The following is a 57,671-nucleotide window of genomic DNA, read 5'->3' on the forward strand; positions in this document are numbered from 1 at the left end:
AATCACAGCAACCTGTTCTTCCGTCTTGAGCGGTGAGAACTGCGGCTGCTTGAGAAGCTCGGTCAGACGTGCGCCACGGTTCAACAAACGCTGGGTCGAGGCATCCAGATCCGAACCGAACTGTGCGAAGGCGGCCATTTCACGATACTGGGCGAGCTCGCCCTTGATCGAACCGGCGACCTGCTTCATGGCCTTGACCTGCGCCGAAGAACCAACGCGCGAAACCGACAGACCGACGTTAACAGCCGGACGGATACCCTGGTAGAACAGGTTGGTTTCGAGGAAGATCTGGCCGTCGGTGATCGAGATCACGTTGGTCGGAATGAAGGCGGAAACGTCGTTGCCCTGCGTTTCGATGACCGGCAGAGCCGTCAGCGAGCCAGCGCCGTTTTCGTCGTTGAGCTTTGCAGCGCGTTCGAGAAGACGGGAGTGCAGATAGAAAACGTCGCCCGGATAAGCTTCGCGGCCCGGAGGACGGCGGAGCAGAAGCGACATCTGACGGTAAGCGACAGCCTGCTTGGACAGATCGTCGTAGCCGATCAGGGCGTGCATCGAGTTGTCGCGGAAATATTCGCCCATGGCGCAGCCCGCAAACGGAGCGAGATACTGCATCGGAGCCGGATCGGAAGCGGTAGCCGCGATAACGATCGAATATTCCAGAGCGCCGCGTTCTTCGAGAACCTTGACGAACTGAGCGACGGTCGAACGCTTCTGGCCGATAGCAACGTAAACGCAATAAAGCTTTTCGCTGTCCGGGCCGTTGTCGTGGATCGGCTTCTGGTTCAGGAAGGTGTCGAGAATGATAGCGGTCTTGCCGGTCTGACGGTCACCGATGACCAGCTCGCGCTGGCCACGGCCAACCGGGATCAGAGCGTCAACAGCCTTGAGGCCGGTCGACATTGGCTCATGAACCGACTTGCGCGGAATGATGCCCGGTGCCTTCACGTCGACGCGGCGACGCTCGGTAGCAACGATTGGGCCCTTGCCGTCGATCGGGTTGCCGAGAGCGTCGACGACGCGGCCGAGCAGGCCGGGACCAACCGGAACGTCAACGATTGCGCCGGTACGCTTGACGATGTCGCCTTCCTTGATGTCACGATCGGCACCGAAGATAACGACGCCGACATTGTCGCTTTCAAGGTTCAGCGCCATGCCGCGAATGCCACCAGGGAATTCGACCATTTCACCGGCCTGGACATTGTCCAGACCATAGACGCGGGCGATACCGTCGCCAACGGAAAGAACCTGACCGACTTCGGAGACCTCAGCCTCCTTGCCGAAGTTCTTGATTTGCTCTTTCAGGATAGCGGAAATTTCCGCGGCGCGGATGTCCATCAGCCGACCTCTTTCAGTGCAAGCTTGAGAGAAGAAAGTTTAGTGCGAAGGGACGTGTCGATCTGACGCGAACCCATCTTGACGATAAGACCGCCGAGGATCGACGGATCGACGGTGACATTGATCGTCACGTCCTTGCCGGCCACGCCCTTCAGCGTTGCCTTCAATTCGTTCTGCTGCGCAGCACTCAGTTCATGCGCGGAGATGACATCGGCGGAGACTTCACCGCGATGTTCGGCAGCAATCTTGCGGAAAGCGGCGATAATGCCCGGCAGGGCGAAGAGACGACGGTTCCGCGCGACAACGCGCAGGAAATTTCCGACCAGACCCTTGATGCCCGCCTTGTCGGCGAGAGCGCCGATGGCGTGAAGCTGATCTTCCGAAGAAAATACCGGACTGGAAATCAGTCGCTTGAGGTCTTCGCTTCCGCTCAGAAGCGCCTCGAAACGGTCAAGATCTTTTTCCACAGCCGCAACGGATTTCGCGTCGAGTGCGAGCTCGAAAAGAGATCCGGCGTAACGCTGTGCGACACCTGAAATGAGCGAAGACGTTTCAGCCACGAACAACCTGCTCTCTACGTTGAAACCATCCTTTTGGAACCCAATCTTATTCAGGACGCCAAGCGGATGATTTTATTGAATGTTTCCGGAAAACCACTGACGCGCGAGCACGTCAACACCGAAATGTGATTGCCGTCTAGCATAGACGAACAGGACTCGCAACACGCGAATCCGGCACTTTTGTGTAAGATTTGCCGCCTTTCGCGGTCAAAAAAGTCGCATCCACCGCAGCGATGCTATCTTCCCCTGCGCAGCCTGCACGTCAGAAGTGCAGAACAGAGCTCTTTCCGATCAGGAAATGAAGCCGAAAGCGTAGAGCAGCGGACCTGCTGCAAGCACGAACTCCACCAGCGCTGCGAGACCGCCATAGAAGCGTCCGCCGCTCGGTCCGCCCTTGCGCCCACCCGCATCCGACATCATCGAAATGAAGCGTCCGAACAGCGCAAATCCCCAGACGGAACCCAATACGACCCAGAGGAATGGCTGCGCGAAAACGAGGCATCCGATCCCCACGCCGAGATAGGGTCCGGCGAGCGTCGCACGGATGGAACCGTAACCTTCGGGACGGCCATTGATCGGCTGCAGCCGCAACAGCTTCATCGTTATGCCGGGCGCAAAAAGCATGACAAGACCAGCAAGCGCCGTGATGGCGGCAGAGCCCCAGGCAAGCCATTCTCCGGTCGTGGCAGGAAGATAGAATTCCATCGCAATTACCCTCGTCGTTTCTTGCCGTATAAGCATGTCTCCCAAAAGTGGGAACCGGTTTTGGGATCAAGACATGCGGAGAGATAATCAGATAGAATATTCCCCACAATCAAACCAAACTGGAAATCTGTAGCGGAATTTTCGGCTATCTTCCACGCCTTTGCATCTCAAAGGCATGTCAAAGGAAGCTTTGCGGATCGATATCCACCTGCACCCTTATCGAGCCTTTTTCCTTCGGCCCGGCGGCGAGCAAGACGCGGATAAATCCTTGAATGTCGGCGCGTTTGGTCCCGTGCACCAGAATGCGGAAACGGTGTCTTCCCCGCACGAGCGCAAGCGGTGCCTCGGCGGGCCCGAGCACGGAAATCTCCGGGGATGAGGGTGCCGCACGGCGAAGCGCACGCGCATGATTTTCGGCTTCGGGCCGGTTGTCCGCGGAAATAATCAACGCGGCGAGCCGCCCGAAAGGCGGCAAAGTACTGCGTTCGCGCTCCTCAATTTCACGGGCATAGAATGCGCCTGCATCGCTGCTGACGATTGCCCGCATCACCGGATGATCCGGCTGGTAGGTCTGGATCAGTCCGAGGCTCTTGCGACCGGTTCGACCGGCACGTCCAGTCACCTGATTGAGAAGCTGGAAGGTACGCTCAGCCGCGCGGGGATCGCCATTGGCAAGCCCCAGATCGGCATCCACGACACCCACCAATGTCATGTTGGGAAAGTTATGCCCCTTGGCAACAAGCTGCGTACCGATCACGATATCCGCCTCGCCTTTTGCGATAGCATCGAGTTCCAGCCGCAGCCGCTTCACGCCGCCTGCCATATCAGACGAAAGAACTATGATTCGCGCTTCGCTGAACGTTGCCGCGACTTCTTCCGCGATGCGCTCCACACCGGGACCGCAGGCAACCAGATGATCCAGCGTACCGCATTCGGGACAAGCCTCCGGCACCGGCTCATGATAGCCGCACTGATGACACATCAGCTGCCCGCGAAAACGATGTTCCACGAGCCAGCTTGAACATTGCGGACATTGGAAGCGGTGGCCGCAGACCCGGCACAAGGTCAAAGGCGCGTAACCACGCCGGTTGAGGAACAAAAGCGCCTGCTCTCCGCGTTCCACCGTCCTGCCGACAGCTTCGGTCAGTGCGGGCGACAAAAAACGGCCCGGCGGTGGCGGAGAACGCCGCATGTCGATGGTCTTCAGATCGGGCAGTGCGGCTTCTGCATAGCGACCATAAAGCTTGATTCGCTTGTAGCGTCCCTGCTCCGCATTGACCTGACTCTCGATGGATGGCGTGGCCGATGCCAGCACCACCGGAAAGCCGCTGATATGGCCGCGCACCACTGCCATGTCGCGCGCATTGTAGAAAACACGGTCTTCCTGTTTGTAAGCCGGGTCATGTTCTTCATCGACGACAATCAATCCCAGTTCCTTGAAGGGCAGAAAAAGCGCCGACCGCGCGCCCGCCACAACCCGCACCGTGCCCTCGGCAATCTGCCGCCAGACGCGCTCCCGGGTGCGGGGTGCAAGGTCGGAATGCCATTCGGCAGGCTTTGCCCCAAAACGATCGTGGAACCGGTCGAGAAACTGTTGTGTCAGCGCGATCTCAGGCAGGAGAATCAGCACCTGCTTGCCTTGCTCGATCGCCTTGGCAACGGCTTCGAAATAAACCTCGGTCTTGCCCGATCCGGTCACGCCATCGAGCAGTGAAACCGAAAAACAATCGGCTTCGACAGCTTCCGACAGCATTTCAGCCGCCGCCTGCTGGTCTTCCGAAAGCGTGGCCCGTGCATAGTCGATATCGGGCTTTGCCACCACGGCTGGCGGCGGCAGCATGACTTCCTCGAAAATACCTTGCGTCTTCAACCCGTCCACGACCGTCATGGAGACACCCGCCGCATGGGCAAGGCCGGATCTGGTCCATGCAAGCCCGTCGCGGGCAAGCTCCATCACCCGCGACCTCGCTTCGGTCATACGCTCCGGTTCACCGCCGGAATAGCGAAGACCCGGCACCGATGGTTCGGGATCAAATGCAGCTGGCACACGCAGGACCATGCGCGCCACCATGCCTGGCGGCGAAAGCGTGTAGTCAGCTGCCCAACGCATGAAGCGCAGCATGTCGGCTCCCACCGGCGGGCAGTCGAAAACTTCGGAAATCGCCCGCAACTTTCTGGCGTCAACGGCGTCGGTTTCCCCCTCACAGACGATCCCCGCCACCTCACGAGGTCCGAGCGGCACGCGCACGATCGATCCGGGCTGGACGTTCATCCCTTCCGGAACCATATATGAATAAGGCCGCTCCGCGGGCATGGGCACGAGTACGGGAACGACCCGTGGTGCGAGCTCCGGAAACAGACCAGAAATGGGGTTTGCAATATCGTGCGAATCTTTCGACATGATCGCGTGACCTTGGCGCGGCTTTGCGCTAAAGAAAAGCCACCTTCCGGGAATTAAATGGTTTTAAATTCCTCAAATCCACCCGCGCTCATTATGGAGGAACGCTGTTATGAAGTTTTTCGTGGACACTGCGGACGTCAAGGAAATCCGCGAGCTCAACGACCTTGGGCTGGTCGATGGCGTGACCACCAACCCGTCCCTCATCCTGAAGTCGGGTCGTGACATTATCGAAGTGACCAAGGAAATCTGCAACATCGTCAAGGGCCCGGTTTCTGCCGAGGTTGCCGCGACCGAATATGAGCAGATGATGAAGGAAGCGGCCGTCATCGCCAAGATCGCTGACAATATCTGCATCAAGCTGCCTGTAACCCTCGACGGACTGAAAGCCTGTAAGGCTCTGTCTTCTGATGGTCACAAGGTCAACATGACGCTCTGCTTCTCGGCCAATCAGGCGCTTCTGGCAGCCAAGGCCGGCGCGACCTTCATTTCGCCGTTCATTGGCCGTCTCGACGATACCGGCATCAACGGCATGGAGCTGATTGCCGAAATCCGCACGATTTACGACAATTACGATTACCGCACCGAAATTCTTGCCGCTTCGGTTCGCACCGTCAATCATGTCAAGGAAGCAGCCCTCATCGGCGCCGATGTCGTGACCGCGCCTCCGGCAACGCTCAAGGCACTGGTCAAGCATCCGCTGACCGACAAGGGCCTCGAAACCTTCCTCGCCGATTGGGCGAAGACCGGTCAGAAGATCGCCTGATCGACGATTTTCAGAGACATGAAAAGGCGGGCCATCGGCTCGCCTTTTTTATTCCAGCACCGTTTCCCCGTCCTGCTTGCTCACCCGGATCGGTCTTGCGCCGCATTGCTCCGCAATGGCACTGGCAAGGGCGGCTGAATGAGTCACCACCCATATCTGGCTGCGTTCGGATGCCTGCGCGATCATGCGGGCAAGTGACGGGATCATATCGGGATGCAGGCTTGCCTCCGGCTCGTTGAGCGCGATCAGTGGCGGCACGCGATAGGAAAGCAGTGCACCCGCCAGAGCCAGCAGGCGAATCTGTCCATCGGACAATTCTCCGGGGCGAAATGTTCGCGGCGGGAAAGCCGGGAAATTCAGGCCGAAAGTCGCCGTTTCTTCCGGATAGGGAACGACCAGCTTGGCACCCTCCAGCGCGTCGGCAACCAGACGATCAAGGTCGACCGTATCCTGCCGGATATGGGCAAGCGTGGCAAAGACGGAGGCAAGATTGCCACCGTCCTCGTCCAGCATCGCAGCAGTTGCGGCTATGGACGGCTGACGCACCGGCGCATCACGGTCGCTTCGAAAACCGTGGTAAAAGCGCCAGCCACGTATCTGCGCGGAAAGATCGCCTATCTCCGGATAATGGCCGGATTGCCCAAGCACTGCCAACCCGCTTTCCGAAGTCAGCAGGCGCGCCGGGTGCTCCATGCGCCGCCCTTCCCCGTCCCGCGCGAAAACCGCAGGTCCGCGCCGATCCATCAGATCCACGGGGCGACGACCGGTATCGAGATTGAGCTGTTCTTCCTTGATCTGCGGCTCGAAGGGAAAGGCACCGGAAACCGGCGGCGGCAGACCTGCCTCGACACGATAGGAAAGACGCGAGGCGAGCCGCTCGTCTTCAAAGTCCGCTTCCAGAATGATGCGCGCCGATTCGTGCTTGCGGCGATTGCCGCTCCACATGGCCGATTGCATCCCGCCTTCGCGCACCACTTCAGTAGAGAGATTGCCCTCCGCCGCCGCCTTCACCAGTTGCAACGCCCGATAGAGATTGGATTTTCCGGCACCATTCTCGCCAACGAAAACCGTCACCTGTCCGAGATCAAACCGGACGGAACGCAGCGAGCGATAGCCTTTGGCAGAAAACGAAACGAGACGCATGGTTTGATCGGGCCCCTGCAAATGAAAAGGCGGCGTGAAATCCACACCGCCTTTATAGCCGCCTGTCAATTTGAGACTAGAGCATTTCCAGTTTAAATTTAATCGTTGAAAATACTCTATCTTTTTGTTTTTACGCATTATCCTACGCAAAACCGCTTCGCACTTTTGCTGGAAATGCTCCAGCTTATTCCCACTTCATCTCGCCCTTGATGACCTTTGCACCGAGTTCCAAGCTGCTTTCACCGCCAAGATCAGGATAACGCTTCTTCATTGCTGCGATCAGTTCGCCGCTATCCTTGGCTTTCGCCGCTTCCTCGTCGAAGGCCGCGATATAATCGCGGGTGAACTTGATTGCCGAAACATCCGTCGCCGAACCGGGCTTCATATGCGCCGGAACAACCACTTCAGGATTGCGTGCAGCAATCGTATCGAGATTTCTGATCCATGCCTCACGCTGGGCAAGATCGGGCGTATCGGCAAGCCAGACATGCTCGCCTGCCGTTATCAGAACACCGCCAAACACCGCCTTCAATGAAGGCACCCAGAGATAACGCCTGTTCGTCATGCCTTCGGCGGGAACGATTTCAATCTCATTGCCCTCAAGCTCCAGCGCCTTCACATCGGAAGCTTCGGGAATAACGACATCCGACAGTTTCTGCGGGCCATTGTCCTTGAGTTGCGGACCCCAGACCTTCAGTTTCGCCTCGATATTACCCTTGATCGCATCGACCGTTTCAGGGGCTGCGATGATGCGCGCATCAGGAAAGACGGCCTTGATCGGGCCAAGGCTGAAATAATAGTCCGGATCGCTCTGGCTCACATAGATCGTGGTCAGCTTCTTACCCGTTTCCTTGATCTTCTCGGCAACCGCCTTGCCGTCCGAAAGCGTGAAGCCGCCATCGAGCAGGATGGCTTCCTTGTCTCCGGTCAGAAGGACAGGCGTACGATTGAAGCCATTCTCATCCGCCTGGAAATATTGCCATTGCAACGGCGCTGTCTTTTCCTGTGCCATCGCAGGACCGGCAACCGCCAGCCCGGCCAAAATCGCGAGACTGCCCATCGTCATGGAAAACCGCTTCATCCAACTACTCCTGTAAAAACTGGTTTGAACCAGCGGACGCATCATGCGCCCGCAGAAGCATTCAGGTTGCCAATCACTTCATGAAAAACAAGAAGACACATGAATGTTGGCAAGGCACAGCAATGTTACCCTTCTGAATTTACTGCAATTTTTCTAGTATCTAAAACAAAAAAAGCGGCACCTTGCGGCACCGCTTTTCGATGTCAGGTCGAAGCCCAATCAGAGCTTCGACAATTTCTGCGCCAGAGCGAGGAACACCTGTTCGGCAAGTTCTTCGGCAGCGCGCTTGCGCGCATCGCGTTCAGCACGAAGGTTTGCGAATTCCTGACGCGGACGGTCGAAGGAAGCGCCAACCGTGCGGGTGCCTGCGGCAAGCGGCTTGCCGTCCTTGTCACGCAGCACGAAGTTCGACGTCGCCTTGACGATACCAGCCGATGGACGGCCTGTACGGTCGGTCTGATCGCCAATATCCACACTCACCGCGGAGATCGTATTGCTGCTCAGGCCAAGACCAAGCCGATAGGTCGGGTTGGCCGGTTCACCGGCACCACCGCCAAGCAGGAAGATCAGGCGATTGCGGACCTGCTGCTGAAACACATCGCCGGCCGGATCGATGGCCACCGAAGCAAGCTTGGTGCGCATGTCCGGCGTCACGCTGCCGCCTATGGTTCCACCGGCACCAGCGCCGGAGGAGTAAAGCGGCTGCACGGTGCATCCAGCCATCAGAACCGCGGCCCCGAGTGCGAAAAACGCAACCCGGAAAGCTTTGATTGCGGAGAAAAAGCGGTCAGGCAACGACATTGACGATCCTTTGCGGCACCACGATAACCTTCTTCGGCGAGCTCCCGTTGAGCGCAGCCTTGACGAAGTCAAGTTCGAGCACCGCCTGCTGGATGCTAGCTTGATCAGCGTCGCGGGCGATTGTCAAATCCCCACGCTTCTTGCCGTTGATCTGCACCGGCATAACGATCTCGTTTTCCACCACCAATGCCGGATCGAATTCCGGCCAGGCACTGCGGGCAACCAGCGTTTCACGACCGGCAATCTTGCCGCCAAGTACGGCCAGGCACTGTTCAGCCAGATGCGGCATCATCGGCGCCAGCATCAGGATGAGCTTTTCGGTGACGTCACGGACGGCACTCTTCAACTCGTCATCCGCATTGCCCGAAGCCACCTGCTGCAGGGATGCAGCAGCCGTGTTGACCAGCTCATAAAGACGGGCAACGCCACGGTTGAAGGCGAGCTTCTCGATATCGTCACCGACAGCCTTGACCGCCTTGTGCGCAGCCTTGGAAACAACAAGGGCTTCACCCTGCGTCCCGGTCTTGGGCGCAACGTCCTTCAGATGTTCGGCAGCTTCCGCCACCAGACGCCAGACGCGCTGCACAAAACGATGGGCGCCTTCGGCACCGGCTTCCGTCCAGATCACGTCACGCTCGGGTGGCGAATCAGACAGCATGAACCAGCGCGCGGTATCAGCACCGTAGGAAGCGATAATGTCATCCGGATCGACAACATTCTTCTTCGACTTCGACATCTTCTCGATGGAACCGATTTCCACCGGCTCGCCTGTCGAGAGCAGGGCCGCGCTGCGCTTGCCGTCGGTTTCCTCGATACGAATGTCGGCAGGTGCCACCCACTGGCCGTTGGCCTTGTAGGTTTCGTGCACCACCATGCCCTGCGTAAACAGGCCCTTGAACGGCTCGTCGATGCCGACGTGACCGGCCACCTTCATCGCGCGGGTGAAGAAACGCGAATAGAGCAGATGCAGGATCGCGTGTTCGATACCGCCGATATACTGATCGACCGGCAGCCAGTGATCGGCGACCTTGCGGTCGGTCGGTTCGTTTTCCCATGGTGCCGTAAAGCGCGCATAGTACCAGGACGAATCGACGAACGTGTCCATCGTATCGGTTTCACGACGCGCATCGGCACCGCATTTCGGGCACTTCACATGGCGCCATGTTGCATGACGGTCGAGCGGATTGCCCGGACGGTCGAACTCGACATCGTCCGGCAGCTTGACCGGCAGATCGGCGCGCGGCACCGGATTGACGCCACAGCTTTCGCAATGGATCATCGGGATCGGGCAGCCCCAATAGCGCTGGCGCGAAATGCCCCAGTCACGCAGACGGAACTGCACCTTGCGGCTTGCCTGCGGGCTGTTGCCGAGACTGGTCTGTTCCAGACGGTTCGCCACCTCATTGAAGGCCGCTTCCGGCGTCATGCCGTCGAGGAAGCGTGAGTTGATCATCACGCCATCGTCGGTATAGGCCGTTTCGCCGATGCTGAAGCCTGCCGCATCCTCGCCCTTCGGCATAACGACAGGCGTAACCTTCAATTTGTACTTGTTGGCGAAATCCAGGTCGCGCTGATCATGCGCCGGGCAGCCGAACACCGCGCCCGTGCCATATTCCATCAGGACGAAATTGGCGACATAGACCGGCAGTTCCCAGTTCTCGTCGAACGGATGCTTGACCTTGACGCCAGTATCGAAACCCTTCTTTTCAGCGGTTTCAAGCGCTGCAAGCGAGGTGCCGTGCTGGTGGCATTCTTCGATGAAGCCGGTCAGCGATGCATTGTTTTCGGCAAGCTTCTTGGCCAAAGGATGATCGGCGGAAATCCCGACAAAAGCCGCACCGAACAGCGTGTCGGGGCGTGTGGTATAGACTTCGACTTCCGAGAAACCTTCCGGCGCCGTCTTGCCGTCGAGCGTGAAACGAACCTGTAAGCCTTCCGACTTGCCGATCCAGTTGCGCTGCATCAGGCGGACTTTTTCCGGCCACTGGTCAAGCGTGTCGAGACCGGCCAGCAATTCCTCGCTGAAATCGGTGATCTTGAAGAACCATTGCGTCAGTTCGCGCTGTTCGACCAGCGCGCCCGAACGCCAGCCCCGACCGTCCACCACCTGCTCGTTGGCAAGCACGGTGTTGTCGACCGGGTCCCAGTTGACCTTGGAGGTCTTGCGCGTCACCAGACCTTTTTCGAAAAGATCGATGAACAGCATCTGCTGACGATGATAATATTCCACATCGCAGGTCGCGAATTCACGCGCCCAGTCGAGCGAAAGCCCCATCGATTTGAGCTGGCTGCGCATCGTGGCGATGTTCTGGTAGGTCCATTCTTTCGGATGAACCTTGTTCTGCATCGCTGCATTTTCCGCAGGCATGCCGAACGCGTCCCATCCCATCGGATGAAGCACGTTGAAACCCTTGGCGCGCTTGTAACGGGCGACAACGTCACCCATCGCATAGTTGCGCACATGGCCCATATGGATGCGCCCCGATGGATAGGGGAACATCTCGAGCACATAATATTTCTCGCGGCTGTCGCTATTGTCGGTTTCGAAGGTCCGGTCTTCTTCCCAGACTTTCTGCCAATGAGCTTCCGCCACGCGCGGATTATAACGTTCGGCTGCCATGACCGTATTTACTCGTACGAAGGTGATGCAATAAGGAGAGTCGATGTTTAATGGCGACCTTCACCACGTATTGGCGAAAGCGTCAACCTTTTGCGGATGAAAAGCCTGAAAGCGAGAGTTTCATGTCAGATATCGTAGCGAACCTGAACACGGTCAAGGCCGCAATCGCCAATGCCGAAGAGGAAGCACAGCGCGACAAGGCTTCCGTGACGCTCGTCGCCGTATCGAAAACCTTCGATGCCGAAGAAATTCGCCCGGTCCTCGACGCAGGCCAGCGCGTCTTCGGTGAAAACCGCGTGCAGGAAGCACAAGCCAAATGGCCTGGACTGCGCGACGATTATTCCGGCATCGAACTGCATCTCATCGGCCCGCTGCAATCCAACAAGGCCGCCGATGCCGTCGCCCTCTTCGATGTCATCGAAACCGTCGACCGCGAAAAGATCGCCGCAGCTCTCGCTGTCGAGATCAAAAAGCAGAACAAGGCCCCAAAGCTCTACGTGCAGGTGAATACCGGACTTGAAGAACAGAAAGCCGGCATTGCGCCGAAGGAAGCCGTCGCCTTTGTCGAGCGCTGCCGCAAGGAACACGGCCTCGCCATCGAGGGGCTGATGTGCATCCCGCCTGCGGATGAAAATCCGGGGCCGCATTTCGCGCTTCTGGAAAAGCTCGCCCGCGAGGCACAGGTCGAAAAGCTCTCCATGGGCATGTCGGGCGATTATGAAACCGCCATCGGTTTCGGCGCGACATCGGTGCGTGTCGGCTCGGCCATCTTCGGCGGACGGAGCTATGCCAACCCCACCTGAATTGTCACCCCTACTGTTTGTTCTTGTCGCATTATCCTACGCAAAACCGCTTCACACTTTTGCTGGAAATGCTCCTAATGCAGGACGATCTCGCCCTGCACATTCCTCCAGTCCGAGGGGCCAAGCAGCCGGAAATGCGTATAGCTGACCGAATGCAACGGCCCGTCGATTTCCCGATTCCAGAATTCGATGAAATGATTGAGCACCGGAAAATCGGGCGCGAGGTCATAATCCTGCCAGACGAAAAGCTGCAGCAGATGCGGGTGATCAGGCAAGTGGTAGAAAACTTTCGCCGTCGTCAGACCATAACCGGCGAGCTGGAGTTCGAAGGCTGACTTTGCGTTCAAAGCGGACGTCGTCATGGCGATTTCCCCTTTTTGTGAAGAGCCTTATTGTCAGGCTCCTGAATAGGAGATAATCACTCCAAATGGTTTTTAAACTGTAAAAACAATATATTAGCACCATTCGACAGCGAGTGCTGCCAGTTGCTATTTCTGACGATGCGTCATTGTGGATCCTAGACGCGCCGATTGTCTAATTTACCTTGCCCGCAATGGAAGGTAGACAGGGCACCCGATGGTCTCGCCTTTCACGGTGGACCGTCTCATCCGGCGGGAGGTGCCGGTCAGTTTTTGGGTGCATTTATACGAGCGGGATATCGTCCGGCTCGCGGAATGCTGAAGGAGGAAATCATGTCGGAAAAGCTTTACCCGGTCCTTGCCGAGGCAAAGAGAAACACGCTCATCGACAACGCAACCTATCTCGAATGGTATCAGGAAAGCGTGAGCGACCCGGACAGCTTTTGGGCAAAGCACGGACGGCGCATCGACTGGTTCAAGCCCTTCACCAAGGTCAAGAACACCGATTTCAACGGCGACGTATCCATCAAATGGTATGAGGACGGCGTTACCAACGTTTCCTATAACTGTATCGACCGCCACCTGAAGAGCCGTGGTGATCAGGTTGCGATCATCTGGGAAGGCGACAATCCCTATATCGACAAGAAGATCACCTATCGCGAATTGCATGAGAATGTCTGCCGCCTCGCCAATGTGCTGAAGAAGCACGGCGTTAAGAAGGGCGACCGTGTCACGATCTATCTGCCGATGATCCCGGAAGCGGCTTATGCGATGCTGGCCTGCGCGCGCATCGGCGCTGTGCATTCCGTCGTCTTCGCCGGTTTCTCACCGGAAGCACTTGCCGGTCGTATCGTCGACTGCGAATCCACTTTCGTCATCACGGCCGACGAAGGCGTGCGCGGCGGCAAGCCGGTTCCGCTGAAGGAAAACACCGATACCGCCATCGACATTGCGGCCAAGCAATATGTCATGGTCAACAAGGTTCTCACCGTGCGCCGCACCGGCGGCAAGGTAAGCTGGGGACCGGGCCGCGATCTCTGGTATCATCAGGAAGTTGCTAGCGTCGAACCGACCTGCGACCCGGAACCGATGAATGCGGAAGACCCGCTCTTCATCCTCTACACCTCCGGCTCCACCGGCAAGCCGAAGGGCGTGCTGCACACAACCGGCGGCTATCTCGTCTATGCATCGATGACGCATCAATATGTCTTCGACTATCATGACGGCGACATCTACTGGTGCACGGCGGATGTGGGCTGGGTGACAGGTCACTCCTATATCGTCTACGGCCCGCTCGCCAACGGCGCGACGACATTGATGTTCGAGGGTGTGCCCAACTTCCCCGATCAGGGACGTTTCTGGGAAGTCGTCGACAAGCATCACGTCAATATCTTCTACACTGCGCCTACGGCCATCCGCGCCCTGATGGGCGCCGGCGATGAATTCGTCACCCGCTCGTCGCGTTCGACGCTGCGCCTGCTCGGTTCGGTTGGCGAGCCGATCAACCCGGAAGCCTGGGAATGGTATTACAACGTCGTTGGTGACCAGCGGTCGCCGATTGTCGATACATGGTGGCAGACGGAAACCGGCGGCATTCTCATCACCCCGCTGCCCGGCGCAACCGACCTCAAGCCAGGTTCGGCAACACGACCGTTCTTCGGCATCAAGCCGGAACTGGTCGATAATGAAGGCGCTGTCATTGAAGGTGCGGTGGACGGTAATCTCTGCATCATCGACAGCTGGCCGGGCCAGATGCGCACGCTTTACGGCGATCACAAGCGCTTCATCGAAGCCTACTTCTCGACCTATAAGGGCAAGTACTTCACCGGCGACGGCTGCCGTCGCGACGAAGACGGTTACTACTGGATCACAGGCCGCGTCGATGACGTGCTCAACATTTCCGGCCATCGCCTCGGCACGGCAGAAATCGAATCGGCACTCGTCTCGCATCACTCGGTTTCAGAAGCCGCTGTCGTGGGCTATCCGCATCCGATCAAGGGACAGGGCATCTATTGCTACGTCACGCTGATGACCGGCGAAGCAGTTCAGGACGAAGACGCCCTGCGCAAGGAGCTGACCCAGCACGTGCGCAAGGAAATCGGTCCTATTGCCACGCCGGACAAGATCCAGTTCTCGCCGGGCCTGCCGAAAACCCGCTCGGGCAAGATCATGCGCCGCATCCTGCGCAAGATCGCCGAAGACGAGTTTGGTGCACTGGGCGATACCTCGACGCTGGCCGATCCGGGCGTCGTGGACGACCTGATCGAAAATCGCCAGAACAAGAAATAATAAAAAGCCCCGGGAAACCGGGGCTTTTTTAACAACGCGGTCTGAGAAGGCGCCCAAGTTTGATGAGATTGTCGTCCTGCTGAGACGAAAATCGTGATCTTTGAGAACCGGAGCGGAGTGTACTTAAAAGTACATGAGCACCGGAAGCGCAGAAGAGCGCGATTTGCAGGCCAGCAGGGCGACAATATCCCAAACTTATTAGAAATCGATCGACCGACCCTTGATCTCCCAATCGCCGAAACGGGCGGGGTCCTTGCCGCCGCGACCACCGATTTCGCGGGGCGCTTCGTTTGCCTTTTCGGCAGCGCGGCGCGCTTCAGCTTCCTTCAATGCGCGCTGGGCAGCAGGCGGCAGGTCTTCGAACGTGCGCTTGTCGACGTTTTGCGGGCTTTCGGTTTTTTCGCTCATCGGTCACAATCCCGTTCTCGGTTTTTGCTTCGAACATTGAAGCAAAGCCTGTTCATACCCATCATATAGGCAGAAAGGCTTGCCGTGCAAAACCCTTGCGGGTCATGCAGCCTAGGATTTGGAGACCGCCGCAGATGAATATGACAAAAACTGCCATGCTGATCGCCCTCATGACGGTCATGTTCATGAGCATCGGCTATTTGCTGGGCGGCGGCGGCGGCATGATGATTGCGCTTGTGATTGCAGTCACCATGAACCTGTTCGGCTACTGGAACTCCGACAAGATGGTGCTGCGCATGTACAATGCGCAGGAAGTGGATGAGCGCAGCGCACCGGACTATTACCGCATGGTGAGTGGGCTCGCCGCCAATGCGGGCCTTCCGATGCCGAAGGTCTACATTATCCATGAAGACCAGCCGAACGCTTTTGCCACGGGCCGCAATCCCGAAAATGCTGCCGTTGCAGCCACGACTGGCCTCCTCAACCGCCTGACGCCGGAAGAAGTCGCAGGCGTGATGGCGCACGAGCTGGCGCACGTCCAGAACCGCGACACACTGACCATGACCATCGTCGCAACGCTTGCCGGTGCCATATCCATGCTCGGCAATTTTGCCTTCTTCCTGGGCGGCAATCGCGAGAACGGCAACGGCATTATGGGTGTGGTCGGCACCATTCTCGCCATGATCGTCGCGCCCTTTGCCGCGATGATCGTGCAGATGGCCGTCAGCCGCACCCGCGAATATGCCGCCGACAAGCGCGGTGCGGAAATCTGCGGAAATCCGCTGTGGCTGTCCTCGGCGCTGGGCAAGATCGCGCGCGGCGCCAAGGCCATCCCGAACGAGGAAGCCGAACACAACCCGGCAACCGCGCATATGTTCATCATCAATCCCTTGAGCGGACGTGGTGCGGACAATCTTTTCTCGACACACCCTGATACCGATAACCGCATCGCCGCACTTGAACAGATGGCTGCCGAAATGGGCATCCGCTCCGCTGGAATGGCACCGCGTGCCGCTGCCCCTTCCCAAAGCAGCGGTCCATGGGGTAATGCAGGCGGTAACAGCAATGGCGGTTCCGGTTATCGGGGGCCGTGGTCCTAAATAAAGTAGAACAGTGTGAACGATAAAAAGCCCGCGCCGAAGCGTGGAAATAAAAAGCCGCAAATGAACACCAATGCCGCAGACCTGCGCCCCGGTCTGGCGGCGCGTTTGTGTGCGGCACGCCTTCTTGGCGCGGTAATCGAAAAGAACACCTCGCTCGACGGCCTGACCGACAATACGCACGGCCATCCGCAATATCTGGCGCTGGAGCCGCGCGACCGCGCGCTGGTTCGCGCCATTCTGGGTTCTGCGCTCCGCAATCGCGGCAGCATCGAACGCGCCATCAACAAGCGTCTGGACCGGCCATTGCCGGAAAACGCCGTGGCGCTGAAACATCTTCTGCATGTCGCCATCGCCCAGATTTTCTATCTCAATCTGCCCGATCATTCCGCCGTCGATCTGGCGGTGGAAGCGGCCAATGCCGATCCGCGCAATCGCAAATATGCCGGTCTCGTCAATGCGCTGCTGCGTCGCCTTTCGCGCAACAAGGAACGTGCTCTCGCCCACACGCTTGAGCCCGAAACCAATGTGCCGGAGTGGTTTGCCAAAAGCATCACCGACGCCTATGGCGCGGAAAAAGCAGCAGCCATTCTTGCCATGCATGCCTATGAGCCGCCGATCGATTTCACGGTCAAGGGTGACGCAAAGGCATGGGCCGAAAAGCTCGGTGGCGTCGCACTGCCCAACGGTTCGGTGCGCCTGCAAACGGTCGAAGGCAATCTCACCGACCTGCCCGGCTTTGCCGAAGGCGACTGGTGGGTGCAGGATGTGGCCGCGAGCCTGCCTGCGCGCCTGATGGGTGATATCAAGGGCAAACGGGTTGCCGATCTGTGCGCCGCCCCCGGCGGCAAGACGGCGCAGCTCGTACTTCAGGGCGCCAATGTGACCGCGCTCGACCTTTCCGAAAATCGGCTGAAGCGCCTGCGCGGCAATCTGGAACGTCTCGGCTTCGAGGCGAAGACCGTTGCCACCAATCTGATGGATTTCCAGCCGGACGAACTGTTCGATGCCGTGCTTCTGGATGCGCCCTGCTCTTCCACCGGCACTGTGCGCCGTCATCCGGATGTGCCTTGGACCAAGACGCCGCAGGACATAGCAAAGCTTGCCGAACTTCAGGGCAAACTTTTGGCGCACGCGGCCACTCTGGTCAAACCCGGCGGCGTAATCGTCTTTTCCAATTGTTCGCTGCACCCGCTCGAAGGCGAGGAAATGGCACGCAAGGCAGCGGAAAATCCGTTGCTGGAACCTTTCCCGATCACGGAGCAGGATTGCCCCAGTCTGAACGGGCTTCTGGATGGGCTGGTCACAGCAGAAGGCTTTCTGCGATCCACTCCGGCAGACTTGCCGCCGGATCGTTTTGAAGGCAATCCGCACATGGCTGGCATGGACGGCTTCTTCGCGGCCCGCTTCAAGCGCCGGGCCTGAGACCGGATATAAGCAAACAAATCGTATAATTTGCCATAACGGGTCGCGATACCCGTTATGGTTAACGCTCGATTCACCATTTCTGTACAATTGTATCAAAGGAACTGGCTGCTCGATCTGGCCAAACAATAATGACAAACGATACGGAGAAAGACCGGGTGGCAGTCGCCCTCAGCGAAACCCCACATCTTTGGGGACTGGCCGTTGCACAGGCTTGGCGCAAATTCAGCCGCCGTCTGCGCATGGGGCCGCTTTATCGCTGGCGCTTCACCGGCTTCACCCCCGACCGTATCCTGATCGCACCGCCTGATCTGCGCGTAGCAGACCCGCAATTGGCACAGGAATTCTATCATGGCCGTTTTGCGCTGGCCGGTCGTCTGGTCGAAACCGGCGGATTGTCGCCTTTCGCCGTCGAACCGCCAACGCCAGAATGGGAAGCAGCGCTTCAGAGTTTCGGCTGGCTGCGTCATTTGAAAAGCGCCAATAGCGAACTGGCAACCGCCAATGCGCGTGCGCTCGTCGATGACTGGATGCGCATGTTCGGCAAGCGGATCGGCGGCATCGCCTGGTCACCGGAAGTCACTGCCCAACGCATCATCGCCTGGCTTCAACATTCGAACCTTATTCTGTCAGGCGCCGAACTTCCCGCCTATCGCCGCTTCATGCGCTCGCTTGCCATGCAGGTGCGTTATCTGCGCACCGTTGCCGCCGCCATGGATGATGGCGAGGAACGGTTGCGCGCCCGCATCGCATTGGCATTCGCCGCTCTGGCTCTGCCTGTTTCGCCGCCGACTGCACGCGCCGCCCGGCGCAATCTCGAATATGAGCTGAAACGCCAGATCCTGCCCGATGGCGGGCATATCTCGCGCAATCCCGTTACGGTTCTGGAACTGCTGGCCGATCTTCTGCCGCTCCGCCAGACCTATGCCAACGGCACGGAAGCACCGCCCAAGGCGCTGATCGAAGCCGTCGAGCGCATGTTGCCAGCCCTGCGTTTCTTCCGTCATCAGGATGGCAGCCTTGCGCTTTTCAACGGCGTTGGCCCGACCATGCCGGAACGCATCATCTCGGTTCTCAGGCATGACGAGACTGCCGGATCGCCGCTGACCCATGCGCCCTATTCCGGCTATGAACGGCTCTCGATGGGTTCGACCACCATCATCGCCGATACCGGACTGCCGCCGCCGGTCACAGCTTCGCGGGATGCCCATGCCGGCTGCCTCGCCTTCGAAATGTCCTCCGGGCGCCAGCGCTATATCGTCAATTCCGGTATTGACCGTTTCGGTCCGCCGGAATTTCGTCCATTAGGCCGTTCCACGGCTGCGCACTCCACGGCCACCATCAACGACACCTCATCGTGCCGCTTCAGCCTCAATGCGGGTCTCTCCAACATGATCGGCACGCCGATCATTGCAGGACCAACCCGCGTGCAGCGTGACCGGATCGAGGAAATGGGACGACAGGGCTTTGTTGCCAGCCATGACGGCTATGCGCGCCTGTTCGGCATCTATCACGAACGTCGCCTTGTGCTGTCGCACAATGGCAGCGTCATTCAGGGCGCCGACCGCTTCTATCGCGGCGATGGCCGTCCGTTGAAGGCGAACGGACGCGACAATATCGCGGTGCGTTTCCATCTGCATCCATCGGTCGATATTTCCTTCGATGAGAACGGATTGATCGTTCTGTCGGCGGATCGCGACGATACCTGGGTCTTCTCCTGTTTTGAAGTTGCGCCGCAACTGGAAGATTCGATCTTCTTTGCGGGCTTCCGCGGCCCCGTGACATCGAAGCAGATCGTGCTCTCCTTCCCGGCTTCCGAATTACCGGAAGTGAACTGGCAGTTCAGCCGCGTCGCACTTGGCAGTTACGTATAATTCGCTCTCCACCCCTCCCCCTGAGGAGGCGCGGCAGCGTCGTCTCGAAGGGTCGAGGGTCAATGGGACCGAATGCGGGGCAAGAAATACCTCTTCACCGTTCTTTTCCGGCCTTTTGCGGTAGGATTCTCGGCGCGCCTGTGTTAGGGCGAGCCGTCCACTTTCCTGAACGCATCCGTTTCAGCAACGAAGAGACCAACTCCCTATGGCTGTCAGCTCCAAGCATATTCCCGCTCCCGATCTTCATCGGGTGCGCCGCGCCCTCCTTTCCGTTTCCGACAAAACCGGCCTGATCGATTTCGCCAAAGCGCTTCACGCGCAAGGTGTCGAAATCCTTTCGACCGGCGGCACCGCCAAGTCGATTGCCGCTGAAGGCATTCCGGTGAAGGATGTATCCGAAGTAACCGGCTTCCCGGAAATCATGGACGGACGCGTCAAGACGCTGCATCCGGCAGTCCATGGCGGCCTGCTCGCCGTGCGCAACGATCCGGAACACGTCGCGGCCATGGAAGAACACGGCATCGGCGGCATCGATCTTGCCGTCATCAATCTCTATCCGTTCGAGGAAGTCCGCTTCAAGGGCGGCGACTACGACACGACCGTCGAAAACATCGACATTGGTGGCCCGGCTATGATCCGCGCTTCCGCCAAGAACCATGCCTATGTCGCAACGGTCGTCGATCCTGACGATTATGCCAACGTCGTCGCTGAACTGGAAAAGCATGCGGGCTCCCTGCCGCTTGCCTTCCGCAAGAAGCTTGCCGCCAAGGCCTTCTCGCGCACGGCAGCCTATGACGCAGCCATTTCCAACTGGTTTGCCGAAGCGATCAACGAAGAAACTCCGGTCTATCGCTCGGTCGCAGGCAAGCTGCATTCCGTCATGCGCTACGGAGAAAACCCGCACCAGACGGCTGGCTTTTATCTCACTGGCGAGAAGCGCCCCGGTGTTGCCACCGCGACCCAGCTTCAGGGCAAGCAGCTCTCCTACAACAACATCAACGACACCGATGCGGCTTTCGAACTCGTCGCAGAATTCGATCCTGCCCGCACCGCAGCCGTCGCCATCATCAAGCACGCCAATCCTTGCGGCGTTGCAGAAGCAGCCACCATCAAGGAAGCTTATTTGAAGGCACTCGCCTGCGATCCGGTTTCGGCGTTCGGCGGTATTGTTGCGCTCAATAAAACGCTCGATGAGGAAGCCGCTGAAGAGATCGTAAAGATCTTCACCGAAGTCATTATCGCTCCGGATGCCACCGAAGGTGCACAGGCCATCGTTGCTGCCAAGAAGAACCTCCGTCTGCTCGTCACCGGCGGCCTGCCGGACCCGCGCGCCAAGGGCATCGCCGCCAAGACAGTCGCCGGTGGTTTGCTGGTCCAGTCGCGCGACAATGGTGTGGTCGACGATCTCGATCTCAAGGTCGTCACCAAGCGTGCGCCGACCGAAGCCGAACTCAACGATATGAAATTCGCCTTCCGCGTCGGCAAGCATGTGAAGTCGAACGCCATCGTCTATGTGAAGGACGGCGCAACGGTCGGCATCGGCGCAGGCCAGATGAGCCGCGTGGATTCAGCCCGCATCGCAGCCCGCAAGGCTGAAGACGCGGCAGAAGCCGCCGGTCTTGCAGAACCGCTCACCAAGGGCTGCGTGGTCGCTTCCGACGCGTTCTTCCCGTTTGCCGACGGTCTGCTTTCCGCCGTTCAGGCCGGTGCAACCGCGGTCATCCAGCCGGGAGGTTCCATGCGGGACGATGAAGTGATCGCCGCTGCCGACGAACATGGCATCGCCATGGTCATGACGGGGATGCGTCACTTCCGCCATTAGAGCTTTTACGCATTATCCTGCGCAAAACCGCTCCGCACTTTTGCCGGAAATGCTCTAACCCCTTATAAAAAGTATTTATCGAGGCCCCGGAACCGATCATTCCGGGGCCTCGTTTTCATTGAGTTTCATATTGTTTCGTTTAAATTCGTTTTCAGCATAGACCGGATCAACGGAGGAGCCCGCCCCATGACGCAGTTTATCGGTTCCATCGACCAGGGAACCACGAGTTCGCGTTTCATCATTTTCGACAGGCAGGGCGATATCGTCGCGAGCGACCAGCGCGAACATGAGCAGATTTATCCAAAGGCGGGCTGGGTCGAACACAATCCGATAGAAATCTGGCGCAACACACAGCACGTCATTGCCGCAGCACTCAAAAAAGCAAAACTGAAGGCAAGTGATATCGCTTCCGTCGGCATCACCAACCAGCGCGAGACCACACTGCTCTGGGACAGGAAAACCGGTGCGCCGCTCTATAATGCAATCGTCTGGATGGATACGCGCACCGACGAACTTGTTTCCCGGTACACGAAGGACGGTGGCGCAGACGAGCTGCGTGCCAAGACCGGCCTGCCGATCTCGACCTATTTCTCCGGGCTCAAGCTGCGCTGGATACTCGACAATGTTCCGGGTGCGCGCGAAAAGGCCGAAGCCGGAGACGCACTTTTCGGCACAATCGACACATGGCTGGTCTGGAACCTGACCGGTGGCACCGAGGGCGGCATCCACATCACCGATGTGACCAATGCTTCCCGCACCCAGCTGATGGATCTTTCGACGCTGCAATGGGATGAAGACATACTTCGTCTTTTCGATATTCCGTCAGCCTGCTTGCCGGAAATCCGCTCTTCAAGCGAGGTCTATGGCGAGATCACCCTGCCCTCCCTTTCCGGTGTAAAACTTGCGGGCATTCTGGGCGACCAGCAGGCAGCGCTCTTCGGTCAGGCATGTCTGGAACCGGGCGAAGCCAAGAACACCTATGGCACGGGCTGCTTCATGCTGATGAACACCGGCGAGAAACTGGTGCCCTCCAATTACGGCCTGCTGACCACGGTTGCCTACAAGCTCGACGGCGCCAAGCCGGTTTATGCGCTGGAAGGCTCCATCGCCATTACCGGCGCCCTGGTGCAATGGCTGCGCGACAATCTCGGCATCATCAAGAAAAGCAGCGACATCGAAACGCTGGCGCGCACCGTCGAGGACAATGGCGACGTCTATTTCGTTCCCGCCTTTTCCGGCCTCTTTGCACCGCATTGGCAGGATTCAGCGCGCGGTATCATTGCTGGCCTCACCCGCTTCGCCAACAAGGGGCACATTGCCCGGGCGGCCCTGGAAGCGAGCGCCTATCAGGTGCGCGAAGTGCTCGATGCGATGGTGAAGGATTCAGGCGTCGAAATCACCGAGTTGCGCGCCGATGGCGGCATGACCATCAACGAACTGCTCATGCAGTTCCAGTCCGACATTCTGGACGTGCCGGTCGTGCGCCCGAAAATTATCGAGACGACGGCGCTGGGTGCTGCCTATGCGGCCGGGCTTGCCGTCGGCTACTGGAAATCCACGCACGACATCGTGGAAAACTGGCAGGTGGGCCATCGCTGGCATCCGCGAATGCCCGTAGACGAGCGCACGCGCTTGTTCAACGCATGGGAAAAAGCGGTTCAGCGTTCACTCGGCTGGATCGAATAAAAGTCAGATTCCGGCCCGTTACTGCGGGCCGGATGTAAGCGGCTTGTCGGCGGGGTAAGGCGTTATGGCCGCCAGATAGAGCCCGACGGCGAAGAACAGCAGCAGCACTGACATGCCAAGTGCAGCCGAGCCGCTGAGCGCGGTAATTGTCGCAACCAGAAACGGTCCGAGAAAACTCGTCGCGCGCCCCGCCAGCGCATAGATGCCGAAATATCGACCCGATTCCTCCGGCTTGATGCTGCGCGCAAACCACGACCGGGACGAGGCCTGTATAGGCCCAAGCGCGACGCCGATCGTCAGCCCGTAGATGAGGAAAGCCTGTTCCGAAGCTGTCGAGAACAAGCCTTTTGCATCCGGATAGCTGACAGGCACCAGACCGAACAGCAGATAATGCGTTCCGGTGGAAACGATACCGAGCGAAGCCAGCAGCAAAAGCACCAGCGATCCGATGACGATGATCTTGGAGCCGAGCCTGATATCGAGGCGCGCCGCGACAAGGCAGCTCAGGATCGCCGACACATTGGTGATCATGCCGAAGAGGCCAATCTCGTTGATGCTCCATTGAAACAATGAAGCGGCATAACCGGCGCCGAGCGCGACAATGGCATTGAGCCCGTCCTGATAGAAAAGGCGGGCGGCCAGAAAGCGCGTGATCCCCGGATGTTCGCGCACTTCCCGCAGCGTCGATTTGAGTTCCGCCAGACCGCTGCCGATTGCCTGACGCAGCGGCTGCCCGCGCGCCTGATCGGGTGTAAACAGAAACATCGGCATGATGAAAACAAGATACCAGAGTGCCGCTATGGGGCCGGTGATGCGGGCATCTTCGCCGCTGACGGGGTCGAGGCCAAAGAGTGGCGGAAGCCCAATCAGCGTCTTGCCTGTGTCGGGTGATGCAGCCAGAAAAACCACCACGAAGATCAGCACCAGAACACCACCCAGATAGCCGAGCCCCCAGGCCAGATTGGACACCCTGCCGATCTCGCTGCGCGGGACGAGCCGCGGCATCATGGAATCGTTGAAAACGATTGAAAACTCCGCCGACACCATCGCGATACTGAAAGCCAGAAGCACCCAGAACAGGTTCGCACCGGGCACCGCAAACCAGAGCGTCATGAGTCCAACGATCTTGAGGACAGCAAAAAAGCCGATCCATGGTTTGCGGGAGCCTGTCTTGTCGGCAATCGACCCCAGAACAGGCGAAAGAACAGCGATCACAAAACCTGCGGCAGCGATACCATAGCCCCAGGCAATTTGCCCGGCTTCAGGTGTGTCGGCCATGCGGGAGATGAAGTATGGACCGAAAATGAAGGTGACAATAACCGTGAAAAATGGCTGTGCCGCCCAGTCGAAAAATATCCAGCCCCATACGCCGCGCCGCGAGGCATAGCCCCGAGCAGGCAGAACCTGATCGCTCAATTGTTTGTTCCTTCCCCCGGACAAGAAGTTGGTCCAACCATTGACCGGCCAGTCGGTTGGATACTTCGCTTTTATCAGCGGCACCATATAACCCGAAATGCTGTTTCAAAAGAAACAAAAAGGGCGACCGAAGCCGCCCTTTTGCAAGATTATGTCGTTGTTTTCTATTGCGCCAGATCGGACATCAGGCCCGCTGCAACCGCCAGTCGCGAGACTGTCAGGTCACCACCTTCCGTCAGCGCCACCATACGGTTTCTCACCTGCTCGATACGCGCACCATCGGCTGCGAACCAGGCTGCTGCCGGATCCTTGTCCTTGGCAAAACGCTTGAGCGCCGCAATGGTGATACCGCGCGCGGCCTGCGTGATCGTATCGCTTGCTCGTGACAGGGCAAGCCCGTCATAATAGTCCGTGACGGGGATGGAGCGCGCAGCTTCCTCGATGCGACCAATGCGGAAGGCTTCCGAAACACCGAAATAGGTCTTGGCGGTTACCACCCGGTCGGCACCGGCCAGATGCGCGATCAGCGCGATGTCCGGCATGATGCCTGCAAGCTGCAGATTGGCAAGACGCTGAGCCAGCTTTTCCGGTGCACCCTTTTCCACGAAAGCGGCCTTGTCGGCCTGAAGCGTGCTCTTCAGATATTCCGGCATCAGACCGTCGAAACGCGGTTCCAGTTCGGCACGTGCCCTGGTGATCGTATCCACCAGTTCCGTCAGGTTGGCGCGTGTCGTATCGTTGCGCAGCACCCAGGCCGTCGTCGCCTGCAGCATTTCGCCGACGAGATGGTAGAACTGGTTCTGCACATCGCCCGGCACCTTGCTGTCGAGTGCATCGATGGCATCATAGATCGCATCGATCTCGAAACCGTCGCGCACTGCCACATAGGCACGCACGATATCGGCAGGCGACTTGCCCGTCGTATCGGCCAGACGGCTGATGAAGGTGATACCGCCACGGTTGATGACATCGTTTGCCAGCAAAGTAGCAACGATTTCACGGCGCAGACGATGGCCGGAGATTTCCTCGGCGTAAGTCTTGGTCATGCGCTTCGGGAAATAGCCGAACAGCAGCGACTGGAAGTAAGGTTCGTCCGGAAGCTGGCTTGCCACCAGATCATCCGACAGCGACAGCTTGGCATAAGCAAGCAGAACCGCCAGTTCCGGCCGTGTCAGCGGCTGGCCTGCCTTCTGGCGTTCGGCCAGCAGCGCATCGGACGGCAGATACTCCACCTTACGGTCGAGAAGCTTGCGGTTTTCCAGCTCCGCCATGAACCGCGCCTGATAGGGCAGTTCTGCCAGACCCTGCCTTTCGCTGAGCGAAAGCGCCAGCGGCTGCAGATAATTGTTGCGCAGAACCAGTTCGGACACATCGTCGGTCATGCTGACCAGAAGCTTGTTGCGTGCCGGGCGCTTGAGATTGCCCGAACGCATGGCAGCAGCCAGAGCGATCTTGATGTTGACCTCGACGTCCGAGCAGTTGACGCCCGCCGAATTGTCGATGGCATCGGTATTACCACGACCGCCTGCCAGCGCATATTCGATGCGCCCGCGCTGGGTTGCACCGAGATTGGCGCCTTCACCAATCACACGCGCACCAACTTCCGAGCCGGTGATGCGGATCGCATCATTGGCGCGGTCGCCAACCTGCGCATCCGTTTCAGCGGAGGAGCGGATATAGGTGCCGATACCGCCGAACCAGAGGAGATCGACCTTCGATTTCAGGATCGCGGTCATGATTTCCTGCGGCGTGCCGGAGGTCTTTCCAAGGCCGATAGCTGCAGCAGCTTCTGCCGACAGGGTAATCGTCTTCTGGCTGCGACTATAGATGCCGCCGCCAACCGAAAGCTTGGAGCGGTCATAATCCTGCCAGCTCGAACGCGGCAGTTCGAACAGCCGCTTGCGTTCGGCAAAGCCGTCGGCTGGAACCGGGTTTGGATCGATGAAAATATCGCGATGGTCGAACGCAGCCACCAGCTTGATCTGTTCGGAAAGCAGCATGCCGTTGCCGAACACATCGCCCGACATATCGCCCACACCGGCAACCGTGAAAGGCTCGGTCTGGATATCCATGTCGAATTCGCGGAAATGCCGCTTCACGGCTTCCCATGCGCCGCGCGCGGTAATGCCCATGCCCTTGTGGTCATAACCGGCGGATCCGCCGGATGCGAAGGCATCGTCCAGCCAGAAATCATGTGTCTGGCTGATGGCATTGGCCGTATCGGAGAAGGTGGCCGTGCCCTTGTCGGCAGCAACGACGAAATAAGGATCGTCATTGTCATGGCGCACGACTTCCGCCGGCGGCACGACATGATTGTCCTCGATATTGTCGGTGACCGACAGAAGCGTGGAGATGAACACCTTGTAGGCATCGCGACCAGCTTCAAACACGGCATTGCGATCGCCGCCGACCGGCAGACGCTTCGGATAGAAGCCACCCTTGGCGCCAACCGGCACGATCACCGCATTCTTGACCTGCTGTGCCTTCACGAGGCCCAGCACTTCGGTGCGATAATCCTGTGCGCGGTCCGACCAGCGCAGACCACCGCGGGCAACAGCACCGAAGCGCAGATGCACGCCTTCCACTTCCGGCCCATAGACGAAGATTTCGCGATAAGGGCGCGGGTCCGGCAGGCCTTCGACCAGACGCGGATTGAGCTTGAAGGCAAAGGTGACACGCGGCTTGCCGTCGGCATCCGGCTGATAGGCATTGGTGCGCAGCGTCGCTTCGATCAGATTGCGGAAACGGCGCAAAATCTGGTCGTCGTCGATGCTCGGCACGCCAAGCAATGCGGTCTCAATAGCATCGACCAGCTTCTTTTCAGCCGCATCACGGCGCTTGGCCGATGGGTTGAAGCGCAGATCGAACAGCGAATAGAGATCGCTGGCGATTTCAGGATAACGGTTCAGTGCGGCTGCGATAAAGCCCTGCGAATAGGCGATGCCTGCCTGTTGCAGATAACGGCCATAGGAACGCAGGATCATAATCTGGCGTGCCGTCAGGCGTGCGGTCTGCACCAGCGCGTTATAGCCGTCATTGTCAGCCAGACCGTCCCAGACATTGCGGAATACATCTTCCAGCATCTCGCCATCGTCGGAAAGATCGACCGGAGCGCCGTAAGCATTCACAAGCTGCATGTCATGGACATAGACCGGAGCGCCATCTTTGCCTGCTTGCGGCAGATCAATGGTCTGTTCGCTAACAACGCGGAAACCCATGTTTTCGAGAAGCGGCACGCGCTGCGACAGAACAACCGGCGCACCGTGATGATAAAGCTTCAGCGAAACCGCATCAGGACCATCGGTACGATAGCGATAAAAGTCCACGAAAAGCGGAGCCTCTGCGCTGAGGCCAGCGATGCGCTCCGCATCGACCAGCGCTTCCGGTGCCGTGAAGATTTCGCGATAGGATGGCGGGAAGCTTGCAGCAAGCGCGACGGTCTTTGCGTCTGCACTGTCAGAGCTTTCACGAACCGCATCGTCCCATGTGCGGACAATGGCGCGCACTTCGGCTTCCAGCGCTTCGCGATCCACATGCGGTGTGGAGCGCTCATGACGGCGGATGACGAACTGAACGCGCGTCAGGCCGTTCTGCAGGAAGACCGGGTGGAATTCGAAACTGTCGCCGCCATAGATATCAACGAGATAGTGTCCGATCTTCTCGCGCACGACCGAGTCGTAACGGTCACGCGGGATATAGACCAGCACGGTCGCAAAGCGGCCAAAGCGATCGAGACGCGGAACGGCACGCACACGCGGGCGTTCGCCGAGCGCAAGGATCAGCTCGGCATTGGCCGTCAGGCTTTCCACATCGATCTGGAAAAGCTCGTCGCGCGGATATTCTTCCAGCACGTTGATGAGCGCCTTGCCCGAATGGTCCTCGCGGTTGAACCCGAGATGCTTGATGACGGCATCGGCCTTGGAGCGGATGAACGGAATGCCTGCAACCGAACTCGTATAGGCAACCGAGGTGAAGAGACCGACCAGGCGCAGTTCGCCGATGGCCTCGCCCTTCTCACCGAATATCTTCACGCCGACATAATCGAGATAGGAGCGGCGATGCACCAGCGAAAGCGAATTCGCCTTGGTGACGATCAGCGGCTCGTTGCTGTCGAGGAATTCCGTTACCTCACGCGGCGTCACCGTGTCGTCGTCATCCTTGCGCAGGACGCGGACTTCATTGTCGTTGAGAATGCCGAGCGTTTCCTTGACCGGAACCAGTTCGCGCTTGTCGCCCTTGCCCTTGAAGGTGAGTTCGCGAAGTCCGAGGAAGATGAAACGATCATCGCGCAGCCATTCCAGAAACGCGATGGCCTCCGGCATGGCCGGATCGCTCGTCATTTCATAAACGCGCTTGTAATCGGCGATAGCACCATCGAGGCGCTTCAACATCGGCTTCCAGTCGCTGACAGCGGCACGAACCTGTCCGAGCGCGCGCTTGATGGCGGCAGTCAGATCGGCCTTGACCTGCTTGTCGAGGGCTGGAAGATGAATCTGTACCAGGCTGACGCGCTCGACGCCCTTGGCAGGCGCGAGCTGCGATGCTTCGCCCAGAATGACCAGCTCGTCCTTTTCGCGCGCAATGTCCAGAACCGGATGCACGACCATGAAAATCTGGCTGACATGATCATTCAGCTCACCCATGATGGAGTCGAGCAGGAACGGCATATTGTCGTTGACGATGGTGATGACGCTCACCGGCCGACCATGGCGCTCGATACCATTATCGACGCTGATGATGCTCTTGCCCTTGCGATAGGATTCGAGGGCGGCATAGCCGTGACGGGCTGAACTGTCGAGAGCGGCAGCATCGTAAGCGGCCAGATCTTCTGGCGGCGCCCATTCGAAGAGAAGCTGCGAGAAGGCCGTAAGCGCCTTCGACTTGCCTCCCTTCTTCTCCTCCTTGCTTGCCTTGGAACCTTTAACCTTGCTCGACCGATCCTGCTTTGCAGTCACGTCGGATACTCCTGTCATGATGGCAATGCGCGCCAAACTAGCAGATTAGGCATTGGTTTCGATGGCAATTCGTTGAAAATAACGAAAAATTTCCCGGAAAGTCAGAAAGACCGCATTTAATCCATTTAATTTGGAACAAAACTTCGAAAACTTCCCGCGAAATTTCGGAATATGCCAGCGGATTTCTCCGCGCAGCTCAAAAGTGCTGCCAAAAGGGTCAAGCAGCAGCCCTGCTTCGCCTCATTTCCGACTAAAGTTGCAGATGATTCTGATAAATGAAGCGGCCTGTCAGTGCCTGAATCAAGAAGCGTCAGGCCGTGGCGAAAACGTCATTTGCAGCCCGGCATGGCGACTTTTGGAACAGACACTCAGAGCTCGATCAGGTGATCGTCCAGCTCATTGATATTGTCCGGTCCTGCCGGAAAATGCTTTTCCAGCAACACCCCGGCCTGACCAATGGCCAATACAAAACCTTCGGCCACTTGCGCGCGGGAAGCGTGATGGATGAGCGTCGCGACAATTGCATTCCATTCGTCCTGCTCGACACGCGCATGAATGCCCGCATCGGCGATCACCTCGGCATAATGTTCGGCCATCGAGACAAAGAGCAGAATGCCGGTGCGATGCTCCGTAATATGGACATTGCGCGCCAGAAACTGCTGCAGCGCATTGAGATGGGCGCGCTTGTAACGGATGCGGCGCGGCACCAGCAACATGCGAATGGCCGGAAAGAACCAGAGCACCAGCATCGCAGTCAGGAACGCCGCCAGCACCGCAAGTCCGAACATGGGCAGGCGGATATCGAACCAGTACCAATGGGCGAGAAAGGCCGCGATCACCGAAGCAATCAGGATGCCGCAAGTCGCAACAAAGCCCGCCGCAAAGAAATAGTCATCGCTCGAGCGCGCCAGAACGGCATAGATTTCGCCGCTGGTTTCTGCTTCCGCCTTGCGGATGGCCTCGGCAATGCGGGCATGGTCCTCGGCGCCAATCAGCGTGTGATGCTTCATCGTTGCGTCTCCCTACCAGCTACCCGAGGCGCCACCGCCACCGGATGAACCGCCACCACCGGAGAAACCACCGCCTCCCCCGCCGGACGACCAGCCACCGCCGCCGCCCCAGCTGCCACCACTCCTGCCGCCAGAGCTGCCGCCGCGATTGTTGTAATCGACGACCATGCCGAGCCACTGATATTTGCCCGGCCCGATCTTGCGTCCGAAAACCGGCGTCAGGATCGCCATGCCGAAGCCGCCGAAGAAGATCAGGCACCAGAAGGCGATGAAGACGACAAAAACCCAGTCGACATCATCCGAACTCGACTGCACATTGCGCTTGGCCCGCGCTTCAAGTTCGGCGGCATCGCCGGAAAGCACCGAAAGAATGCCGTCAACACCCTGTACGATGCCGTTCGAGTAATTGCCGGTACGGAATTCGGGAATGATGGTGCCATTGATGATGACGCTTGAAAGCGCGTCGGTCATGACGCCTTCGAGACCATAGCCGACCTCGATCCGCACCTTACGGTCATTGGGCGCAACCACCAGCAATATGCCGTTGTTTTCCTGTTTCTGCCCCAGCGCCCAGGCACGGAACAGACGGTTGGAATAGGTTTCGATGTCTTCGCCGTTGAGGCTCGGGACCGTCACCACGACCACCTGATCCGACGACTTCGCTTCATAATCGGCAAGTTTCTGGGTCAGTTGCTGGCGCTCTGCGGGGTCGATGATGCCCGCCGCATCCACCACACGACCGGTCAAGGCCTGTGCGGGCTTCGACGCATCCTGTGCAAGGGCCGCCGTGTGCAGCGTCAGCGCTGCGGAAAACAACAGGAAAGCGAGCGCAAGGAGATATAGCAGCCAGCCCAACCAGCCAAGACCGCGACGATCACGCGAGAGTGCTGCACCCGCCTCGAAACGCATCATGAAACGCGCCGTCAGTTGAAGTTGACTTTAGGCGCGGCCTGACTGCCTGCATCGGCACTGAAGCTCTGCATCGGCTGTGCATCGCGATACCAGATCCACGTCCAGATCATCGTCGGCATGGTGCGCAGCGCCGTGTTGTAGACGCGAACCGCCTCAATATAGTCGCGGCGTGCGACGGCGATGCGGTTTTCAGTACCTTCAAGCTGCGACTGCAATGCAAGGAAGTTCTGGTTGGCTTTCAGGTCCGGATAGCGCTCGACCACCACCATCAGGCGCGACAGCGCGCTTGTCAGATTGGCCTGATTATCCTGGAACTGCTTGAAGAGTTCCGGATTGTTGAGCGTTTCCGGCGTGATCTGCACCTGCGTCGCCTTGGCGCGCGCCTCGATCACGGCCTGCAGGGTTTCCTGTTCGTGAGCGGCATAGCCTTTCACGGTCTCGACCAGATTGGGCACGAGATCGGCGCGGCGCTGGTACTGGTTCTGCACCTCGCCCCAGGCAGCCTTCGCCTTTTCCTCATTGGTCGGGATCGTGTTGAAACCGCATGCCGATAGCAGCGGAACCATAACAGCCAGACCAAGAGCGATGAAAATACGGCGAAAAGAGAAAGAAGTGGCAACCGTCGCAGCCGACATGGACTTCTCCTGAAAAGAGCGCTTTGCCAAGCGCCGGGGAAACAAATTCATCACCCGCATATGTGCGTTCACGCAAATGCGAGCCGTCAAATCAACAAGATAACGCAATTTCGCGCATCGTCCAGCCTGATTGCAGCGCATGCACAACAGTCAAAGAAAACCGCCTGCGCACGGCGCCGCAGCGAGGTCTTTCCCGAATGGATTTCACCTTACGAATATGTTGACTTAGTCAACACAATAGATATTGATAGTGTCAACATAGGGAGACGCCGCGCCGGGGCGTAAGCAGACATGACGCAAGTAGACAATCTCGACGACATCAGTGCATTACGGGCGTTCAACCGTGTCTATACGCGCCGTCTCGGCCTGCTGAACGCCCATCTGGACAAGAGCCCGTTCACGCTGACCGAGGCGCGTATCCTCTACGAGATCGCCCATCGCACAGCACCTGCGGCGGCAGACATCATGCGAGCGCTCGGGCTCGACCGGGGCCAGTTGAGCAGAACACTGAAACGCTTCACCGAACGTGGGTTGATCGAGACGTCAGAGCATCCCGACGGAGGCCGCAGCCGTCCCATCCAACTGACCGATGCCGGTCGCAAGACATTCGGCGCACTGGAACGTAACACCTGCGACGCTGTTGGCGAACTTCTCGACGGACTGCAGCCGGATCAGCGCAGAAATCTGCTGGCAGCAGCGGGTACGATCAAGCGCATATTTGATGACGAGCACCCCAAGGATTTGCAGCTGCGCAATCTGCGGGCCGGTGATCTGGGGTGGATCATTCACCGGCAGGCAGTGCTCTATACGGACGAGTATGGCTGGAACAGCGACTATGAGGCACTCGTTGCCCGCATTCTTGCCGATTTCTCTGAAGCCTTCGATCCCACCCACGATGCGGCGTGGGTAGCTGAACTCGACGGTCGTGTGGTTGGATCGGTGTTTCTGGTCAAGGGGGACCAGCCAAAGCTTGGCAAATTGCGCCTGCTCTATGTCGAACCGGGTGCGCGCGGGGCCGGTGTCGGTGCAAAGCTCGTGAACGCCTGTATCGAACGCGCGCGCACTGTCGGCGATGAGCGCATCACTCTATGGACGAACAGTGTTCTCACGGCAGCACGGCGTCTTTACGAACGCGCCGGATTCCGGCTCATTGATGAAGCACCGCACCATTCCTTCGGCGCGGATCTCACCGGTCAGACATGGGAGCTGGACCTGAGGTAAGGCTCGACCGGCAACATCTTAGCCAGCCCATAAGACCAGCCCATAAGAAAAGCGGCGGATTGCTCCGCCGCTTTCTCAAAATGCAAGCTGCGCGAAGATTATTCGCTTGCAGCTTCTTCAGCCGGAGCAGCAGCGGCTGCGGCAGCTTCAGCGGCCTTTGCGGCAGCTTCTTCTTCAGCCTGCTTGGCCATGGCCAGACGTTCCTGAGCCTTCTTGCCCGGCTCACCCTTGGTCGGGTTGCTGCGGGTCGGACGCTTTGCAAGACCAGCCTGGTCGAGGAAGCGCAGAACGCGGTCGGTCGGCTGTGCGCCCTGTGCAATCCAATGCTGGATGCGGTCGGCATCGAGCTTCACGCGTTCAGCGTCCTTGGCCAGCATCGGGTTCCATGCGCCAACGGTTTCGATGAAGCGGCCATCACGCGGGCTGCGGACGTCGGCAACAACGATGTGGTAGTAAGGACGCTTCTTGGAGCCAGCGCGGGCCAGACGAATCTTGAGAGACATTTTTTCTTTCCTTTAGACAATTGCTTCGCCCGAGGGATGGCCGGGGCAAAACGGGTTAAACCGTAGCTACGGTTGTTGTTTTGACGCGCATCTTACCCGAAAACCGTTTCACACTTTTCGGGATGCGCTTTACTTTCCGCCGTGGTTTGCGGCGGCATGCTCATGATGCCGAATGACTTCCTTCACGATGAAGTTCAGGAATTTTTCGGCGAAATCGGGATCGAGATGGGCGTCGGTTGCCAGAGCGCGCAGACGTTCCACCTGACGTTTTTCGCGGTCCGGATCAGCCGGTGCGAGGCCGCGTTCGGCCTTGAGTACACCGACAGCCTTGGTACAGCGAAAACGTTCGGCCAGCATGTGGATCAGCGCAGCATCGATATTGTCGATGGAGGCGCGCAGTGCCAGAAGTTCAGCCGGTGCAGTGTTCTGTTCGTCGCTCATGATGCTCACTTCTTCTTCGGCAGACCTGGAAGGCCGCCACCAAGACCGGGAAGTTTCGGTCCACCCAAGCCCGGAAGACCACCGCCCGGAAGGCCCGGCAAACCGCCGCCTTTCGTCAGACCGGCTGCTTCCGCCTGCTTGGCAAGCGCTTCAAGCTGCTTGGGGTCCATCTTCGAGAGATCAGGCATGCCACCAAGGCCGCCCATACCGCCACCGAGACCACCAAGGCCCATCTTGTTGGCAAGGCCGCCCATCATCTGCTTCATCATTCCGCCCTTGCCCTTGCCCATGACTTTCATCATGTCGGCCATCTGGCGGTGCATCTTGAGAAGCTTGTTGATGTCGGCAGCAGTCGTGCCGGAACCCTTGGCAATGCGCTGCTTGCGGCTGTGCTTGAGAAGGTCGGGATTGGCGCGCTCGGCCTTGGTCATCGAGCCGATGATGGCGAGCTGGCGGTCGAACACCTTGTCGTCGAGACCAGCTGCTGCTGCCTTGTCCTTCATTCCGCCCATGCCGGGCATCATGCCCATGATGCTGCCCATGCCGCCGAGCTTTTTCATCTGGCCCAGCTGATCGGCAAGATCATTGAGATCAAACTTGCCCGACTGCATCTTCTTGGCCATCGCCGCGGCTTTTTCCGCGTCGATGTTTTCGGCAGCTTTTTCCACGAGCGAAACAATGTCGCCCATGCCGAGAATACGGTCGGCGATACGCTTCGGATAGAATTCCTCAAGCGCATCCATCTTTTCGCCGGTGGCGATCAGCTTGATCGGCTTGCCGGTGATGGCACGCATCGAAAGCGCTGCACCGCCACGGCCATCGCCATCCATACGGGTGAGAACGATACCCGTAATGCCAACGCGCTCGTCGAAATTGCGCGCCAGATTGACTGCATCCTGACCGGTCAGGCTGTCGGCGACGAGCAGGATTTCGTGCGGATTGGCGGCCTTGCGGATATCCGCCATTTCCACCATCAGCGGCTCGTCAATATGCGTGCGGCCTGCGGTATCGAGAATGACGACATCGTGTGCGCCAAGCTTTGCAGCCTGTACGGCGCGCTTGGCGATTTCGACCGGCGACTGGCCGGCGATGATCGGCAGCGTGTCGACACTGGTCTGAATACCGAGCTGGCGAAGCTGTTCCTGTGCGGCAGGACGGCGCGTATCGAGCGACGCCATCAACACCTTCTTGCGCTGGCGCTCCGTCAAACGCTTGGCGATCTTGCCGGTGGTGGTCGTCTTGCCCGACCCCTGCAGACCGACCATCATGATGACGACAGGTGCAGGCGCGTTCAGGTCAATTGCGACACCTTCGGTGCCAAGCATCTCGATAAGCTCGTCATGGACGATCTTGACGACCATCTGGCCGGGCTTGATGCTTTTCAGAATCTCTGCGCCGACGGCCTTCTCACGAACGCGGTCGGTGAAGGAGCGAACCACTTCCAGCGAAACATCAGCCTCGATCAGCGCGCGACGCACTTCGCGCAACGCCGCGGCCACGTCGGCTTCAGAAAGAGCGCCGCGTCCGGTAAGGCCGTTCAGGATGGAGCCAAGACGCTCCTGAAGTGATTCAAACATCGAATTTCCTTTTAATCCGAGAAGAGGCTTATGCTTCGTCAGGGATAAATCGTCCCGCTTATCTGCCAGTTCAAGAAGCAACCAAAGCGATACAGCACCCGAGGGCGCATCGCGCTGTCGGATGTGGACCTCCGGGATCGCTTTATACCAAATGGGTCCCGGTCGGTGGCTCGCGTTCTGAAGATCGCGGATAGATTGGAGCTGGCTTTAAGGTGATCAGCCCGCAATGTCAAGCAAAAGGCCTGAAACTCACTGAAACCGGCCCAGTTTGTTTTGGGCGCTTCTTGTTCCGAAAACCGTTTCACACTTTTCGGGATGCGCTCCAATACAGGGCCGGTTTCGATTTTGTTTTACTGTGCGGCCACACCGGCAAGCGGATCGCCGATGCCCAGCACATAAAGGCCGATCATCAGCAGCGTTCCCGCCAGAACCACATAATAGATCGTGGGAATGATGGTCATGCGCAAGGTCGTGCCTTCACGTCCCAGCAAGCCGACCGTCGCGGAAGCTGCAACCACGTTGTGGATCGCGATCATGTTGCCAGCGGCGGCGCCCACTGACTGACCGGCGACCATCAACGCACCGGAAATGCCAAGCCCTTCCGCCACGCCATACTGGAACTGGCTGAGCATGAGGTTCGACACTGTGTTGGACCCGGCGAGGAACGCACCCAGCGCACCCACGGACGGCGCGAAGAACGGATAGACATTCCCGACTTCCACCGCCACCCAGTCGGCAACCATCAGCGGCATGCTGATGAGTTCCTTGCCGTTGACGCCGGAATTGATCATGACGCGCACCATCGGCACGGTGAACAGAAGCACGAAGCCTGCGCCCACCAGCGTCTTTGTGCTTTCACCGAAAGCCTTGGCGAACTGTCCGCCGTTCATCCGATGCAGGAAGAAGGTGATCACACAGACGATGACCAGAAGACCGCCCGGCAGGAAGAGCGGCGTGAAATCACCACCTATACCGGTTTCGCCCATGATGTCCTTGGCAACGAACGTGATCGACTTCAGCGCATTGCCAACCGACGGGAACGTACGGCTGACCACCAGAAAGATCGCCAGCAGAATGTAAGGGGTCCATGCCAGAACAAGCGGGATTTTCTTCGAGGTCAGTTCATCGAGCTTGATCTGGACGGTGCCGACCCAGCCTGCAGGCCATTCCGAAGCGGGAGGGAAATCCCAGCTCTGCTTCGGCATCAGGAAACCGGCTCGTGCAGCAAACGTCGCCAGCGCAAGCCCGACGAGACCGCCGATCATGGACGGGAATTCAGCACCGAGGAAAACCGCGCTCAGCACATAAGGAATGGTGAACGAGAAGGCCGCAAACAGCGCGAAGGGCAGAATGGCAAGACCTTCCGTCCAGGAGCGGTTGCGCCCGAAGAAGCGGGTCATGATGACCACGAGGAACAGCGGCATGAACGTGCCGCAGATGGCGTGCAGTATAGCCACTTCCGATGTGATGATATGGAAGAACTGTTCCCAGCTTGATCCGGCGCCCTGCAATTGCGCCGTCAGCGCCTCGCGATTGAGACCTGACTGGACACCGACGATGAGCGGCGTGCCGACAGCACCGAACGACACGGGCGTCGACTGGATGATCAATCCGAAAGTAACGGCGGCAAGCGCCGGAAAACCGACGGCCACCATCAGCGGCGCCACGACAGCAGCAGGCGTGCCGAAACCGGATGCGCCCTCGATGAACGAGCCGAACAGCCAGGCAATCAGGAACACCTGAATGCGGCGGTCAGGGCTGATCTGGGCAAAGCCGGAGCGGATCGCAGAAATGCCGCCAGAATATTTGAGTGTATTGAGAAGCAGGATCGCACCGAAAATGATCCAGAGCAGACCTGCGGTCTGGATCAGGCCCTGAATGGTCGAGGCAATGACCCGGTTGCCGCTCATGCCCCAGACCGCCATTGCGATCACGACAGTCAGCACATAGGTCACCGGCATCGCAATGCGGGCCTGAATACGAAATCCGACCAGCATCACGCCGGCTACGAGAATTGGCAGAAATGCAAATAATGCAAGAAATCCGTTCGACATGTGGCGTCCTCCCCGTCAATGTCACGAACTTTGAAAGTCAACTATGAAACGCTGGTAAAGAAGTTTTACCAGTAAGACCATAAGCAATAGGTATGAAAGCCACAGCTTCCAAGCGAAAAATTCCGATCAAGGTTTTGCGACCAACAAAAGCTTGCTGTTTTTGTGCAAAAATGCTTGAGACGCGGCATTTCGCACCTGCCTCGTCCCGCTTTGCCGTTGCCGCATGACATTTGGTGTAAGGAATGGCAAATTCGCGTTGAGGTCGAATCAACTCCAAAGGAGAAACGAATGGCATTGGTTGCCAAGGGCCGGTCTTGGACGGCAGCAGCAGTTCTTGCAGTGGGCATGATGACGGGAACAGGCATTGCCGAGGCAGCCCAGTGCGGCAATAATGCCGCCGGTTATAATGCCTGGCTCCAGCAGACGATGAAGGAAGCCGCTTCGCGTGGCATTGGCAAGGCCGCGATCGGTGCGCTTGGCAATACCAAATACGCGCAGGCCACTATCAATGCCGACCGCAACCAGAAGAGCTTCAAGCTCTCCTTCGAACAGTTCATGCAGAAGCGCGGCGCTGATACCATCATCAAGCGCGGTCGCGCGCAGAAGCAGCAGAACGCTGCTCTCTTCGCTGCGATCGAAAAGCGTTATGGCGTTCCAGCCGGCCCGCTGCTCGCGATCTGGGGCATGGAAACAGGCTTCGGCGCCTATCTCGGCAAGCAGCATACGCTGTCGGCTGTCGCGACGCTCGCCTATGACTGCCGCCGCAGCGATTATTTCACCGACCAGCTCTATGCAGCGCTCAAGCTGATCGACCGTCAGGACCTCAATCCGAATGCGGTTGGCGCCATGCATGGTGAAATCGGCCAGACGCAGTTCCTGCCGGTCAACGTCCTGAAATACGGCGTCGACGGCGACGGCAGCGGCCATATCGACATGGCCCGCTCCAAGGCGGATGCTCTCTATTCGACCGCGAACTTCCTTGTCGGCCATGGCTGGCAGCGCGGTGCAGGCTATCAGCCGGGCGAACCGAACTACGGCGCGATCCAGGGCTGGAATGCTGCACAGGTTTACCAGCGCGCCATCGCCGTCATGGGCAAGGCCATCGACGGCAAGTAAGAACTGAAGGCTGAAATCGCAATTTCGCTCTGAAATTGCCGCAGAAAAGCCTCATGCTTCATAGAATAGCCCCAAAGTTTGGGGCTATTTTTGTATGTTTTGATGCGAATTTTCGCGTTTGGAAGACAAAAACGTCAATTTTGGCTGGCCAAAATATGGCAAAACGGCCCCTCTCGATCTGAGAGAAGCCGTTTCAGGAAGCGTTTTTTAAATCTGGATCAGGCCGGGTCTGGCCGTTTGAAATCACCCGTCTGGTGATCCATCACCCACAGCTCGCCGGTCGAGATATCGAACCATGCGCCGTGCAGAGTGAGCTTGCCCTTCTTCTCCAGAATATCGACGCAAGGGAATGTGCGCAGATTGTTGATGGAGTAGCGGATCGAGATGCGTTCCAGCGCGGTCTGGCGCTCGCTCTGCGTCATGAGCTGATTGCCACTGATGGCTTCGGCTGCAGGCGCGATCAGGCTCATCCATTTGCCGATGAAGTCACCCGGCGAAAGCGGTGCGCTTTCGGTGTCGAGCGCAGCCTTGATGCCGCCGCAACGGCCATGGCCCATGACGACGATATTCTTCACCTTTAGGCTCTGAACCGCAAATTCCAGTGCTGCCGAAGCAGCATGGTATTCGCCATCGGGCTCGTAAGGCGGAATGAGATTGGCAACATTGCGCAGGACGAAGATTTCGCCGGGCGCCGTGTTGAAGATGGTTTCGGGAGCCGCACGGGAGTCACAGCAAGCGATAACCAGCGTTTCCGGTGATTGCCCCTTGTCGGCCAAATGGCGATATCGTGAAGTTTCGTGGGCAAAATGCTCGCGCATGAAGGTTCGATAACCGGCGAGAAGTGAGTCTGGAAGATCAACCATATTTTTCCAATATCCCTATCGAAAACCGAGATCAATCGAAATGCACTGAACGGACTGCGTCCAATTGGACGCATGATCCCTTTCGCTTTCATGCAAGCTTCTCAAGCCCATATCACCATGCGAAGACCGAAAGCGTCGCGCTCCACGTGGTTGGGGTGCGGACGCGCTTCACCACGCGCATGACGACCAGCCACGAGATACATGGCGCAGGCATCGAGAAAGTCATCCTCCTTGGCGCCCCGCGGAACGGGACTTTTCAAAAAATCCTCCGGCAATCCACTGCGCTGCAACAATGCCCGGCGCTCGGCCATACCTTCAGGATTTACCCGGCTTTTGATCTTCTTCGGCAGGGACATGGCCTTCATGCCATTCAGCGCTGCAAAAGCCAGTTCAGGATGCGATTCGATAATGCGGGTCGCCAGCCCCACCTCGGAGCGCAACAATTCATCAACCTCGCAGATCTTCGGGAAAAGCCCGAAAGCCTGCCGGGAAACCTTGCGTGGCGGGTCGGTGCGTTCCAGCGACAAAGAACAGCTCTCGCGATAATCTTCGGCATAGACAGCAGCACGCGGTGGAATGGAAAAGACGCTCGACTGCCTTTCGCCAAGATGAGCCCGTGCGGCCCGCTCCGCAGAACGACCGCCCTTTTTCGGCAGTCCGATCGGCATGTCGACGGCAATGATCGCTTTGTCCGGAAGCGACGCCACCAGGGCGGAGAAACAGCCGAACACTTCCACTCGCAAACCGCCGCCATCCCCGATCACGGCGATCCAGCCGCGCGGGCAGCCGTCAACACCAGCAAGCACTGGAGCCACATGTGTCAAGCGCGGAACCCCTTGGTCGGATGCATCAGCCGCCGCGTCTGCACCATGGCCATCGGCGTGGCGAGGCTCGACGCATCGGCCTCCAGCATCAGCTCGTCCGCCCCGCGCTTTGCCGAACGCGCCATGATTTCGAACACTGCCGCAGTAGTGCTCTGCAGCATCTTTTCCTCCGCCATGCCGGACAGGCGACGCGCCAGAAACACGGCAGAGGTCAGATCACCGAGACCGTTGGTCGGGCCATCGACACGGCGATGTTCGGCCATCAGCGCCATGGTCGGCGTGAGCAGAATATTGCCGATACTGCCGCTCATCAGCGGAAAGGCCGAGGTGACCAGCATGGTTGCCGGACCGGCTTCCAAAGCGGCCTCCATCAAGGCGGAATTGTCTTCCAGCGGAACGCCGGTCAGCCATGAAAGCTCGAAACGATTGGGTGTTGCGATATCGGCAAGCGGCAGAAGCTTGTCGCGAATGCCCATGGCGGTTGCTTCGGGCACATAAAGCCCCTTTTCATCGCCGATGACCGGATCGCACAGATAGACCGCCCCCGGATTTTTCACCTTCACGGCTTTGACCAGTTCGGCAACGACTGCCGCCTGCTCGGGATGACCGAGATAGCCGGTCAGAACAGCGCCCACTTCGCCAAGCCACGGTGCACGCTGAAGATCCTGCATCAGGCGCGAAAACTCTTCCGCCGGTGGCACGATGCGTCCAGCCGGAGCGCCTGGAACCCCATGACCCGGATGCCAGGGCAGCACCACCGTCGGCACGGCCCATACGGGAAAACCCAGCGTTTCCAACGCGAAAACGGCGGCTCTATTGCCAACTGAACCGCGCACGACATGGCTTGAGATGACAATAACGGTTGTCGCATCCGAAGGCGCAGAAAGCGTCATTGAGTACCTAGCTTTGCATGAGATAGAGAATGAGCCAGACGATAATCGCCAGCGTGATGAGGAAGCCGAGCCCGCGCCCGATCCGCGTGGCCCAAAGCTCGATAGGATCATTTTCGGGGGCGTCAGTGGCAGCCAGATGATGCGCAGTGCGGGAAAATCCGCGCCGCACGATGCCTTCGGCACCGGTCTGCTCGCGTTCGAGTCTGTCGAGAATACGCCGGGCCTCTTCCTGACGCTCGCGTCCTGGCCCGCCGCCTTCCCCTATGCCCGCCTGCTGGCGCTCGCCCATGCTCTGCCTGCCCCTTGTAATGACCTAGTGCGGTGGATTTGAAGTTCCTGTCATTTGCATGGCATCATCGTCCAGGAACTTCAAATCCGTAAACCACACTAGTTTCCAACAGAAGAAACAGGCACAGCATCACGCTCAAGTCGCAGTTCTGCAAGCAGAATATTGCAGTCTCATGCGAGCTTCACGATCAGCTTTCCGAAATTACCGCCTTCCAGCAGGGAAATGAAAGCTTTCGGCGCATTTTCCAATCCATCGACAATGTCTTCGCGATAACGCACCTGACCGTCGGCAATCCACTTCACCATGTCATGGTAAAAGGCTGGCCTCTGATCGGCAAAATCACGCTGGATAAAACCGCGAATGGTCAGGCTTTTCGACAGAATATCCCGCATCACCAGCGGCAGCCGGTCAGGTCCATCGAACGGGCCGCTCTGATTGTACTGCGCAATCAGACCACAGACCGGAACCCGCGCAAACTGGTTCAGCAGCGGAAACACCGCGTCGAAGACCTTGCCGCCGACATTTTCGAAATAAACGTCGATGCCCTTCGGGCAGGCCTCAGCCAGCTCCTGTGCGAAATTCTTGCTGTGGTGATCGATAGCCACATCGAAACCGAATTCATCGATCAACGCCTTGCATTTATCCGCTCCGCCCGCAATGCCGACAGCGCGTGCGCCCTTCATCCGGGCAATCTGCCCGACGGCAGAACCGACCGGACCGGTTGCGGCCGCAACCGCGACGGTCTCGCCCGGTTTCGGCTGGCCGATGGTAAGCAGGCCAGAATAGGCGGTAAAGCCCGGCATGCCAAGAACGCCAAGCGCCGTCGTTACAGGTGCTTCCTTCGGGTGGAGCTTGCGCAAGGTCGAGGCATCGGCAACCGCATAATCCTGCCAGCCGGAATGGGAAAGCACGAAATCACCCGGAGCAAAGCCTGCGCTCTTGCTTTCAACGACTTCGCCTACCGTGCCACCCTCCATCACATCGCCAATTGCCACCGGCGCGGCATAGGATTTGGCCGCGCTCATACGCCCACGCATATAAGGATCGAGCGACAGATAATGCAGTCTCAGGAGAACCTCACCGTCACCGGGGCTCGGGATCGCCGCTTCCTCCAGCCGGAAGTTTTCTGCGGTTGGCCGACCTTCCGGGCGCGATGCCAGCACGATACGGCGATTGATCTTTTCGCTCATGAACGGAACTCCTGACAGTAATGATCGGGCTTCGAGCTACATATTATTAGTTTAGGGCGATGATCGGAAAAGTTGAGCTTTTGCAATCAAAATCAAGCTATACATCCGTTGTGAACGCTTGGCTTGGAAAGCTGTTCCAAAGCTAGCGAATTTGCGCTGTGCATCACCCTCTTTGCAGCGGCCTTGCGCCTTGGGACAAACGACATGAATCAGGACAGACTTTTTCTCTTGAAACCGGGGTTTGAAGATCCGGCTTATCCCGGCCAGCTTTTCTATTGCTGGCATTGTGCCCTCATCGAGGGTGTTCTGGCGTCCTTTCCGGCACTGGGAGACCGGCTGGATATAGAGCGCGTGGACTGGCAGCGCCCGCGCAGGGCCGTCATAGAGCTGGCAGGCGAAGACAACCAAAACCTGCCCTTGCTGGTACTGAAGGATGGCGACCGGTTCCCGTTCGAGACCGGGAGGCACGAAGGGCGTTCGCTGATCGGCGACCCGCACAAGATACTGGCCGTCCTTGCGGAGCGGCACGGCTTTCCGCTGCCGCATCCGTAAAATAAAAACCCCGCCACAAGGGCGGGGTTTCGCTTGGGGGACAGTAAGGCTGCCTATTACTTCATCGTTGGGATGACGAATTCCGCACCATCCTTGACGCCCGACGGCCAACGCGAGGTGACGGTCTTGGTCTTGGTGTAGAAGCGGAATGCATCCGGGCCATGCTGGTTGAGATCGCCGAAGCCAGAAGCCTTCCAGCCACCGAAGGTGTAATAGGCGATCGGAACCGGGATCGGCACATTGATACCGACCATGCCGACCTGCACGCGGCTGGCGAAATCGCGGGCAGCATCACCGTCACGGGTGAAGATCGCAACGCCGTTGCCATATTCATGATCGTTCGGCAGAGCCAGCGCTTCCTCGTAGTTCTTGGCGCGCACGACCGAGAGAACCGGACCGAAGATTTCTTCCTTGTAGATGCGCATGTCTTTGGTCACGTTGTCGAACAGGCAACCACCCATGTAGAAGCCATCTTCATAGCCCTGCATCTTGAAGTTACGGCCATCGACGACCAGCTTCGCGCCTTCTTCAACACCAAGGTCCACATAACCGCGCACGCGGTCGAGCGCAGCCTTGGTGACCAGCGGGCCGTAATCGGCGGAATTGTCGGTGGAGGTGCCGATCTTCAACGATTCAACACGGGGAATGAGCTTTTCCATCAGACGGTTGGCGGTGTCTTCACCGACCGGAACGGCAACCGAGATCGCCATGCAACGTTCGCCAGCCGAACCGTAGCCAGCGCCGATCAGCGCATCGACGGTCTGATCCATGTCGGCATCCGGCATGATGAGGAGATGGTTCTTCGCACCGCCGAAGCACTGCACGCGCTTGCCGTTCGAGCAGCCGCGGCCATAGATGTACTGGGCAATCGGCGTGGAGCCGACAAAGCCGATGGCCTGGACGTCCGGATCGTCGAGCAGCGCATCGACCGATTCCTTGTCGCCGTTGACGACGTTGAAAATGCCTGCCGGAAGACCGGCTTCCATGAACAGTTCGGCAAGGCGCATCGGTACGCCCGGATCACGTTCGGATGGTTTCAGGATGAAGGCATTTCCGCAAGCAATCGCCGGACCGGCCTTCCAGAGCGGGATCATGGCCGGAAAGTTGAATGGCGTGATGCCAGCAACAACGCCGAGCGGCTGGCGCATGGAGTAAGTGTCGATGCCCGTACCGGCATTGTCGGTGAACTCGCCCTTGAGCATGTGCGCCGCACCGAGGCAGACTTCCACCACTTCGAGGCCGCGCTGGATGTCGCCCTTGGCGTCGGCAATGGTCTTGCCATGTTCGCGGGCCAGCAATTCGGCCAGGCTGTCATATTCGGCTTCGACCAGTTCGACGAACTTGCGCAGGATGCGAACGCGACGCTGCGGGTTGGTCGCAGCCCAGGCTGGCTGTGCAGCCTTGGCGTTTTCGACAGCCGCGCGCACTTCTTCCTTGGTGGCGAGCGCTACCTTGCCCTGCACCGAGCCGTCGAGCGGCTGGAAGACGTCTGCCGTGCGGCCACTCTTGCCTGCCACATGCTTGCCGCCGATGAAATGTCCGATATTGCGCATCGAAGAACCTCCCTGATGATCGCTTTGAGGAGCCTGCAAAGCTCCCATCGTTGACATCATCTTGACTCTGCAAATTCATGATTGCAAGGCGATGAAAAGCGTATCCGTTGTGCAAATTTTATAGTAATCAGAATACATCCTTATGCAGAGAGCATCATGAACTGGGACGATATTCGCATATTCCTCGCTGTTGCTCGCTCGGGCCAAATTCTGGGCGCGGCCAAAAGGCTCGGCCTCAACCACACCACGGTTGCCCGGCGGCTGACCGCGCTTGAAACGGCGCTGTCCACCACGCTTCTGACACGCCGCACCAACGGTTCGACGCTGACACAGGCGGGCGAGGAGTTTCTGCTCGCCGCCGAACGCATGGAAGCCGAAATGCTTTCCGCCCGCTCGCATGTCGGCAATGCGGATATTGCCGTGTCGGGCACAGTGCGTATCGGCGCGCCGGACGGGTTCGGGGTCAACTTTCTGGCGCCCCGGTTGGCGCGGCTGACACAGAAATATCCGGACCTGACCATCCAGCTCGTGCCGGTGCCGCGCTCGTTCTCACTGTCGCGCCGTGAAGCCGATATCGCCATTACCGTCGAACGTCCGGAACAAGGCAGGCTGATCGCGCGCAGGCTCGTCGATTATACGCTCGGTCTCTATGCGCATCGCAGCTATCTGGAGGCGAACGGCACGCCGGAAAACACCGACGATCTCGCGCGGCACCGGCTCATCGGCTATGTGGAGGATCTCGTCATCAACCCGTCGCTGGCCTATGCGCCGGAAATCAGCCGCGACTGGAAACCGGCCTTCGAAGTGTCGAGCGCGCTTGGACAGGTCGAGGCCGTGCGCGCCGGTGCAGGCATCGGCATATTGCACGCCTTCATCGCCCGCGCCGATCCCGATCTCGTGCCCATTCTGCCGGATCGGGTAATCCGGCGCGCCTACTGGCTCGCCTATCATGAATCTGCCCGCACATTGCGGCGCGTCACCGCCATATCGGCACTGATTTCCGAACTGGTGGAAAGCGAGAAATCGCTGTTCAGTTAAGCATGATCCCGAAAAGTGGAAGCCGGCTTTCGGATCAGATCATGCTAAATCAATTGAGCCGCATATAGGCGACCATGACGCCGACAATCATTGCAGCCGGAACGAACAAGGCGTCGAGACCGATGAAATAATGGCCGAGACCGCCGCCGACAGCACCCAGCATCAGGGACAGCCAGACCGCCACATGCTGCAGCCAGCGCCATTTCGGCGTTTCACCGCGCAGCGAACAGGCAAGATCGGCGGCAGCGTTGAAAAGCGTACCGGTCACATAGGTCACGCCGAGACGCGCAGCTCCGATGGGCTGCACCGCAGCATTCTGCGCGCCCATGGCTGCGGCAAGCAGCAGCACCGGCTGGACCAGCAATGCACCCTCGCGCCGCAGCACGCCGACCAGCAGCAGGATCGCCACCACGCTTGCCATCACATAAAGACTGCCCCATCGCCCGTAAGCGCGCACCGCAAGCGTGCCGAAGAAGGCGCCGGAAAAGAACAGCACGATCAGGATCGCGGGAAACCAGACCAGCACAGTGCCCTGCACGCCGGGCTGTCCCGCGAGTGCGACGCCAAGCTGCGTGGTGTTGCCGCTCATGAAGGATGCGAAGAAGCCGCCCAGTTGCAGGAAAGCAATCGCATCGACGAAACCAGCCGATGCAGTCAGAACCAGACCGAGCGAAAGTTTGGAATTCGGTGTCATGGGATTGAACTTGGGAATGAAGAAACCCGGCTTGCGGGAAGCCGGGCCTGTTCAGAAGAATATTTACAAGTCAGGCGCGTTTGACGATGCGCAGGATAATCAGGAGGATGGCCGCGCCGATAAAGGCGTTGACGATCGAGGCAATCATCCCTCCACCAACGGAAAACCCGAGACGCGGCAGCAACCAGCCTGCAAAGAATGCGCCGATCACGCCGACGATGATATTGCCGATCAGGCCGAAACCACCACCCTGCACGACCTTGCCAGCCAGCCAGCCGGCGATCAGACCTACGAAAAGAAATACGAGAAGACTTCCAACATCCATGCGTTTTTCTCCCTCTCAAAACGCAACCGTTCGGTGCGCCTGAAGCGAGTTGACTATATGTTGGGCGGCGGCACAAGGGGGCGGAAGGTCCTCCCCCTGTTAAATCAGGCTACCAGATGCCTGAAAGCCGCGACGACTTCCTCGTAAACCTTGCGCTTGAAGGGAACGATCAGTTCCGGCAGCTTGACCATCGGTTTCCATTCCCAGCGGTCGAACTCGGCAGTGTGTCCGCCGGGCGGCGGGTTGATGGCGATTTCACTCTCGTCGCCTTCAAAACGATAGGCAAACCACTTCTGCGTCTGGCCGCGATACTTGCCCTTGAGCGCCTGGCCGACCAGATGCGGCGGCAGGTCGTAATTGATCCAGTCCGACGCTTCTTCGAGCAGCGATACCGACTTCATGCCGGTTTCCTCGTAAAGTTCGCGGATAGCTGCCTCGAGCGGCTCCTCGCCCTTGTCGATACCGCCCTGCGGCATCTGCCAGAGCTGGGTCGCGCCATCCATCTCGTCGCCCGGAATGACGATACGACGGCCAGCCCAGACCAGACCGGCCTTGTTCAGCACCATGAGCCCGACACAGGGACGGTAAGGCAAGCTTTCGGGATCGACGGGACCTTTGTGCTTCGACATGACATTCTCCATGATATGCAAACTTATAGCATTTCCAGCAAAAGTGCGAAGCGGTTTTGTGCAGGATAATGCGTAAAAACAAAGAGATAGAGTATTTCCAACGATTCAGTTCAAACTGGAAATACTCTACTGCCGTTCGGGGTCGCGGACCAGCGCCGAGACCGGCACGATTTCAATGCCGCGTTTCTTGACCTCATTGGCCCATTCGGCAACTGCATCGACGGTCACCGCAAAGGCCGAGCCGGTGCCGATGGCGCTGCCATTGGCACGCGCAGTCCGCTCCAGTTCATCGAGACGATCAAGGATCGCGCCGCGCTCCTGCGCCGCATCGATCAGAATATCCGCCGCCGCGAAAGGCACCGCATCGCTTCCTGCAATCCGGTCAGCCTGACTGCGCGCCGAGGTGCCGTCATCGAGATAATACAGGCCGCGCTTTCCAATCTCGCCCAGCACCGGCGAAAAGGCTTCGGTCTCGGATGTAAAACGCGCGCCCATATAATTCATCACACCGGCATAATTGGTCATCCGCGACAGCGCCCACAGCAAGAAAGCCTGGTTCTTGCTGGCACCATCATCCACCGTCAGCGTATTGCGACCGGGATTAATGCGCGGATAGTCGAAAGGCTCCATCGGCAATTGCAGCACAAGTTCATGACCGTTTTGCCGGGCTGCCTGCATCCAGCGCTGCAAACTGTTGCCCTGCGGCGCAAATCCGAGCGTGACTTCCGGCGGAAGCTTGTCGACCGCCTCCATGCTGCCGGTCTGTGACAGCCCAAGACCGCCGATGACGATGGCAATCCGCGCGCCCCGCGCGCCGGACCATCCGGCTGCATAGGCATCCATGGGGCGCAGACCGTCTGCACCACGCACCGGAAGCGGGCCGGTGGGGCTTTGCTCGACCAGCGCCTGTTCCGGCAGATGGGCAACACGCTTATCCTGCCCGGATTGATGCGTGTTCTGCACCACGACCACATTACCCTCCGCCATACCGGTGGCGGCACCTGGCATACCGGGCGGCATATCCGGCGTGACCTTGATGATGGCAGGCCCCGGCTGACCGCTTGCCCCGCGCAGCGCACTGCCGGGCGGCGGCGTATTACCGGTTACGGGCTTCGCTTCAGTCTTGTTGGCGACTGGCGCTTCGATCTGCGTCGGGTCCACGGCGGCGGTTTCGGTTTTGCGAAAAGCTGCCTGATTGTTCTGCCAGATGGCGAATACCGCGCCCCCGGCAAGGCAAAGCCCGCCTAAAATGACAAGGCCTGTCATGAACGAACGAAAAGCGCGGGAGCGTGAGCCCCCGCGCTTTTGCGGTTTCTTATCCAGTCCTAACGGGCTGTTCAGATCCAGCATGGAGCGATCAGTTCAACACACCCTTCTTCGGATCCGGCGGGAATGCGGCATTGGCCACCTCACCACGCAGGAGCTTGAAGGCTTCGTTGAGCTGGATGTCGTCCTTCGGATCAGCCGGGACATAAGCCGACGAACCAGAGCCATTGTCATCCTCGGCATTGCCCTTGATGTGGCCCTTGAGTTCGGATTCGCCGCGAACGACGTCCTCACCCTTCAGTTCCGGCGGCAAAGGCTGGTCGACCTTGATGTCGGGTGTGATGCCCTTGCCCTGGATCGACTTGCCCGACGGCGTATAATAAAGCGCCGTCGTCAGACGCAGAGAACCGTTTTCGCCAAGCGGGATGATGGTCTGCACCGAACCCTTGCCGAAGGACTGCGTGCCGAGCACCGTGGCGCGGCGATGATCCTGCAATGCACCGGCAACGATTTCCGACGCACTGGCCGAACCGCCATTGATGAGAACGATAACCGGCTTGCCGTCAGTCAGGTCGCCCTTGCGTGCATCGAAGCGCGTCACATCCTGCGGATCGCGACCACGGGTCGAGACGACTTCACCCTTGTCGAGGAAGGCGTCGGAAACAGCCACAGCCTGATCGAGCAGACCGCCCGGATTGAGGCGAAGATCCAGCACGAAGCCCTTGAGCTTTTCGGCCGGAATCTTGTCCTGAATATCCTTGATCGCCTTCTTGAGGTCTTCGGATGTCTGTTCGGTGAACGAGATGACGCGCAGATAGCCGATATCGTTCTCGACGCGATAGCGAACGGCCTTCACCTTGATGACAGCGCGTGCGATCTTCAGCGTGATCGGCTTGTCGACGCCCTGGCGCTGGATCGTCAGCTCGATAGACGAACCGATTTCACCGCGCATCTTGTCGACCGCATCGGTCAGCGAAAGACCGCGAACTTCCTGCCCGTCAATCTTGGTGATGAGATCGCCTGCCAGCACACCGGCCTTGGAAGCGGGCGTATCGTCAATCGGCGCGATGACCTTCACGAGATCGTTGTCCATCGTCACTTCGATGCCAAGACCGCCAAACTCACCCTTGGTCTGCACGCGCATGTCCTGCGCGGCTTCCGGGTTGAGATAGGAGGAATGGGGATCGAGCGAGGTCAACATGCCGTTGATCGCGCTTTCGGTCAGCTTCTTGTCGTCCGGCGGCGTCACATATTGCGCGCGCACCCGTTCGAAAATATCACCAAAAAGGGCCAGTTCCTTGTAGACATCGCTATCTTTCCCTGCCGCAAAAGCAGTGGAAGCCGGCGCGCCCTGGACCATCACCATGGCTGACGCCCCCAGAAGGGCCCCGGCGAACAGCAGCGATAGTTTACGTATCATTTTCACGTCCTTCCAGAAAGCCGTTCGGTCCACCAAGGGGCGGGATCGACGGGTTTTCCATCCTTTCGAAATTCAATGTAAAGCAATGGCGCACCATTGCCCACCTCTATCGGTGCAACACTTGCCAGAAGTTTTTCTCCCATCGCGCCGACCGGCTCTCCCGCAAGTACAAACTGGCCTTGCGATACGTCGATTCGACCCATGCCAGCCATGACGACATGATATCCATTGCCCGCGTCGAGTATCAAGAGCTGCCCGTAAGAACGGAATGTGCCTGCGTAAAGTATCACGCCATCGGAAGGTGACGTAATCGTGGCAGAAGGCAAGGTTTCAACGACCTGCCCCATCATGCTGCCGCCGACACCGTCCTTCTCGCCGAAGCGACGCATCGTCTTGCCAGCTGCAGGCAAAGCGAGCTTGCCTTGTAGCGAAGCAAAATCAATCTGGGCTCGCAGATGATTGTCGTTCGGCGTTGCTTCTCCGGCCTTTTCCCTTGCTGCGGCAAGGCGATCCGCCTCGGCCTTGCGAGCGGATTCGGCTGCATCGCGCACGCCCGCCATCTGCTTGTCGAGCCCGTCGATAAGGTCTTTCAGGCTGCCTGCCTTGGCCGCCAATTCTTCCGAACGCTGGCGCTGCGCATCGATTTCCTGTTCCGATTGCGACTGCAATTTCTTCTTCTCCTCAAGAAGAAGTGATTGCCGTTTCTGCTCTTCGGCCTGAACCGTGCGCGTCGCCTTCAGCTTTTCCTGCTCTTGCCGGATGGAGGCAGTGACCCGCTGCATATCCTTCAGGTCGCCCGTCAGCTCTTCCACCTGCTCACGCATTTCAGGCACGACAGCACCAAGAAGCACGGCGCTGCGCACTGAAGCCAGAGCATCGTCAGGCCGCACCAGAATGGCAGGCGGCGGGTTCAGCCCCATGCGCTGCAATGCGGCCAGCACCTCCGCCAGAACGCCGCGCCGTGCGCGCAGCGACGAGCGAATGCCATCTTCCTGCTCGCGCAGCGCGGTAAGCTTGTCGGCAATATCGGCAATATCCTGCTGCAGCTTCTTGTCGGTCTTGGCCGACTGGATCAGTGCTGCGGTAATGGTGGTCTGGTCCTTCTTGAGCCCGGCCACCTCGTCTTCAAGCTGTTTCAGCTTGTCGCCGGTGACGGTGAGTTCGCTGCTGAGCTTTTCATATTCGCTCGCCGCCTGATCACGCTGCTGCTGCAAGGCTTCCTGCGCAAGAACCGACGGCGCGCACGCGAACACGCCAGCCAAAACGAGGCCAGCCTGCGTGAAAGCAAGCAATCGTGGTCTTTTGAAAAGGCGTTCAGGACTCATGCGTGTTCTATCAGGACGAAACAAGGCCAAATTCAGAGCCGAAACTAGACTGAACCCGTTAACGAACCATCAACCATAAATACCGCCGATAACGGATCGCTGGTTAAACCGGCTTTCGCACGATAAACCGGTCGTCATGAATGCAAAAGCACTGAAAACGATGACGGAGGATTGGCGCGAAGGGCGCGGCTATGTCCATACCTATATTTGCGAGCATATCATGGCGGCAAAGCGTTCCGACCGCGCCTTCATCGTTGAAACTCTTGCTAAGGCCGGTCTGGAGATCACCCGGCAAGCAGCAGATGGCCTTACCGTTCTCATTCCCGAAAGCGGTAAGAGTTTCACGCTGAGGGGCGCAGTCTACAACCAGCCCCCATATCAGGACCTGTGATACGGATGCCCGGCCAGAATGGTGGCGGCGCGATAAAGCTGCTCGGCAATCAGGATGCGGGCGATCTGGTGCGGCCACGTCAATTCGCCCAGCGCCAGAACGAGGTCGGCGCGTGTTCGCAATGCCGGATCGTGGCCGTCCGGCCCGCCAATGGCGACGATGAGCTGGCGCTTGCCATCGTCCCGCATCCGCCCGATGCGATCCGCAAAAGCTTCCGATCCGAGCGCCTTGCCGCGCTCGTCGAGAAGGATCAAGGCAGCTCCGTTATCGAGAGCTTCATGGATGCGCTGGGCTTCTTCGGCCTTGCGCAGCTCTGCCGTCTGGCCCCGGCTTTCGGGAATTTCGCTCACACCGGCGAATTCAAGCCCCAATGGCGGTCCAGCTTTCGAAAATCGGTCGAAATAACGCTCGACCAGCTCCCGTTCGGGGCCGGCTTTCATCCGGCCCACGGCAAAAACACTCACACGCATGACGCTCTCAATTCATCGAACTAAAGCGTTTCACGCTTTAATCTTCTTTTTTCGCGCATGTCTTATCCCAAAACCGTTCCCACTTTTGGAAAGTACGATGCGTAGATTCTATAGTTTAGAGCGACCTTTGTGCGTCCTTAAGGACGCACGGCGCTCTAATGCACCAATCCCGGCGCACGTTCGGTGTCGAACGCGTCGAAACCCTCGTCGAGCCAGATCTTCTCGAGATTGTAGAAGTCACGGACTTCCGGTCGGAAGACATGGACGATGATGTCGCCGGTGTCGATGAGAACCCAGTCGCCACTCTCGAGACCTTCGACCCGTATATCCTTGCAGCCTGCTTCACGCAGAGCCTGCAGGAGATGGTCGGCAACCGCCGTCACATGGCGATGCGAACGGCCCGACGCGACGATCATATAATCGCCGATCGTTGATCTTCCGCGAATGTCGATGGGGATGATGGATTCTGCCTTGGAGTTTTCGAGACTGGCCAAGGCCGCGTCGAAGGTCTGGGACACGAGATTGGACTCGTCCATCCTGACCGTTGAAGGCGCGTGATGAGCCTTCTTCTCAATTGCTGTTCTCAGTGTATTCCCTTTCTCAGCAGAACAACGCCGTGTGGCAGTTATAAGCACCACACTCCCTAAAATAGGCAGAGTCCCTGTTTTGTTTCAAGACTATCGGCTTTTCCAAACCGTTCACTTTTTCAGTTTATCCGCCCGTTTTGCATATATCTTGTCGAAATCGTCATGAAAGCATCAAGATCATGTACGGGATTTGCGGATCGCGCTGGATGAGAGCGACGAACGCGGTCCATGGATGAAGGTCCAGGCCGGAGGTGTGCGACGCGCCAGCATCGGCGCATATTGTTCATCGACGCGACTGTCGGAGAATGTCTGCGCCATGCGTGACGACAGATAGGCCAGCGTCGAACCCGGCCGGTCGATAACCGCAATCGGAAAATTCTGCGCAATCTCGCGCCAGCGCTGCCAGCGATGGAAGGAGGCGAGATTATCCGCCCCCATCACCCAGACAAAATGGACGCCGGGATTGGCATCGCGGATGAGCGCCAGTGTATCCGCCGTATAACGCACGTTGAAGGCTGCCTCGAGCGCCGTCACCTTGATGCGCGGATCGGATGCAATTTCCTCGCTCAGTTTCAATCGATCGGCAAGCGGCGCCAGTTCGCGACTGTCCTTCAGCGGATTGCCGGGCGTCACCATCCACCAGAGCTGGTCGAGCTTGAGCCGCCGGATTGCGATTTCCGCCACCAGCGCGTGCCCGCCATGCGGCGGGTTGAACGAGCCGCCGAACAGCCCGACCGCCATGCCCTTCTCGACATAAGGCATGCGCAGATAATGCGCATCGACACCAGGATATTGCGCCTTCAATGCGGAAAGCCCGAAGCCGAATTTCATTCGAACCTAACCACGGATCTGACCGTCACCGCGAACGCGATATTTGAACGAGGTCAGCTGCTCCACGCCGACCGGTCCACGCGCATGCATCTTGCCGGTGGCAATGCCGATTTCCGCGCCCATGCCGAACTCGCCGCCATCGGCAAATTGCGTCGAGGCATTGTGCAGGAGAATGGCGGAGTCGATCTCGTTGAAGAAGCGCGCAACCGCTGCCGCATCCTCAGCCACGACAGCTTCCGTATGGTGCGAGGAATAGCGGTTGATGTGCTCAATGGCGCCCGAAATACCGTCAACCAGCGCAACGGAAATGATCGCGTCGAGATATTCGGTCGACCAGTCCTCTTCGGTTGCAGGCTTTGCTGCCGGATAGAGCGCCAGCACGTCCGCACTCCCGCGAATTTCACAACTCTTGGCAGCCAAGTCTTCAAGGATCGGCACCAGATGCATCGCAGCTGCGGCACGATCGACCAGAAGCGTTTCCGCCGCGCCGCAAATGCCGGTGCGCCGCATCTTGGCATCGACCGCAATCTTGCGGGCCATGTCGAGATCGGCGGACTTGTCGATATAAAGATGGCAAATGCCTTCCAGATGCGCGAAGACCGGCACCCGCGCTTCCGACTGAACGCGCGCAACAAGGCTTTTTCCACCACGCGGCACGATCACATCAATCGCACCGTCCAGACCTTTCAGCATTTCACCAACAGCGGCCCGGTCGGTCACTGGCACGATCTGGATCGCATCGGCTGGCAGGCCGGCTGCTTCGAGCCCCCTGACCAGTGCTTTATGAATGGCAGCCGACGAATGCGCCGAATCCGAACCGCCACGCAGGATAACGGCATTGCCTGCCTTGAGGCACAGCGCACCGGCATCCGCAGTCACATTGGGGCGGCTTTCATAAATGACGCCGATCACACCGAGCGGCGTGCGCACGCGTTCGATATGGAGCCCGTTCGGACGATCCCATTCGGCAATCACTTCGCCCACCGGATCAGGCAGGGCTGCGATAGCGCGAATACCGTCAGCGATGGCACTGATCCGGCCGTCATCGAGCGCCAGCCGGTCAACGAAAGAGGCTGCCATGCCGTTCTTTTCCGCATTGGCCAGATCAAGCTTGTTGGCTTCAAGAATATCGCCACGCGCTTCAAGCATCGCATCGGCGGCAGCAATCAGCGCCCTGTTCTTCTGTTCAGTGGTAGCGATGGAAAGAGGGGCTGCGGCAGCGCGCGCCTTGCGGCCCACTTCCGCCATCACTGCAGCAATGTCGTTTGCCGTTTCTGCCTTGGTCAGCATCCCATCTCTCCTATGCGACTTCTGCATTGCTGGCAGCACGCACAACCAGATCATTGCGATGGATCATCGCCGCGCGAGCATCATAGCCAAGAATTTCACTGATCTCATCGCTTTTATGGCCTGCGATCTTGCGCGCGTCCTCGGCATCATAAGCGATCAGTCCGCGCGCGATTTCGCGTCCGTCCTCGTTCAGCACCGCAACCGTATCGCCACGCTCGAACTGGCCGTCGATTTCCTTCACGCCCGCTGGCAAAAGCGACTTGCCCGATTTCAGCGCCTTGGCCGCACCGGCATCCACCGTCAAACGGCCGGCCGGTTCAAGATTGCCGGAAATCCAGGTTTTCCAGGCATTGACCGGCGCACGCGCCGGTTCAAACAACGTTGCGCGCTCCCCGCGATCAATTGCCGAAAGCGGGCCGAAACGCGTGCCCGAGGTAATAATCATCGCGGTCCCTGCCGCATTGGCGATCTTGCCCGCGTCGAGCTTCGTCTTCATGCCGCCGCGCGACAGTTCCGACGCCGCCGCTCCCGCCATGGCCTCGATCTGCGGGGTGATGGTTTCGACCAGCGGCAGAAACTCGGCGTCCGGGTTCTTGTGGGGCGGGGCCGTATAAAGCCCGTCAATATCCGACAGCAGGACAAGCAGGTCCGCGCCCATCATGGTCGCTACACGTGCGGCCAGACGATCATTGTCACCATAACGAATTTCGGTGGTTGCCACCGTATCGTTCTCGTTGATGACCGGCACGGCCTTCAGCTTCAACAGCGTCTCGATGGTCGCGCGCGCGTTGAGATAGCGGCGGCGCTCCTCGGTGTCGGACAGCGTGACGAGAATCTGGCCTGAACGGATGGAATGACCGCCAAGTACATCGGCATAGGCCTTGGCGAGCGCGATCTGGCCTGCGGCGGCTGCGGCCTGACTTTCCTCAAGTTTCAGCGCCTTCTTCGGCAGCCCCAGAACGGTGCGTCCAAGTGCAATAGCACCGGAAGAAACCACCAGCACCTCGACGCCTGCATGATGCAGAGCGGCAATGTCCTGCCCGAGGCTTTCCAGCCAGTCCCGCTTGAGACCGGCTGCTCGATCCACAAGAAGGGCGGACCCGATTTTAACAACGATGCGGCGATAGTTTTTCAGTTGCTTCAGCATGCCTTCATTCCCCTCGCCGCATCCAAAGCGCATCCCGAAAAGTGTGAAACGGTTTTCGGACAAGATGCGCGCCCAAATAAAATCCGACGCTTATTCTTCGGCTTCCGCCGTACCGGCCTCTGCGGCGCGGCTCTGGTCGATGACGCTTGCGAGCTGGCGCAGAGCATCGTTCAGACCTTCATGGCTGACGGCTGAAAGCAGCAGCGGGTCGCGCCCACATGCCTTTTTCAGCGCCTTGACCTTGGCCTTGCGCGCTTCAGGATCAAGCGTATCAATCTGCGACAGCGCAACGATTTCCGGCTTGTCGGCAAGCCCGTGTTCATAGGCCTCAAGCTCACCACGAATGACCTGATAGGCCTTGGCGACATCTTCTTCCTGCGCCGAAACCAGATGCAGCAGAACGCGCGTGCGCTCGACATGGCCGAGGAAACGGTCGCCAAGACCGACGCCTTCACTCGCACCTTCGATCAAGCCCGGAATATCGGCGATGACGAATTCGCGGCCATCCACGCGGGCGACGCCCAGATTGGGATGCAGCGTGGTGAACGGATAATCGGCAATCTTCGGCTTGGCAGCTGTCACACTTGCAAGGAAGGTGGATTTTCCGGCATTGGGCAGACCGACCAGACCAGCATCGGCGATCAGTTTCAGGCGCAGCCAGATGGTGCGCTCGATGCCTTCCTGTCCGGGATTGGCGCGGCGCGGCGCGCGATTGGTCGAGGTCGTGAAATGCAGATTGCCGAAGCCACCATTGCCGCCCTTGGCCAGCCGGTAGCGCTGGCCGATTTCGGTGATATCGCAGATCAGCGTTTCGTCGTCTTCCTCGAAAATCTGCGTGCCGACCGGCACCTTGAGAATAACGTCGTCGCCCTTGCCGCCCGTCATGTTGCGGCCCATGCCATGCATGCCGGTCTTGGCCCGGAAATGCTGCTGATAGCGATAATCGATCAGCGTGTTGAGGCCGTTTACAGCCTCGACCCAGACATCGCCGCCGCGTCCACCATCACCGCCATCGGGGCCGCCGAATTCGAGAAATTTCTCGCGGCGGAACGAAACCGCCCCCGCACCGCCATTGCCGG

The 57,671-nt window shown here is 58.6% G+C and carries 51 protein-coding genes and 1 pseudogene (2 of these 52 running past the window's edge); 14 read left to right on the forward strand and 38 right to left on the reverse strand.

All coding sequences use genetic code 11. The features are described from left to right. The 4 genes from atpA to KWJ32_RS19300 form a co-directional block, all read right to left on the reverse strand. Nucleotides 1-1,335, reverse strand: partial view of a F0F1 ATP synthase subunit alpha gene (gene atpA / locus KWJ32_RS19285; protein ID WP_012091259.1) — the 5' portion only. 195 nt of this gene lie to the left of the window's left edge; only the first 1,335 of its 1,530 coding nucleotides appear in the window; it begins with the start codon at nt 1,333-1,335; its stop codon lies beyond the left edge, outside the window. Then, nucleotides 1,335-1,895, reverse strand: a complete 561-nt coding sequence (locus KWJ32_RS19290) for a F0F1 ATP synthase subunit delta (protein WP_012091258.1) — start codon at nt 1,893-1,895, stop codon at nt 1,335-1,337. Before KWJ32_RS19290 ends, atpA begins: the two co-directional genes overlap by 1 nt. A 291-nt stretch (nt 1,896-2,186) precedes the next feature. Then, nucleotides 2,187-2,600: a DUF4345 domain-containing protein gene (locus KWJ32_RS19295; RefSeq protein ID WP_094514223.1), complete on the reverse strand. Its 414-nt coding sequence runs from the start codon at nt 2,598-2,600 to the stop codon at nt 2,187-2,189. 178 nt (nt 2,601-2,778) lie between these two features. Next, a complete protein-coding gene (locus KWJ32_RS19300; RefSeq protein WP_125300881.1) occupies nt 2,779-5,001 on the reverse strand; it encodes a primosomal protein N' in 2,223 nt (740 codons plus the stop codon). A gap of 109 nt (nt 5,002-5,110) precedes the next feature. Here KWJ32_RS19300 and fsa point away from each other — a divergent pair, with 109 nt between their 5' ends. Next, nucleotides 5,111-5,764, forward strand: a complete 654-nt coding sequence (fsa, locus tag KWJ32_RS19305) for a fructose-6-phosphate aldolase (protein ID WP_010661472.1) — start codon at nt 5,111-5,113, stop codon at nt 5,762-5,764. A 48-nt stretch (nt 5,765-5,812) separates the two neighbouring features. Here fsa and KWJ32_RS19310 read toward each other — a convergent pair whose 3' ends face one another. Beyond that, nucleotides 5,813-6,907, reverse strand: coding sequence for an AAA family ATPase (locus tag KWJ32_RS19310; RefSeq protein ID WP_256886169.1), 1,095 nt, complete (start codon nt 6,905-6,907; stop codon nt 5,813-5,815). Between the two features lie 21 nt (nt 6,908-6,928). On the opposite strand from KWJ32_RS19310, the pseudogene KWJ32_RS28280 reads away from it, so the two are divergent. Continuing rightward, nucleotides 6,929-7,117, forward strand: a pseudogene (locus tag KWJ32_RS28280) (hypothetical protein). Here KWJ32_RS28280 and KWJ32_RS19315 read toward each other — a convergent pair. The 3 genes from KWJ32_RS19315 to leuS all read right to left on the reverse strand — a co-directional run bounded on the left by KWJ32_RS19315 (nt 7,092) and on the right by leuS (nt 11,409). Next, complete coding sequence (locus KWJ32_RS19315) at nt 7,092-7,919, reverse strand: MBL fold metallo-hydrolase (RefSeq protein ID WP_231771492.1); 828 nt, start codon at nt 7,917-7,919, stop codon at nt 7,092-7,094. The pseudogene KWJ32_RS28280 and the gene KWJ32_RS19315 sit on opposite strands and share 26 nt — an antisense overlap. A 288-nt stretch (nt 7,920-8,207) precedes the next feature. Continuing rightward, nucleotides 8,208-8,789: an LPS assembly lipoprotein LptE gene (lptE, locus tag KWJ32_RS19320; protein WP_010661475.1), complete on the reverse strand. Its 582-nt coding sequence runs from the start codon at nt 8,787-8,789 to the stop codon at nt 8,208-8,210. Beyond that, a complete protein-coding gene (gene leuS / locus KWJ32_RS19325; protein ID WP_012091253.1) occupies nt 8,776-11,409 on the reverse strand; it encodes a leucine--tRNA ligase in 2,634 nt (877 codons plus the stop codon). Before leuS ends, lptE begins: the two co-directional genes overlap by 14 nt. Nucleotides 11,410-11,531: 122 nt before the next feature. On the opposite strand from leuS, the gene KWJ32_RS19330 reads away from it, so the two are divergent. Beyond that, nucleotides 11,532-12,212 (forward strand): YggS family pyridoxal phosphate-dependent enzyme, encoded by a 681-nt coding sequence (locus KWJ32_RS19330; protein ID WP_040130051.1) that lies wholly within the window; start codon nt 11,532-11,534, stop codon nt 12,210-12,212. Nucleotides 12,213-12,286: 74 nt separating this feature from the next. Here KWJ32_RS19330 and KWJ32_RS19335 read toward each other — a convergent pair whose 3' ends face one another. Beyond that, on the reverse strand, nt 12,287-12,574 hold the full coding sequence (locus KWJ32_RS19335) for an usg protein (RefSeq protein ID WP_006471250.1): 288 nt from the start codon (nt 12,572-12,574) through the stop codon (nt 12,287-12,289). Between the two features lie 330 nt (nt 12,575-12,904). On the opposite strand from KWJ32_RS19335, the gene acs reads away from it, so the two are divergent. Next, a complete protein-coding gene (gene acs / locus KWJ32_RS19340; RefSeq protein WP_010661479.1) occupies nt 12,905-14,860 on the forward strand; it encodes an acetate--CoA ligase in 1,956 nt (651 codons plus the stop codon). A gap of 198 nt (nt 14,861-15,058) precedes the next feature. On the opposite strand, the gene KWJ32_RS19345 is transcribed toward acs, so the two are convergent. Beyond that, entirely contained in the window at nt 15,059-15,268 is a 210-nt protein-coding gene (locus tag KWJ32_RS19345; protein WP_012091251.1) for a DUF1674 domain-containing protein, read from the reverse strand. Nucleotides 15,269-15,402: 134 nt separating this feature from the next. Between KWJ32_RS19345 and htpX the strand changes: the two genes are divergently transcribed. The 5 genes from htpX to glpK all read left to right on the forward strand — a co-directional run bounded on the left by htpX (nt 15,403) and on the right by glpK (nt 23,175). Further along, a complete protein-coding gene (htpX, locus tag KWJ32_RS19350; RefSeq protein WP_012091250.1) occupies nt 15,403-16,368 on the forward strand; it encodes a zinc metalloprotease HtpX in 966 nt (321 codons plus the stop codon). Between the two features lie 15 nt (nt 16,369-16,383). Then, entirely contained in the window at nt 16,384-17,793 is a 1,410-nt protein-coding gene (locus KWJ32_RS19355) for an RsmB/NOP family class I SAM-dependent RNA methyltransferase (protein WP_040129082.1), read from the forward strand. Nucleotides 17,794-17,924: 131 nt separating this feature from the next. Next, a complete protein-coding gene (locus KWJ32_RS19360) occupies nt 17,925-19,667 on the forward strand; it encodes a heparinase II/III family protein (protein WP_010661483.1) in 1,743 nt (580 codons plus the stop codon). 205 nt (nt 19,668-19,872) lie between these two features. After that, nucleotides 19,873-21,489, forward strand: coding sequence for a bifunctional phosphoribosylaminoimidazolecarboxamide formyltransferase/IMP cyclohydrolase (gene purH / locus KWJ32_RS19365; RefSeq protein WP_061347959.1), 1,617 nt, complete (start codon nt 19,873-19,875; stop codon nt 21,487-21,489). A gap of 186 nt (nt 21,490-21,675) precedes the next feature. Then, the gene (gene glpK / locus KWJ32_RS19370; protein ID WP_256886170.1) at nt 21,676-23,175 is read left to right on the forward strand and encodes a glycerol kinase GlpK; all 1,500 of its coding nucleotides are present in this window, start codon (nt 21,676-21,678) and stop codon (nt 23,173-23,175) included. A gap of 18 nt (nt 23,176-23,193) precedes the next feature. On the opposite strand, the gene KWJ32_RS19375 is transcribed toward glpK, so the two are convergent. The 5 genes from KWJ32_RS19375 to KWJ32_RS19395 form a co-directional block, all read right to left on the reverse strand. Next, nucleotides 23,194-24,591 carry an MFS transporter gene (locus tag KWJ32_RS19375; RefSeq protein ID WP_346016087.1) on the reverse strand — a complete coding sequence of 466 codons (1,398 nt, stop codon included), beginning with the start codon at nt 24,589-24,591 and terminating at the stop codon, nt 23,194-23,196. 164 nt (nt 24,592-24,755) lie between these two features. Further along, nucleotides 24,756-29,546, reverse strand: coding sequence for an NAD-glutamate dehydrogenase (locus KWJ32_RS19380; protein WP_151610320.1), 4,791 nt, complete (start codon nt 29,544-29,546; stop codon nt 24,756-24,758). A gap of 368 nt (nt 29,547-29,914) precedes the next feature. After that, nucleotides 29,915-30,556, reverse strand: coding sequence for a TPM domain-containing protein (locus KWJ32_RS19385; RefSeq protein WP_012091244.1), 642 nt, complete (start codon nt 30,554-30,556; stop codon nt 29,915-29,917). Between the two features lie 12 nt (nt 30,557-30,568). Beyond that, entirely contained in the window at nt 30,569-31,468 is a 900-nt protein-coding gene (locus tag KWJ32_RS19390) for a YgcG family protein (RefSeq protein ID WP_012091243.1), read from the reverse strand. An 11-nt stretch (nt 31,469-31,479) separates the two neighbouring features. Then, entirely contained in the window at nt 31,480-32,103 is a 624-nt protein-coding gene (locus KWJ32_RS19395; RefSeq protein WP_012091242.1) for a LemA family protein, read from the reverse strand. A gap of 291 nt (nt 32,104-32,394) precedes the next feature. Between KWJ32_RS19395 and KWJ32_RS19400 the strand changes: the two genes are divergently transcribed. Next, complete coding sequence (locus KWJ32_RS19400) at nt 32,395-33,324, forward strand: helix-turn-helix domain-containing GNAT family N-acetyltransferase (protein ID WP_012091241.1); 930 nt, start codon at nt 32,395-32,397, stop codon at nt 33,322-33,324. 98 nt (nt 33,325-33,422) lie between these two features. Here the strand turns inward: KWJ32_RS19400 and rpsP are convergent, their stop codons facing one another. The 5 genes from rpsP to KWJ32_RS19425 all read right to left on the reverse strand — a co-directional run bounded on the left by rpsP (nt 33,423) and on the right by KWJ32_RS19425 (nt 38,194). Then, complete coding sequence (gene rpsP, locus KWJ32_RS19405) at nt 33,423-33,827, reverse strand: 30S ribosomal protein S16 (RefSeq protein ID WP_010661492.1); 405 nt, start codon at nt 33,825-33,827, stop codon at nt 33,423-33,425. Between the two features lie 129 nt (nt 33,828-33,956). Then, nucleotides 33,957-34,268 (reverse strand): chorismate mutase, encoded by a 312-nt coding sequence (locus KWJ32_RS19410; protein ID WP_012091240.1) that lies wholly within the window; start codon nt 34,266-34,268, stop codon nt 33,957-33,959. A gap of 5 nt (nt 34,269-34,273) precedes the next feature. After that, a complete protein-coding gene (ffh, locus tag KWJ32_RS19415; RefSeq protein ID WP_012091239.1) occupies nt 34,274-35,845 on the reverse strand; it encodes a signal recognition particle protein in 1,572 nt (523 codons plus the stop codon). A 350-nt stretch (nt 35,846-36,195) separates the two neighbouring features. Next, nucleotides 36,196-37,899: an L-lactate permease gene (locus KWJ32_RS19420; protein ID WP_010661495.1), complete on the reverse strand. Its 1,704-nt coding sequence runs from the start codon at nt 37,897-37,899 to the stop codon at nt 36,196-36,198. A 37-nt stretch (nt 37,900-37,936) separates the two neighbouring features. After that, nucleotides 37,937-38,194: a hypothetical protein gene (locus KWJ32_RS19425; protein ID WP_158304320.1), complete on the reverse strand. Its 258-nt coding sequence runs from the start codon at nt 38,192-38,194 to the stop codon at nt 37,937-37,939. On the opposite strand from KWJ32_RS19425, the gene KWJ32_RS19430 reads away from it, so the two are divergent. Continuing rightward, the gene (locus KWJ32_RS19430; RefSeq protein ID WP_010661496.1) at nt 38,188-39,015 is read left to right on the forward strand and encodes a lytic murein transglycosylase; all 828 of its coding nucleotides are present in this window, start codon (nt 38,188-38,190) and stop codon (nt 39,013-39,015) included. The two genes, KWJ32_RS19425 and KWJ32_RS19430, sit on opposite strands and share 7 nt — an antisense overlap. Nucleotides 39,016-39,233: 218 nt before the next feature. Here KWJ32_RS19430 and KWJ32_RS19435 read toward each other — a convergent pair whose 3' ends face one another. The 5 genes from KWJ32_RS19435 to KWJ32_RS19455 all read right to left on the reverse strand — a co-directional run bounded on the left by KWJ32_RS19435 (nt 39,234) and on the right by KWJ32_RS19455 (nt 43,074). Beyond that, a complete protein-coding gene (locus KWJ32_RS19435) occupies nt 39,234-39,878 on the reverse strand; it encodes a carbonic anhydrase (protein WP_012091238.1) in 645 nt (214 codons plus the stop codon). A 101-nt stretch (nt 39,879-39,979) separates the two neighbouring features. Beyond that, complete coding sequence (locus tag KWJ32_RS19440; protein WP_040130047.1) at nt 39,980-40,693, reverse strand: DUF429 domain-containing protein; 714 nt, start codon at nt 40,691-40,693, stop codon at nt 39,980-39,982. 5 nt (nt 40,694-40,698) lie between these two features. Continuing rightward, the gene (gene pdxY / locus KWJ32_RS19445; protein ID WP_012091236.1) at nt 40,699-41,595 is read right to left on the reverse strand and encodes a pyridoxal kinase PdxY; all 897 of its coding nucleotides are present in this window, start codon (nt 41,593-41,595) and stop codon (nt 40,699-40,701) included. 7 nt (nt 41,596-41,602) lie between these two features. After that, the gene (locus KWJ32_RS19450) at nt 41,603-41,884 is read right to left on the reverse strand and encodes a hypothetical protein (RefSeq protein ID WP_010661500.1); all 282 of its coding nucleotides are present in this window, start codon (nt 41,882-41,884) and stop codon (nt 41,603-41,605) included. 170 nt (nt 41,885-42,054) lie between these two features. Next, nucleotides 42,055-43,074 carry an NADP-dependent oxidoreductase gene (locus KWJ32_RS19455; protein WP_012091235.1) on the reverse strand — a complete coding sequence of 340 codons (1,020 nt, stop codon included), beginning with the start codon at nt 43,072-43,074 and terminating at the stop codon, nt 42,055-42,057. A gap of 204 nt (nt 43,075-43,278) precedes the next feature. Between KWJ32_RS19455 and KWJ32_RS19460 the strand changes: the two genes are divergently transcribed. Then, complete coding sequence (locus KWJ32_RS19460; RefSeq protein WP_012091234.1) at nt 43,279-43,626, forward strand: DUF3088 domain-containing protein; 348 nt, start codon at nt 43,279-43,281, stop codon at nt 43,624-43,626. 56 nt (nt 43,627-43,682) lie between these two features. Here the strand turns inward: KWJ32_RS19460 and KWJ32_RS19465 are convergent, their stop codons facing one another. Next, nucleotides 43,683-45,179, reverse strand: a complete 1,497-nt coding sequence (locus tag KWJ32_RS19465) for a CoA-acylating methylmalonate-semialdehyde dehydrogenase (RefSeq protein WP_010661503.1) — start codon at nt 45,177-45,179, stop codon at nt 43,683-43,685. Between the two features lie 156 nt (nt 45,180-45,335). On the opposite strand from KWJ32_RS19465, the gene KWJ32_RS19470 reads away from it, so the two are divergent. Next, on the forward strand, nt 45,336-46,217 hold the full coding sequence (locus KWJ32_RS19470; RefSeq protein ID WP_010661504.1) for a LysR family transcriptional regulator: 882 nt from the start codon (nt 45,336-45,338) through the stop codon (nt 46,215-46,217). A gap of 49 nt (nt 46,218-46,266) precedes the next feature. Here KWJ32_RS19470 and KWJ32_RS19475 read toward each other — a convergent pair whose 3' ends face one another. The 6 genes from KWJ32_RS19475 to KWJ32_RS19500 all read right to left on the reverse strand — a co-directional run bounded on the left by KWJ32_RS19475 (nt 46,267) and on the right by KWJ32_RS19500 (nt 51,876). Continuing rightward, nucleotides 46,267-46,911 (reverse strand): YoaK family protein, encoded by a 645-nt coding sequence (locus KWJ32_RS19475; RefSeq protein ID WP_061347939.1) that lies wholly within the window; start codon nt 46,909-46,911, stop codon nt 46,267-46,269. A 70-nt stretch (nt 46,912-46,981) separates the two neighbouring features. After that, nucleotides 46,982-47,236 carry a GlsB/YeaQ/YmgE family stress response membrane protein gene (locus KWJ32_RS19480; RefSeq protein ID WP_012091232.1) on the reverse strand — a complete coding sequence of 85 codons (255 nt, stop codon included), beginning with the start codon at nt 47,234-47,236 and terminating at the stop codon, nt 46,982-46,984. A 104-nt stretch (nt 47,237-47,340) separates the two neighbouring features. Continuing rightward, nucleotides 47,341-47,865 carry an RNA pyrophosphohydrolase gene (locus tag KWJ32_RS19485; protein ID WP_012091231.1) on the reverse strand — a complete coding sequence of 175 codons (525 nt, stop codon included), beginning with the start codon at nt 47,863-47,865 and terminating at the stop codon, nt 47,341-47,343. Between the two features lie 126 nt (nt 47,866-47,991). Then, the gene (locus KWJ32_RS19490; RefSeq protein WP_012091230.1) at nt 47,992-49,215 is read right to left on the reverse strand and encodes a divergent polysaccharide deacetylase family protein; all 1,224 of its coding nucleotides are present in this window, start codon (nt 49,213-49,215) and stop codon (nt 47,992-47,994) included. Between the two features lie 7 nt (nt 49,216-49,222). Then, on the reverse strand, nt 49,223-50,551 hold the full coding sequence (locus KWJ32_RS19495; protein ID WP_010661509.1) for a S41 family peptidase: 1,329 nt from the start codon (nt 50,549-50,551) through the stop codon (nt 49,223-49,225). Between the two features lie 2 nt (nt 50,552-50,553). Then, complete coding sequence (locus KWJ32_RS19500; protein WP_151610321.1) at nt 50,554-51,876, reverse strand: murein hydrolase activator EnvC; 1,323 nt, start codon at nt 51,874-51,876, stop codon at nt 50,554-50,556. A 136-nt stretch (nt 51,877-52,012) separates the two neighbouring features. Between KWJ32_RS19500 and KWJ32_RS19505 the strand changes: the two genes are divergently transcribed. Further along, nucleotides 52,013-52,267: a hypothetical protein gene (locus KWJ32_RS19505; protein WP_012091228.1), complete on the forward strand. Its 255-nt coding sequence runs from the start codon at nt 52,013-52,015 to the stop codon at nt 52,265-52,267. Here KWJ32_RS19505 and rlmH read toward each other — a convergent pair. From rlmH to obgE, 6 genes are all read right to left on the reverse strand, one after another. Then, on the reverse strand, nt 52,255-52,737 hold the full coding sequence (gene rlmH / locus KWJ32_RS19510) for a 23S rRNA (pseudouridine(1915)-N(3))-methyltransferase RlmH (protein WP_012091227.1): 483 nt from the start codon (nt 52,735-52,737) through the stop codon (nt 52,255-52,257). The genes KWJ32_RS19505 and rlmH overlap by 13 nt on opposite strands. A gap of 155 nt (nt 52,738-52,892) precedes the next feature. Next, a complete protein-coding gene (gene rsfS, locus KWJ32_RS19515) occupies nt 52,893-53,273 on the reverse strand; it encodes a ribosome silencing factor (protein ID WP_010661513.1) in 381 nt (126 codons plus the stop codon). 228 nt (nt 53,274-53,501) lie between these two features. After that, complete coding sequence (locus KWJ32_RS19520; protein ID WP_012091225.1) at nt 53,502-54,155, reverse strand: nicotinate-nucleotide adenylyltransferase; 654 nt, start codon at nt 54,153-54,155, stop codon at nt 53,502-53,504. Between the two features lie 6 nt (nt 54,156-54,161). Further along, complete coding sequence (locus KWJ32_RS19525) at nt 54,162-55,445, reverse strand: glutamate-5-semialdehyde dehydrogenase (RefSeq protein WP_012091224.1); 1,284 nt, start codon at nt 55,443-55,445, stop codon at nt 54,162-54,164. Nucleotides 55,446-55,455: 10 nt separating this feature from the next. After that, complete coding sequence (gene proB, locus KWJ32_RS19530; protein WP_012091223.1) at nt 55,456-56,592, reverse strand: glutamate 5-kinase; 1,137 nt, start codon at nt 56,590-56,592, stop codon at nt 55,456-55,458. Nucleotides 56,593-56,682: 90 nt separating this feature from the next. Continuing rightward, nucleotides 56,683-57,671, reverse strand: the 3' portion of a protein-coding gene (gene obgE, locus KWJ32_RS19535; protein ID WP_012091222.1) for a GTPase ObgE. The gene runs 37 nt beyond the window's last position; only the last 989 of its 1,026 coding nucleotides appear in the window; its start codon lies beyond the right edge, outside the window; it ends in the stop codon at nt 56,683-56,685.

It is taken from the genome of Ochrobactrum sp. BTU2, assembly GCF_024539785.1.
In the GTDB taxonomy this organism is placed as follows: Bacteria; Pseudomonadota; Alphaproteobacteria; order Rhizobiales; family Rhizobiaceae; genus Brucella; species Brucella anthropi.

Bases quoted from the DNA above. Each gene is read 5' to 3' on its own strand.
- KWJ32_RS19450 (WP_010661500.1), bottom strand. From the start codon at position 41,884: ATGGGCGAGCGCCAGCAGGCGGGCATAGGGGAAGGCGGCGGGCCAGGA.
- KWJ32_RS19470 (WP_010661504.1), top strand. From the start codon at position 45,336: ATGAACTGGGACGATATTCGCATATTCCTCGCTGTTGCTCGCTCGGGC.
- KWJ32_RS19315 (WP_231771492.1), bottom strand. From the start codon at position 7,919: ATGGCACAGGAAAAGACAGCGCCGTTGCAATGGCAATATTTCCAGGCG.
- KWJ32_RS19390 (WP_012091243.1), bottom strand. From the start codon at position 31,468: ATGATGCGTTTCGAGGCGGGTGCAGCACTCTCGCGTGATCGTCGCGGT.
- rsfS (WP_010661513.1), bottom strand. From the start codon at position 53,273: ATGGACGAGTCCAATCTCGTGTCCCAGACCTTCGACGCGGCCTTGGCC.
- KWJ32_RS19495 (WP_010661509.1), bottom strand. From the start codon at position 50,551: ATGATACGTAAACTATCGCTGCTGTTCGCCGGGGCCCTTCTGGGGGCG.
- rpsP (WP_010661492.1), bottom strand. From the start codon at position 33,827: ATGTCTCTCAAGATTCGTCTGGCCCGCGCTGGCTCCAAGAAGCGTCCT.
- htpX (WP_012091250.1), top strand. From the start codon at position 15,403: ATGAATATGACAAAAACTGCCATGCTGATCGCCCTCATGACGGTCATG.
- proB (WP_012091223.1), bottom strand. From the start codon at position 56,592: ATGCTGAAGCAACTGAAAAACTATCGCCGCATCGTTGTTAAAATCGGG.
- KWJ32_RS19505 (WP_012091228.1), top strand. From the start codon at position 52,013: ATGAATGCAAAAGCACTGAAAACGATGACGGAGGATTGGCGCGAAGGG.
- KWJ32_RS19500 (WP_151610321.1), bottom strand. From the start codon at position 51,876: ATGAGTCCTGAACGCCTTTTCAAAAGACCACGATTGCTTGCTTTCACG.
- KWJ32_RS19330 (WP_040130051.1), top strand. From the start codon at position 11,532: ATGTCAGATATCGTAGCGAACCTGAACACGGTCAAGGCCGCAATCGCC.
- KWJ32_RS19520 (WP_012091225.1), bottom strand. From the start codon at position 54,155: ATGAAATTCGGCTTCGGGCTTTCCGCATTGAAGGCGCAATATCCTGGT.
- KWJ32_RS19435 (WP_012091238.1), bottom strand. From the start codon at position 39,878: ATGGTTGATCTTCCAGACTCACTTCTCGCCGGTTATCGAACCTTCATG.
- KWJ32_RS19360 (WP_010661483.1), top strand. From the start codon at position 17,925: ATGACAAACGATACGGAGAAAGACCGGGTGGCAGTCGCCCTCAGCGAA.
- KWJ32_RS19395 (WP_012091242.1), bottom strand. From the start codon at position 32,103: ATGTCGGCTGCGACGGTTGCCACTTCTTTCTCTTTTCGCCGTATTTTC.
- KWJ32_RS19385 (WP_012091244.1), bottom strand. From the start codon at position 30,556: ATGAAGCATCACACGCTGATTGGCGCCGAGGACCATGCCCGCATTGCC.
- KWJ32_RS19430 (WP_010661496.1), top strand. From the start codon at position 38,188: ATGGCATTGGTTGCCAAGGGCCGGTCTTGGACGGCAGCAGCAGTTCTT.
- KWJ32_RS19310 (WP_256886169.1), bottom strand. From the start codon at position 6,907: ATGCGTCTCGTTTCGTTTTCTGCCAAAGGCTATCGCTCGCTGCGTTCC.
- KWJ32_RS19525 (WP_012091224.1), bottom strand. From the start codon at position 55,445: ATGCTGACCAAGGCAGAAACGGCAAACGACATTGCTGCAGTGATGGCG.
- KWJ32_RS19425 (WP_158304320.1), bottom strand. From the start codon at position 38,194: ATGCCATTCGTTTCTCCTTTGGAGTTGATTCGACCTCAACGCGAATTT.
- KWJ32_RS19400 (WP_012091241.1), top strand. From the start codon at position 32,395: ATGACGCAAGTAGACAATCTCGACGACATCAGTGCATTACGGGCGTTC.
- KWJ32_RS19345 (WP_012091251.1), bottom strand. From the start codon at position 15,268: ATGAGCGAAAAAACCGAAAGCCCGCAAAACGTCGACAAGCGCACGTTC.
- KWJ32_RS19295 (WP_094514223.1), bottom strand. From the start codon at position 2,600: ATGGAATTCTATCTTCCTGCCACGACCGGAGAATGGCTTGCCTGGGGC.
- KWJ32_RS19465 (WP_010661503.1), bottom strand. From the start codon at position 45,179: ATGCGCAATATCGGACATTTCATCGGCGGCAAGCATGTGGCAGGCAAG.
- KWJ32_RS19490 (WP_012091230.1), bottom strand. From the start codon at position 49,215: ATGCTGGATCTGAACAGCCCGTTAGGACTGGATAAGAAACCGCAAAAG.
- KWJ32_RS19485 (WP_012091231.1), bottom strand. From the start codon at position 47,865: ATGTCGAAGCACAAAGGTCCCGTCGATCCCGAAAGCTTGCCTTACCGT.
- glpK (WP_256886170.1), top strand. From the start codon at position 21,676: ATGACGCAGTTTATCGGTTCCATCGACCAGGGAACCACGAGTTCGCGT.
- KWJ32_RS19480 (WP_012091232.1), bottom strand. From the start codon at position 47,236: ATGGATGTTGGAAGTCTTCTCGTATTTCTTTTCGTAGGTCTGATCGCC.
- fsa (WP_010661472.1), top strand. From the start codon at position 5,111: ATGAAGTTTTTCGTGGACACTGCGGACGTCAAGGAAATCCGCGAGCTC.
- KWJ32_RS19420 (WP_010661495.1), bottom strand. From the start codon at position 37,899: ATGTCGAACGGATTTCTTGCATTATTTGCATTTCTGCCAATTCTCGTA.
- leuS (WP_012091253.1), bottom strand. From the start codon at position 11,409: ATGGCAGCCGAACGTTATAATCCGCGCGTGGCGGAAGCTCATTGGCAG.
- KWJ32_RS19300 (WP_125300881.1), bottom strand. From the start codon at position 5,001: ATGTCGAAAGATTCGCACGATATTGCAAACCCCATTTCTGGTCTGTTT.
- KWJ32_RS19460 (WP_012091234.1), top strand. From the start codon at position 43,279: ATGAATCAGGACAGACTTTTTCTCTTGAAACCGGGGTTTGAAGATCCG.
- KWJ32_RS19475 (WP_061347939.1), bottom strand. From the start codon at position 46,911: ATGACACCGAATTCCAAACTTTCGCTCGGTCTGGTTCTGACTGCATCG.
- pdxY (WP_012091236.1), bottom strand. From the start codon at position 41,595: ATGACGCTTTCTGCGCCTTCGGATGCGACAACCGTTATTGTCATCTCA.
- purH (WP_061347959.1), top strand. From the start codon at position 19,873: ATGGCTGTCAGCTCCAAGCATATTCCCGCTCCCGATCTTCATCGGGTG.
- lptE (WP_010661475.1), bottom strand. From the start codon at position 8,789: ATGTCGTTGCCTGACCGCTTTTTCTCCGCAATCAAAGCTTTCCGGGTT.
- KWJ32_RS19335 (WP_006471250.1), bottom strand. From the start codon at position 12,574: ATGACGACGTCCGCTTTGAACGCAAAGTCAGCCTTCGAACTCCAGCTC.
- ffh (WP_012091239.1), bottom strand. From the start codon at position 35,845: ATGTTTGAATCACTTCAGGAGCGTCTTGGCTCCATCCTGAACGGCCTT.
- rlmH (WP_012091227.1), bottom strand. From the start codon at position 52,737: ATGCGTGTGAGTGTTTTTGCCGTGGGCCGGATGAAAGCCGGCCCCGAA.
- KWJ32_RS19410 (WP_012091240.1), bottom strand. From the start codon at position 34,268: ATGAGCGACGAACAGAACACTGCACCGGCTGAACTTCTGGCACTGCGC.
- KWJ32_RS19455 (WP_012091235.1), bottom strand. From the start codon at position 43,074: ATGAGCGAAAAGATCAATCGCCGTATCGTGCTGGCATCGCGCCCGGAA.
- acs (WP_010661479.1), top strand. From the start codon at position 12,905: ATGTCGGAAAAGCTTTACCCGGTCCTTGCCGAGGCAAAGAGAAACACG.